Here is a 57,298-nt window from a genome sequence, read left to right as displayed (position 1 = left end):
GTTGCGGCGCATCGTTCGAGGGTTCGGGGTCCAAAGACGCCGCAAGCGCCGAGCAGCTGGCCATGCACTCCGACGATCCATGGGACGCGGTGGTGCAGATCGACCCGGTCAAGAAGTGCGACACGCCGTTGCGCGACGGGGTGTACACGGGCACGGGCAAGGCCATGGCCGGCAACGTCACCGTCACGCTCCTGGTCGACGACAATCGCATCATGTGCCTGGAAACCGCCCAGGACGGCGAGACGCAAAGCGTTGGCGGCTTCGAGGCGGTGCGCGACGGCACCTTCGCCAAGATGATCGAGGCCGCGCAGGGCTCGGACATCGACACCGTCAGCGGGGCCACCATCACCACCGCGGGCGTGAAGCAGGCGGTCGACGACGCCTTGGGCCAGGCGGCGGAAACGTCTGCCGACCAGGCGAAATCGGGCAACTAGCGAAAGGGGAGGACATGAGCAAGCACGATAGCGAAGCGCGCGGCATCACGCGCCGCGGCTTTCTCAGCGCCGCCTGCGCCGTAGTGGGCGGCACGGCGGCGACGGCGGCCATGCCCGCGGCGGCGCTGGCTGTGGAGCAGGGCGTCATCGGCGATTGGTCGGCCGACGGCTCGAAAAACGTCGCCGTGCCCGATAGCGCCGCCACCAACGGCAGCGGCTTGGACGGCACGTACCGCGAGCACAACGCCGCGGCGTTCCCGGCGAACGACGCCACGCCCATCGCCCCGCGCGCGGTCCCCGAGACGTGGGACTACGAGTGCGACGTGTGCGTGGTAGGCGCGGGCGGCGGCGGGCTGAACGCGGCCGCGCGAGCCGCAGAGCTGGGCGCCGACGTCATTTGCGTGGAGGCGCTGGGTTTGCATGGCGGCAACGCGCAATCCGCGGGCATGTGCGGCATCCTGGGCGGGTATTCCGGCCAGAACAAGAAGCACTTCGCCTTCCCCAGCTACCCCTTCGACGCGCAGGCGCTGACCGATTGGGCCATGGACGAGTACCATTACGCGGCCGACCCGAAGCTGATCTACAAGATCGCCAGCGAAGGCGGCAAAAGCCTGGACTGGATGGCCGACTGCGGCGTGCGCTGGCGTTTGGGCGAGGTGCCGGTGTACGTGGCGCCGAAGAACTCCACGCTCGACCATCACGTGCTGAAGATGAAGGACGCCACCGATGCCATGTTCGCCTTCGGGCAGAGAAGCGGCGTGCGCTATAAGTTCCAGTGCCCGGCAACGGCGCTCGTGCGCGATGATTCGGGGCGCATCGTGGGCCTGGTGGCGCGCGAGGATTTCGACCATGAGGTGTACATCCACGCCAAGGGCGCCGTCATCCTGACGGCCGGCGGCTTCTGCAACAACAAGGCGCTGCTGGAGAAGTACATCCCCACGGCGGCCATGGGCTGCGCGTCAAGCTACCTGGTGGGCGGCGAGACGGGCGAGTGCTTCCGCATGGGTCTGGGAGCGGGCGCCGACGTGTCGGGCTTCAACAGCTCGGCCAGCTTCGACGGCGGCGTTGATTGGCAGGCGGAAGGCGGCCAGTGGGCGCGTTTCCTGTACGACGGCATGACGCAGCTTTCGCGCCAGCCGTGGCTGACCATCGACCGTTGCGGCAACCGCCTTCGCTATATGGACAGCCGCGTGGCCGAGGACGGTGCGAACGCCATTTACGCCCTGGGCGACTTGGCCACCATCCAGATGACGCCTCCGGGGCATCGCAGCTACATCATCTTCGACGCCGATTACGAGGATCACCTGGCGGGGTTCGCGCAGGAGCATTGCCGCAAGTTGATTACGCCCGACCTGGAGCAGATCGACAAGGTGCCTGAGCATTACCGCGACTGGCATCACGGCGTGCAGGACGCCATCGACGCCGACGTGCTCAAGCGCCGCGACACGCTTGAGGAGCTGGAGGCCGACCTGGGCTTCGCGCCCGGCGTGCTCACCGATGCGGTGGCGAAGTGGAACGAATGCTGCGAGCGCGGCGAGGACGACTTCATGTACCCCATGCCGCCCGAGTGGCTGCACGCCATCACGAAGCCGCCGTTCTACGGCTGCCGCATCGGCGGCAACCTGTACGGCACGAAGGCCGGCCTGCTGATCAACGACCAGATGCAGGTTGTGGGGACGAACGGCCTGGTCATCCCTGGTCTGTACGCCGGCTGGCACACCGCCGGCGGCGCGTGCGGCGAGAACAGCTACATCGGCGACCCGATCTTGGGCTCGCTCATGGGCGACGTGGGCCTGGCGTTTTGCGGCGGGTACCTGTGCGGCACCTCGGCCGTGGAGCACGAATTGCAAGGCGCGAAGTAGGGAAGGGGCGTGACGGAAATGAAGGATTCCATGCGCACGATGGCGCGACCGTACGCCATCTTGTTCGCCATCGCGCTGGTGGTGGCGCTGCTTGCCCGCATCGGGCTTGCGGTGATGGACGGCGCCGGGTGGCTGGCGTACGACTACATCTCGGCGTCGGGCGTGCCCATGCTCGATGTGATCTGCTCGATTTTGACCGGCTCGGCGTTCGTGGCGTTTCTGTTCGCGGCGGCGCTCACGCTGATGGTGTCGGCGGCCGGCGCGGTGCTGCAGGCGGTGCTGTTTGCGAAGGGCGTCGAGGGCGCCGGCAAGCCGGCGGCGGCGTTTCTGTGGGGCTGGGCCGCGGCGGCGGTGTCGCTGGTGTGCCTGCTGGTGGTTGCCAGCGGCATTTTGAGCGGCGTGCAGGTGGGTTCCATGAGCAGCAAGCTGCCGGGCGCTGGTGCGCTTGTGCTGGCGGCGGTGTGCTTCACGGCGTTTCTGGGCACGCTTCTGGGTGCGTCGTCGCAGGTCATGTGCGCGTGCATCTCGCGTGCCGGCGGGCGTGCGAGCTGGAACCTGGTGGGCGCTGCGGCTGTGTGCGGCGCCGTGGTCATGGTGCTGACGGTGCTCACGTTCGCGGCTATCAACACGGCAAGCCCGAACATGGCGGCCGTGGGCGGCCTGCTGGCGGTCGACTGCGTTGTGAACGTGGCGCTGCTGCTGGCGGCGGGCAAGTTCACGAAGTAGGGAAGAAGTGCGAGAGGGGCTTTTGCGGGAGCGCAAAAGCCCCTTTTCGGCGTTGTGCGGGCGAGTTTTTGGGAGGAGGCGTGTTGTGCGCGAGCTTGGTTCCGTGACGTTTCGGGCGTTCGATACCGTGTGCGCCGTGTCGGCCGATGTCGATGCGGCGGCGTTGCGCGGGGTCGAGGCGCTTTGCGCACGATATGAGCTGCTGCTGAGCCGCTTCAACCCAGATAGTCGGCTGTTCGCACTTAACGTTGCGGCGGGCAAGCGGATCGATGTGGGCGAGGAGCTTGCCAACGTTTTGCGTGCTGCGCTGGGATATTGCGAGCGCACGGACGGGCTGTTCGACATCACCATGGGAGGCGTGTGCCGCCTATGGGATTTCAAGCGCGGCGTCGTACCAGATGGCGCCGCTATTGCCGAGGCGCTTGCGCACGTCGACTGGCGCAACGTGCAGGTCGAAGGGACGCAGGCGCGCATCATCGACCTGCAGGCAACGATCGACCTGGGCGGCATGGCGAAGGGATATATCGCGGATAGGGTGATTGACCTGCTGAAACGCCGCGGTGCAACCAGCGGCGTGATCAACCTGGGCGGCAACGTGGCATGTTTGGGCGGCAAGCCCGACGGCAGCGCATGGAGCGTAGGCCTGCGTGCGCCCGTCCCTTCGGGCGGCAGCTTGCAAGCCGCATCGTTCACCAGCGTTTCCGTACGCGGGAAGTCAGTAGTGACCAGCGGCGTCTACGAGCGTGCCTTCGTGCGCAACGGTCGCGTGCTCCACCACATCCTGGACCCCCGAACGGGCAAACCAGCGGAAACGGACGTGCTATCCGCGACTGTCATAGCCGACAAGTCAATCGACGCCGACGGCTACACCACCGCACTCATCATCATGGGCGCCGACGAAGCCCTAACCTTCGCCGAGCAAACCCCCGGCATAGAAGCCATCCTCCTAACCACCAATGCCCACCTACTGAAAACCACCGGCATGCAAGGTGAAGACGTGCAACTGCAAGCAGGATAACGGACATAGTTAAAATAACCTGTCTTGCTACTAGCGAACATACGTTCCAGTATAGTATACTGGCTGCATCCACCGAGCCAGTACGGGCGCATCAATTCAGTATAAGTCGATGCCCATTGCTACGTTTGTCTCCGGAACGTACCTAAAGCCCGTAAGATCCTCGCAATCACGGAGTTTCCTTTGCATTCGTTTTTTCGCCTAGTTTCTGGGACTCTATCCGTTTGCATAGGACAAGGAAGCGAGGTTGTAACCGGTGCAGCTGGTTTCTATAATGGATATACATAGATATCCATTCTTGGGAGGTAGCCCTATGGACGCAGTGCTCGGCAAATGGGGGAACAGCAAGGCCTTGCGGGTTCCAAGCGAACTGTGCAATCAGCTTGGAATCGACGTCGGCAGCGTTGCGAAGGTAACCGTCAATGAATCTTCTCGGTCTCTCACATTTTCGTTCGAAGCACCGCAACAAGCTTATTCGCGGAGCAAACGAATGACTATGGAAGAGTTTGCCGCAGGCTGGGAAGGCCCTAAAGTCGGTAAAGAATGGGGCGGCAGCGATGTCGGTGCCGAGGTGGTCGAATGACCCTATACGAACAAGGCGACATCATCGAAGTTGATTTCGACCCTACCCTCGGACACGAGCCGAAGAAAATGCGGCCCGCTTTAGTGGTATCTGTTGGATATTTCAACAATGTCATCTCAAGCCTTACCGTAGTGTGCCCCATTACATCAACGGTTAACGGGCATCCCTTACATGTAGAGATAGCCAACGGCAATGCCGTACATGGATGCGTATGCTTAGAGCAAATACGCGCTATCGATTTGAGCAGCCCCAAACGTCGCACCAAGAAAACAGGGTTATCAATGGATACGGAAACCATGACGCGGGTGCTCGATGGCATCGGCGCTATGTTCGGCATCTAATTGCGGCAAGGGCCTAGTTCGAATGCTCTAACTAGGCCCGCCTGCTATAAACCACTGGCATAACCACTGAAGGCACAAGGCTACAGGTTGAGTAGGTGATGATTTTCTACGCTAAAATTTAATTAGTTTGTAGCATAGAAAATCGAGGAGGAGACTACGGACGCGCTTGTTGAGATAGCAGCGGCGAATGGAGGCTACGTAACTGCTTCGGAAGCCAAGGCACAAGGGGCATCTAGAATCGCGAACTCGCCGATGCGGTGGACCGCGGCGAGCTTGTCAAGACGGCGCGCGGCCTCTACTGCACGCCTGAGACCTGGGAAGACGAGTACGTGAGAACCCAGCATCGCTTCGCTCGCGGCATTTTCTCTCATGATACGGCGCTCTACTTGCTTGGCTTGTCCGACTCCGCCCCCGAATCGCTCACGATGGCTTTCCCCAGGGGCTATAACCCGTCTTCCGCGAAGAAGTCGGGCATCATCACGAAGTCGTCACCCGCCGAGCTGCACGAACTCGGCTGCATCGAGCTGAGTACGCCATATGGCAACATCGTGCGCGCCTATAACGTCGAACGCACCTTGTGAGATATGCTGCGCGGCACGTCGTCGCCCGATCTTCAACTGCTTTCGCCGGCTTTCCGCTCGTATTTGTCGTCGCGAGAAAAGAACCTGCCAAAGCTGCAATCATACGCCAAGGCGCTCGGAGTCGCCCCAAAAGTAAGGAAGTACACAGAGGTGCTGCTATGAACACGAGAAGCGTGATGGCGTAGTAAGGAGTACCATAATCATGGTATAGTACCGATATCGTGGTATATATGCAAGGAGGCCGCTCATGCCAGTTTGCGTCCCTATTAAAGAAATGAAGAATACGGCATCGTTCACCGAAATGGTCATGGAAGCCCAAGAGCCCGTTTTCGTCACAAAAAACGGTCGCGAGGCAATTGTGTCGATGTCGCCGGAGGTATACGAAGGCTTGCTTAGAGAAGCGGCTCGTGCTCGCTTGTATGATATCGTCGAGCGAGGGTTGGATGATGTGCGCGCCGGTCGTGTTTCTGATGCAAAATGCGTTACTGCAAACCTGCGGGCTGCATATGGCGCTTAATGTGGTGATTTCCGAGTCCGCACAAGCCGGACTCGCGGAAGCTTGCGGCTATATAGCCCAAGTTCTGAAAGAGCCATCGGCGATCGTCACGCTGCTCGATGCATTCGACGAGTTTGTGGATGCGGTATCGCAGCTTCCTGATCTATATCCGCTTTGCAACGAGCAGCGACTTGCCGGTATGGGGATTCGCAAAGCCCTCATCAGGGGATATGTTGCACTTTATGTTCGAAACGATAAAGAAGTTTCGGTAATCGCATTCTTTCACCAAACGCAAGACTACGCAAAGCTTATATGATGCGCCCGCCTCTTTTTTGGGTGGGCTATTCTTTGCCGTTCTCGACTTCGGCGATTACTTCTTCGTAGCCTTTTAGCGCTGCGAAGGGTATGAACTGGCTGCCGCGGTCGGGCGAGGGGACCGACACGCGCACGCCGTCGGCGGCTACGCGTTGCGCTATGCGGTCGAGCACCTGCGCGCGGTATTCGCGCTCGTCGGCCGACAGGCCCGGCCACACGTCCGGCGTGGGCAGACCGGCGGCAACGCGCGCCTGATCAGGGCTAAGCACGATGCCCGCCTACCTGGTTGTTGCGCTCCATGGCGTTCGCCTCCTCCTTCAAGCTTGTGGCTTTCAACAGCGCGTTCGCGCCGAACCGCTTCCGCACATCCACCATGGCCCGCGACAGGGCGGCCTGCTTGCGCTCGTTCGCGGCGTCGTCGAACAGCGTGGGCTGCACCTTCTCGGCGGGCATCAGGTCCGCCAGCGCTATGTTCACGCGGCGGATGGAAAGCCCTGGCGTTACGCGGGCGCGGTAGATTTCCAGTACGGCGTCGGTCAACGCATCGACGGCGTTGGTGGGTTTAGGCAGCTTCGCCGACCCGCCCGCGCCGGCGGCCGCCGCGCCGAACGGCCCGCACTTCTCCCACGATTGGTGGGGGAAGTTACTGGCCGAATACCCCACGTACACGCTTGCCACCTGGGCGCATAGCCCTTTCTCTACCAGTTCGAGCGCGCTGCCCAGCACCATCTCGCGCAGCAGCGTTTCCACCTCGCCGCAGCTGTAATCGCGCATGAGCACCTGACCGTTGGTCAGCGAATGGCCGCGCGGGCGGTAGCTGCGCGCCTGCTCGACGGTGCACGCTTCCAGGCCCCACGCGTGGTCGATAAGGTATTCGGCGTTTTTGCCGAACTCGCGGCGCAGCACCTTGGGGTTGACGGCGCAAACCCCCGCAAGGTCGTACGCGCCGTGCTTGGCCAAACGACGGGCGATGCCCGGGCCGATGCCCCAGATGTCGGTAATCGGGCGATGGAACCAGATCTCGCGCTTGAACGATTCGTCGTCAAGTTGGCCGATGCCGTCGCTGGCGTGCTTCGCGCAAATGTCGAGCGCCACTTTGGCCTGGAACATGTTCGGCCCGATGCCGGCCGTGGCGGTGACGCCGGAAACCTCGAAAGCGCGCCGCATCAGGCGTTTCACGAACGTGCGCGCGTCGGTGCGGTAGAGGCGCAGGTAGGGCGCGGCGTCGATGAAACATTCGTCGATGGAATACACCTGCAGGTCCTGCGGGCTGACAAGCTCAAGGTAACTGCCCACGATTTCGCCGCTGACCTGCATGTATCGTTTCATGCGGGGGACGGCGGTCAGGTACTCGATACCCGGCGGGATGTCGCGCACACGGCAACGGTTGCGCACGCCGGCGGCCTTCATGGCCGGCGTGATGGCAAGGCAGATGGTGTTCGCGGAGCGGTCGGGGTCGGCCACCACCAGGTTGGTGGTGAACGGGTCAAGGCCGCGATCGGCGCACTCAACGCTGGCGTAGAACGACTTCAAGTCGATGCATATAACGCAACCCGAGGTTTTGCGCAAATCCGTCACCCGCCAATCCTTTCCGTTTCTCCATCGTTTGTTCGCTAGCAATTTTCGAACGCGCGTTCGATAATACCATAGCGATGGATTTTATGACGAAAGACGGCGAAAGACGAGGCGTGCACAAAATGTACGTCAACGTCGTGCTGCACGTGAATGACGAGGGGCGCATCGATCCGCTAGCGGTCATATGGCCTGATGGACGCACGTTCCGCATCGATGAGGTGCTCTACCGCGGGGAGCCGGGGCAAATGCAGAAGGGGGTGAAAACGTCGCGTTTCCGCATCCGTTTCGGGCGGAGGGAAACCAATCTGTACCTGGAGCGCCGCCAAGGTTCGCCGGCGCTCGGCACCCCCGACATCGACCGCTGGTGGGTCAACGCCATCGACAACACCCCATCTAAGCCTAGCTGCTAGGAGCTCTACTCAAGCAGCCAGTCGATGACGTTGCGCTTCTTCACGCCGTCGTAATCGGCGGTTCCGAAGATCGTGTCAAGGGTGAGCAGGATCTTAGGGTAGTTGTCGCGCACCGTCGCGAACGGCGCCAGCTCCCGTTTCAGCGTGGATTCTTCAAGCGTTGTCGCCGAAACCTGGAAGTACTGCGTGTCGTCGGGCTTGATAGCAACGAAGTCGATCTCGCCGTTTTCGATATCGCCGACATACACGTCATACCCTCGACGGAGCAGCTCCAAATACACGACGTTTTCCAGGATATGCCCGATATCGCTGCTGCTTGTTTTCACCAACACATTGCGCAACCCCAGGTCAACCGCATAGTATTTGCAATTCGTGGAAAGAAGCTGCCTTCCTTTGACGTTATAACGAGGCGCCGCGTACAACGCCAGGCTGTCGGTGAGCCCCTTGATGTACTTCGACACGGTTTTCTGGTCGACCTTGTTACCCGAAGACGTCAACGTATCGGCAATCTTCTTGTGCGACACCTTGCTGCCTATGTTATGCAGCAAAAACTTCGTGATATTGAGAAGCGTCGACACGTCGGAAACGCGCAGCCTGTCCACCACATCGCGTACGATGATGGTGTCGTAAAGGCTGCGCACATATTCCTTAGCCTTTTGCTCGTCGATTTGCGTTTCGGCGATAAACGGAAACGAGCCAGAGGTGATGTACTCGTTGAACAGCGTATCGCGGCTCTTCCCGGCATTGCCTTGCGCCGAGCAAAACTCCTTGAACGACAGCGGCAACATCTTGAGCTCGATATAACGGCCGGAAAGAAGCGTGGCAAGCTCACCCGACATAAAATAGGCGTTTGACCCCGTGATATAGACGTCGACGTTGTCCTTTATGAACAGTCCATCAACCGCTTTCTCGTAGTGATCGACATGCTGGATTTCATCAAGGAGCACGTAAGTCGTTTTGCCGGGTGCCAGCCTTGCGTTTACGTAATCGTAGAGTTCCCGATAAGACGTCAGGTCCTCGTATTCAAGCTCTTCGAAGTTGATTGCGATGATCTGGTCCGCCGTAACGCCGTGCTGCATAAGGTGATTGCGGTAGATCTCGAAAAGCTTTGACTTGCCGCAACGGCGCACGCCCGACACGACCTTGATGACATGCTTGTCTTTCCAGGAAAGCAACCACTCAAGATATCGATCCCTAGCAATAAGTTGCATGCCTCACGCCCCTTTGTTGCCGATTCGTGCCATATTCTGCATTCAGCGATAGCCGATATATGGATTATAGTCCGCAAAATGCGAAATTCCCCGTGAAAATGGATTTCAATCCATTTTCAGCAGTGATTCCGGCATTTTGCGGAATGGATTCCATTTTCGTAGCTTCAGCCATTGGTTATGCGCGTTCGTCCTCGGTTTCTGCGTGGGCGGTGGCGAAAGCGGCTGCTCCGACTGCTGCTGCGGCAGCAACGGCTGCGGAGGCTGCCTTCAGGGCGCCGTCATCGCCGGTCGGGGCAAGGGGCTTGGGGTCGCTGGCGTCGTTCGCCGGAGGCTGCGTTTCGGGCTGCTCGGGCTCGCCCTTCGACGTGGGGTCGGAATCAGGCGCGGGGTCGGGTCCAACCTGCGTCGCGATGCGCCCCTGACCCGCGGCGCCTGCATATTGCTGTCCGATAACGCCTTGCAGGTTCAGCTGCACGTATTCCATAAGGGCATCGTTGTCCAGGCCCAGCAGCGTGACCGGATTCTTGCACAGCATGCTGTACGAACCGCCGCCTTCCACCAGGTAGTACGAGTGGCACACCAGCGTATACGCCGCTTGCGGATCGATGGCCTTGCCGTGTAGCTTCGCTCTGCGCACGCGGCGTTCCTTCGCGTCGTCTATGCCGACGAACGTGCTGCCCGAGCGCAAAACGGGCGAGTCGATGTCGGTGCGGATGACGAACTCCAGCCCCTCCGAAACCTGGAGGAAGTCGCCGTTGGACTCGGGCAAGCTGCTGGCCGAAAGCTCAAGCGCATCAAGCAGATCCTGACCCGAAACGCTGGTGTAGCAAAGCTGGTTATTGAAGGGGTTCACGTTGATGAGGTCGCCCTTCGTCACGTTGCCGCGGTTGAGGTTTGCGCGAACGCCGCCGCCGTTGACGAATGCGATGTCTGCCATGACACCCGCGTTCGTCGCATAATAAAGGTACGCGTCGGTCACGAAGTCGCCAAGGTTCGTTTCGTGCGCACGGACGGCCCAGGTGTAGTCATCGTCCTCGAACGCGTATAGGTCAACCTCAGACGCGCCGATCACGGTTCCCGTTTGAGCTTCGACATCCGCGACCTTCTCGTTGATGGTCGCCTGCACGCCGGCATCGCGCCCGAACGTCACCTCCTGCACGTATGCGGGATCGTCGCTTTTGCGGGCCTCGCGCAGAAGCGTCGCCTCGAAGGCTGGCGTGCTGGCGGAGATGGCGCCGCTGTTCGGGTTGATGACGACCTGGCCCACGCTGGAGAACTGCGTGCCCGTTTGCGTGATGATGACTTTTTTGCCTTCGGCGTCCTGCTTGACCTGCACATATTCCTGATGCGAATGGCCGTCGATGATCACGTCGATGCCGCGGCAGCGCTTCGCCAACGCGTCGGAGCGCCAGATGTCGGGCGACCCGTCCTGGCCAAGGTGCGCCAGCAGCACAACGTAATCGGCGCCTGCTGCGCGTGCTTGGTCCACGGCGTTTTGCACCGCCGTGGCAAGCGCTGCGCCGGTATCGTCCTCGCAAAAGCCGTATACGCACGTATGGTCGTCGTCGCTTCGCCAGAACGATTTCGGCGACGAGGCCGTCAGCGTCGCCGGCGTGGTAACCCCTATGAACGCCACGCGCGCGGTACCGCTACCGGCAAGCGGATAAGCCCGGATGGCGTACGGAGCGAACATGAGCGTGGGCACCTCGGGGCGCTTGTCGGTGAAATTGCAGCTCAGGTATGTGGCGCTTGCGCTTCCTACCAGGTGATTGAACTGCGCCATCCCGTAATCGAACTCATGGTTTCCGGGAATCACGTAGTCGTATCCCGTGGCGTTCATGATGTCGACGAGCGCCTGACCCTGCGTCAGCGTGCCCATGACGTTGCCCTGCACGGCATCGCCGGCATCCACAAGCGTGACGTTTCCGCTGCCGAAAACACCTTTGCGGTCGGCAACATAGCTTGCCAGCGCCGAATACCCTAGCGGCGCCGCTCCCGTTTCGTCGGCTTCGCCAACGGCGCAGTGGACGTCGTTGGTGTGCAGGATGACGATGGCGCTGCCCGCCTGCGCATCATCGGCGAACGCGCGACGCGGCAACCCGAACATGGCGTTGCCAAGAGCGAAGGCGGTTGCACCGGCAAGGAACTGACGACGGGAAAGCTCGTTGCTCATAAAGATGCTCCAATCTGCAAAACACGCAAAAGAAAACGAGCCGAAGGGGAGTGCCCTTCGGCTCGTGAGCGCTTAGATGAACTTGCCCTTGCCGTGGTCGGCCATGTGCTGGATCAGCTGCGCGACCCAGCCGCGGAAATCGCCCTTGCGGGGGACCAGCTTGCCGTCCACCAGCTCCTCGTAGGAGACCTTGATGCGGTCGTAGCGGGTGACCGTGACGGGCTCTTCGTGGGTGAAGCAGCCTTCTACCTGCTTGCTTGCGGCCAGGCCCAGCTTGATGACGGGGTTGAACATGACATGCTGCACGTCCTTCTCGTCAACGTAGGCGAACAGGTTGCGCGTCACGCCGATCTGGTTGGCGTGCAGGCAGGCCGCCTCGTCGAGCGACGCCATGGTGTCCAGCAGATCCTGCGCCACCTGGGCATCCTCGGCCGTTGCCTTCTCGCAGGGAGTGGACAGCACCGCTTCGTCGTGGACCAGTTCCTTGATTGCCATAAGACTTCCTCCGCTTCGACGCCGGCGCGCAACCGCATGAGAATGCGCAAGCCGACGTATTGCTTTACAATCGCTTTCGACATTTTAACGCATACGTTGGTATACATTGGGGAGGGTTTAGGTTATGGCGAAAACGGACGCGCAGCTTGCTGATGGGCAGGCGGCGACCGCCGCGCGGCGCCGCATGTTTTTGGTGGGCATCGCCTGTGCGCTTGCGGGTGCCGGATTGTGGGGCGTGTCGGGTGCGTGCGCCCAGCATTTGTTCTCGCATTACGGCATCACGCCCATGTTCGCCACTGCCGTGCGCTCGCTGGTGGCCACGCTGTTCTTCTTTGGCGTGCTGGTGGCACGCCGCCGCTACATGCTCGAGCTGATTTGGAAGAGCGAACCGCGTGTGAAGCTGTTTTTCCTGGTGTTCGGCGTCGCGCTGTTCATCGACCAGTTCGCGTATTCCATGACCATCGCATTCACCAACGCCGGCACCGCTACGGTGCTTCAGATGCTCAGCACCGTGTTCGTCATGCTGTTCACGTGCGTGATGGGGCGGCATTTGCCGAAGGGGAACGAATTTGTGGGCCTGATCTGCGCCTTTGCGGCAACGGTGCTTATCGCCACGCAGGGCGATTTGGGCACGCTGGTGCTACCGGCGGCTGGCTTGTTCTGGGGCCTTTTGAACGCCGTGTGCGTTGCAATCTACGTGCTGACCCCGCGTGCCGCGGGCTTGTTCGACCGTTTCGGCAGTTTTGCGGCTACAAGCGTCGGCATGCTGGTGACGTGCGTGTGCTCGGGAATCGCGTACGCCATTCAGCTTGCCATGGGCGCGGGCGCTCCCGAGGCGGTTGCGAGCATGGACGCGTTCGGCTGGCTGGTACTCATCGGCGGCCTGGCGTTTCTGGGGACGTTCGTGTCGTTCGGGTTGTATCTGCGCGGCGTGGCGTTCGTGGGCTCGGTCACCGGCAGCTTGCTGGGCGCCGTCGAGCCGATCAGCGCCAGCGTCTGCGCCTGCGTGTTCCTGGGTACAGCGTTTTCCGGCTTCGATTGGGCGGGATTGGTGCTCATGCTGGTCATGCTGGCCCTTGTGACGCTGGCCGGGAAGACAAGATAACATAAGATATATTATCGATAATATAGATTCCTCAACCGCCGTTTTCCCTCGGCAACCGAAAACGATGATTGTTTTGGGCTGATTTCGTAGAGTTTCGGGTACAATGCGCGTTTGTGCCTTATGGCGCTTCAATTGCAGCAGCGCGCGCAAGCGTCGGCTGCATTGGAAGGGATTTTTGAGTTAGAGAGGGTTCACATGTCCAAGATCAACGACCTTGAGCAAGAGGTCAAAACAGACGTTAAGGAGGCTACGGAAGCGGTTTCCGCCGAAAACGCCGACAAGCCTTGGTTTAAGCGTCTTTCCCTTACCACGTGGATTTTCATTGCGTTGGCCTTGGGCGTCGTGGCCGGCCTTGCCCTGCAGGGCACCCCTGATATCGCCACCACTTACATCAAGCCCCTGGGCACCATCTTCTTGAACCTCATCAAGATGATCGTGGTGCCGCTGGTCATCTTCTCGATGATCGCCGGCGTCATCAGCTTGTCCGACATCAAGAAGGTCGGCGCCATCGGCGGCAAGACCATCGCGTACTACCTTTGCACCACCGCATGCGCCATCATCATCGGCCTGATCATCGCCAACGTGTTCAACGTCGGCGGCGGCTACACCCTGACCACCGACGAGCTTTCGTATGAGGCAAAGGCCGCTCCTTCCTTCATCGAGACCGTCGTCAACATCTTCCCCAGCAACTTCGTGCAGCCCATGTCCGACGCTAGCATGCTGCAGATCATCGTGATCGCGCTGTTCTTCGGCTTCGGTATCCTGGCCGCCGGCAAGAAGGCGCAGCCTGTCGCCGACTTCGTCAACGGCATGTCCGAAGTGTGCATCAAGATCATGCACATGATCATCTCCATCGCTCCGTTCGGCGTGTTCGGCCTGATCACCCCCGTGGTTGCCACCAACGGCCCCGACATCTTGCTGCCGCTGCTCAAGCTCATCCTGGTGGCCTACCTGGCCATGATCCTGCACATGGTGCTGGTGTACTCCGGCATGGTGAAGGCCATCGCGAAGATGGGCCCGCTGACGTTCTTCAAGGGCCAGTTCCGCGCCATGACGTTCGCCTTCGCATCCGCCTCCTCGGTGGGCACGCTTCCCATTAACATGGAGTGCTCCGAGAAGCTGGGCGTGCGCCGCGAGATTTCCAGCTTCGTGCTGCCGCTGGGCGCCACCATCAACATGGACGGTACCGCCATCTACCAGGGCGTTTGCGCCATCTTCATTGCCCAGGTCTTCGGCATCGACCTGACCCTCGGTCAGCAGTGCGTCATCGTCATGACCGCCGTGCTGTCCTCTATCGGCACCGCCGGCGTCCCCGGCTCCGGCATGATCATGCTGGCCATGGTGCTGCAGTCCGTCGGCCTGCCCGTCGAGGGCATCGCGCTGGTCGCAGGCGTCGACCGCGTGCTCGACATGATGCGCACCGTCGTCAACATCACCGGCGACCAGTCCGCCGCTGTGTGCGTCGACTCTCTGGAGAAGCGCAAGGAGGCCCGCCAGACCGCCAAGGCTGCGTAAAGCACGCCGCTCCAAACGATCGAGCCTTTCGGGGCGGTTGCAAGAAATATCTGCAGCCGCCCCGTTTCTTTTATGGTATCATCGAACATGCGTTCGTTGCAAGACCGATAAGTTGACGAATCTTATCGGATCAGCTTGTTGTAGTTCGGAAGGAGGCAGGAGGGTCGCATGGCTATCTTGACCGCACATCCATCGCGAAATGGCGATCGGGTTTCAAACTACCTGGCAATGCTCGGGCATGCGTGCTCGGATATCAACCAAGGCGCCCTATCGGCAGTACTGCCCTTTCTGGTTGTGGACGGGTGCTCGTATACGCAAGCCGTTATGCTGGTTTTCGCTGCCAATATCGTGTCTGCCGTGGTGCAGCCGCTGTTCGGCTGGATCAGCGACCGCCGCGCATGCCCATGGTTCATGGGGCTTGGGGTGCTGCTGGCCGGTGCGGGCATGGCGGGCATCGGTTGGGCCGATTCGTATCCGCTTATCGTGATAAGTGCTCTGGTGTGCGGGTTCGGCGTGGCCATGTTCCATGCGGAAGGCGGTCGCATCTCCAACCTGGCAGCCGGTGCGCGCAAGGGCAACGGCATGAGCATCTTCGCCGTCGGCGGCAACGTGGGCTTCTTCATCGGGCCGATTATGGCCGCTGTTTCGCTGTCGTTATTCGGCATGCACGGGCTTGCCGTGTTCCTCGTGCCCACGGTGTTGTGCGCGGCGACGCTCTTTTTGCATAACGGCCGGTTCAAAGCGCTGAATGCCGTCACGGTATCGGACGCGGCGGTCATGGAGCGCCCCGAGCGTTGGGGGCTGTTCGGCCTGGTAATGGCCACGCTTTCGCTCAGATCCGTGCTCAGCTACGGCTTCATGGCCTTTATCCCGCTGTTCCTTATGAACGTGCTCGGGCAAACCGAGGCTGCAAGCTCGCTGGCCATCTCGCTGTTCTCCATCGCCGGCATGGTAGGCACCGCGCTTTCCGGCCGCACCTCCGAAGCAATCGGCGCGCACAGGCTTACCATTGCCTGCTTGACCGTTACCGCCCTCGCCGGTGCCGTATTCGCGCTGAACGGCTCATCAGTCGGGCTGGCTTTGGCGCTGACCGCCGTGTTGGCCATCGGGGTCGACCTGTTCTATCCCTCTGCAGTCGCCGTGGGCATGGGTTACGTGCCGCAGCATCTAGGCATGGCATCGGGTTTAACGTACGGCGTGGCAATATGCCTCGGAGGCGTGGCCGAACCATTCCTGGGCATGGCCGGGGATGCCTTCGGGCTCACGCCCGTCATGCTCGCGCTTGCCGCCATAGCCCTTGCGGCTGCACTGCTGTCCGTCGTCATCAAGAAGCTCGACGGCACGCAAGCCTGATCGGGCAACCGCCCACGTTCGCAGGTCGGCTGTCGGCAACCCGATTCGGTTGGGCTGCAATACGATTCCTCGCGCGATGCTGCAGCGGCTAACTTGCTTGCCAAGCGCTTCTAGTGGGTTTCACTCAGCGCGTCGAGCAATTCCTGCTTGGAGTGGATGCAAAGCTTCGAGTACACATTGCGCGTATAGCTTTTCACGGTGTTTTCCGATAGGTGAAGTTCTTGGCTGATAAATGCCTTGCTACGTCCTTGCGCCAAATACCAAACCATATCGGTTTCTCTGTCGGTCAAATCGAAACGCGCTTGCAGCGCAGAACAGCGAGCCCGTAGACCATCCTCGAACGTCGCGCCCTCAACATCGCGGCTACCTTGCCCGCTGGGCGTTTCCTCAGGCACAGCGGAAACCGACGTCGGCTGCATCTCTCCGGAGATGCATTGTGCAGGCGCAGCTTCCGCCACCACGGTGCGCTCCAAAGCGTCCTTGCGTGCATCGGGCGAGCCGAAGGTGGCGAAGAATCGCCGTGCTTTCGGCTGGCTGCCCCGCAACATCACGGCCATGCTCAGCGCAAGCAGGCATACCAATGCGGCTATGACGAACATCGATTGCCCAAGCTGGGGTCCAAAAAGGAAAACCAGGTAGCGGCCAGCTTCGCGCGGAAGCAAATGGGCCGCCCAAACGGCGGCAAGCACCAGATACGACGGAATGGAGCTATGACGGCAATAATCATATACGCCATACCACAACAGCCCGATCATGAACGTGTTCGATACGGTGATGAGCATCGCCCCGAATTGCGCCTGGTCAAGGGATACGATAAGCAGCACGCCGATGACCATGAGGGCGACCTCGAGCCACCACATCGCCCCGAAGCTCAAGCCGCGGCCGCGCACGAGCACCCACCAGATGATGCCAGCGCACAGCGCTGCCACGGCGATCTGGTGAGCAAGCTGGAACGAAGGCGCCAAAACGATGGAAGTGCCCTCCGGGAATCCACGCGCCACGCCAAGAGCGAAATCAAGCAGCGCAACGGCGATAAGAATGCGTAGAGGAAGCGTTTTGCTCTCGTGATCGTAGACGCGGTCGCGTTTCGGTTCGGGAATGACGTCTTGCCGCGCATCGAGCGTGTCCATAGCCTGCTTGAATAGCACGAACGATAGCGTCGGCATGAACAAACCGATGGCGAACACGGCAGGCAACGGCAAGAATCCTAGAACGAAGCCTAAAATCGCGCTGATTCCCAGACATGCGAACGAGTAGATAAGCGCCTCGCCCTCGTCCAAGCGGTCGAAGAACGTGATCCACATGCCGCCGCCCCACACGATGCCCAATCCCGCAAGCATGGAAGCGGGAATGCCGAGCGGCAACGTCGGATACTCTATTTGCACAAGCAAAAGCGCAGGCGCCAACGTCATTGCCGTCATCGACAGCACGTCAAGAGCCTGTCGGGCGCGCCCGCTCAGCGGGATACGGGAGAACACGAGCATGAGGATGAAGATGAGGGCGACGCGCGTCATGTTGCCGATGATGGTGATGGCGCCCGAATCGGTTGCCGTATACCGATCGTACAGACAGCATTGCGTCCATACGCGAATGGCAATCAGGCCCATGAAGCAGGCGGCGAACCTTGGCCCATACGTGGACCGGAACTCCTGCCAGCTTGTCGTATGCACGCGCCGCGCGGCCATGGATATCTCGTCGTTCATGCGCCCCTCCCTCTTTCAAGCGCATAATTATAGCAAGCGTACTTTCCGAATCGCTACAAACGCGTTGCCGTATCGGCGATGCAGGCGGTCCTCAACGTCTCCCATCGCCGAAGCAAAGCCTCGCGCAAACCCTGCATCGTCTACTACCCGATTGCGCGCAAAAGCCGGGAGCGTGATCGCGCTCCCGGCTTTTGCATACACGCTAAACGTCTTCTTTATGCGAAGACGTATGCGCACGCCGTTTCCTGTGCCTGACGGCCGTTGACGTTGATGTCGCACACAGCGTTGCCTCCCAGGCGGTTGCCGCCGTGGATGCCGCCGGTAACCTCGCCAGCGGCGAACAGGCCCGGAATCGCGTTGCCGTCGGCGTCGAGCACCTCGGCCGCGGCGTTCACGCGCAGGCCACCCATGCAATGGTGCACGCCCGGCGCGACGGGAAGCGCATAGTACGGCGCCTTCTCCAGGGGGTTCAGACTCTTCGTGCGCCCCATGGGGTCGTCCACGCCGTTGGCGATGTTGTCGTTGTACGACGTCACCGTGTTCACGAACGCATCGACCGGCACGCCCATCTTCTGCGCCAGCTCCTCGAAAGTGTTGGCCACGTGGATAAGACCGCGCGAAACGAACTTCTCCTCAACCGACAGGTTGTTATCGTGCACCGACTGATCGAACACGGCGAACGCGCCGCGCCCGGGCTGCGCCCATTCCGCTTCAGACACGCGGTCGCGCGTGAGCAGCTCATTGGTGAAGCGCACGCCGTTGGTGTTCACCAGAATGGCGCCGTCGCCGCGAATGTTCTCGGACAGCAGGGTTGCGGTGGTCTGCTCGACGGTCGGATGCACCTGGATCTGGTCGATATCGACGGTGTCGGCGCCTACGGCCTGGGAGAACAGGATGCCATCGCCCTGCGTTCCCGGCTGGTTGGTGGTCACGGCGTCGCGAAGCTCGGGACGATACTGCGCCAGCATCTCGCTGTTGGCGCCGAAGCCGCCCGTTGCCACGATGAGCGCACGGCATCGATACTCGATGGGCAGGCCGTTGGGATCGGTGGCACGGACTCCCGCCACCTTGCCGTCGTCCATGACGATCTCCTCGACCTTCGTGTTGCACACGGCGGACACGCCGCGCTGACGGCATTGCTCGGTCATGCCCTTCACGATGTACTTGCCAACGGCCTCGCCCGACTCGGGGCGATGGATGCGCTTGACCGACGCACCGCCCGACGTGCCAAGCTTCGACAGCGTGATCCCCATGGAATCAAGCCAGTCGATAGCGTCGCTTGAGCCGGCGCACATGTGGCGGATGAGCTCCATGTTGCCCTTCTCATGACCGCCCGCGTAGGTATCGGAGGACATGAGATCGACGCTGTCCTCGATGCCGGCGGCCTTCTGGAACTTCGTGCAGCATGCGTTCATACCGCCCTCGGCGAAGCAGGTGTTGCCGCCTGCTACCGGCATCTTCTCCAAAAGCAGCACTTTTGCGCCCTGATCGACCGCACCCACGGCCGCAGCCATGCCTGCGCCGCCTGCGCCTACCACGACGATGTCGTACTCTCCGCCGTCGATGGTGTTCTTCGCGGCTTCCGCCTCAAGGGTTCGCGGAGTGCCGCAGCCCGTCAGGCCCATCGCCATCGCCCCCATGCCGAAGGTCAGCGCGCCCGTAAGGAAGCCGCGACGGGAAACATCGTTGCCTTTGACGTTCATAATCGTTCCCCTTCCCTATTTCTTCTCGCGATACGGGATGCTATCCCAGCCCTCGGGCACATCCTCGGCAGCCTGGTAATGGCACTCCGAGCAGGTGATGACGGACTGGCTGTGCATCTTGTGGCAGTCGCCGCAGTCGGTGACGCCATGCTCGCTGAAGTCGTGCGGATTCCAGGCCATCCACTCGGTCTTCTTCTTAAGCTTGTCAAGGTCCATGTTGTGGCACGATTCGTTAAGACAGAACTCCTGAGTGGCGAACTCGCCGCTGCGGCTCACCAGATGCTGCGTGTCCTCGTCGAACGTGTAGTCGCCGGTCACCCAGTGCATGCCCTCGACTATCTGCTCGCCGATCTTCGGCTCGTGACACGTCAGGCAGTCCTTGCCCGCCTTCATGTGTGCGTTAGCAAGCATGGTTCCGTCGGTGTTGTAATAGCTTTCCACATACGCGTTCATGGGCGTGTGGCAGATGCTGTTGCAGAAGCTGGGCTGGTTATGCCAGACCGTGAACCCTCCTACTGCTGCAACAACCACGGCTGCTACCACGCACACCGCGGCAATGGCGCGATTACGCTTGGTCCGCGCGAACCTGCCCGTGTGCTCGCTTTCGCTCATAAGGTCCTCCTGTTCCTTCTTGTGCTTCCCATTCGCCGCCGAAACGCGGCTCTCGACAAGCACGATAGTAGGAGGAAACCCATTGATGCTGCACGTCCGAAAAGGGTGGTTTAAGCCTGTGACCAGGGTGGTTTTCGAAGGGTGTGCGAAATGCCGCTACTTCCCCATCATGCTGAGCAGCGCTTCCAGCTCGCGTTGCACGGCGTGCTCGGTGTTGGGGCCGATCACCTTGGTGGAGATTTCCTTGATGGCGGAACGGCCGTTGCCCATGGCGATGCTCGTGCCAACCATGCGCAAGATCTCGTAATCGTTCATGGAGTCGCCGAACGCCACCACTTCCTCGGCGCGGGCGTGGCGCGCGGCCATCACCTGCTTGATACCCGTGGCCTTGCTCACACCGCGCTGCATGACGTCGATCCACTTGCGGCCGGACGGCGCGAATACGAAGTCCTCGCCCATCTCGCGCTCCAGGATGTAGGCCATGTCCATAACGGCGTCGTCTACGTAGATGGAAGCCTTGATGATGCTGGTGTCGGGGCACGGCAGGTCGCGCACACGCAGCGGGTTCGGCAGGTTTTTGTCCAGCTCGCGCTCGAAGCGCTCCTCGTCGTCAAGCAAGTAGGAGATCTTGCGGTCGTACACCACCAGGTGCAAGCCGTCGAACAGATCGACCACGTCCTTGAGCCTGCGCAGCGCAGCATGGCTGTACACCTCGCGGTCCACAAGCTGGCCACCGATCACCACTTGCGCGCCGTTGGAGGCGACGAAATCCATCTGGTTGCTCACCGGGGCGAACAGCTCCTGCAGCGTATCGAAGCGCCTGCCTGAGGAGGCCACGAACCCGATGCCCGCGGTTTTCAGCCGCTTGATCAGGTCGAACGTCTCCGGCGGCACATTGCCTTCGCCGTCCAGGAGCGTGCCGTCCATATCCGATGCGATGAGCTTGATCATGCAAAAGCCTCCTTTGCCGCCGCGCCCCATGCGCCGCGCGTTTGTTCCGCATCCTTCGCGTCGCCGCCATTGTACGGTGCGTTTCGCAAGCGGAAATGCCGGCCATGAAACCTGCGCAGGATGCTTACCCACCGTTGACGCGGCGTTGAGGGGCTGTTGACGGAAGCGCTATTCGCACTCCGGGAACACGCATGCCAAGCGGCGGACCGTTTCCGACAGCCGATCCGGCTCGATGCCGGCATAGTTCAGCACGAGCGCGGTTTCGCCGTTCGAGTACTTCTCAAAACGCTTCGTTGTGCGCTCGCTCAATCCGTCGCCGTCGCGCAGCAGGTAGTCGTTGAACAGCGAGATGTTGAGACCCTGCTCCGCGCCGCGTTGTCTGACCTGGTCATGCGTGAGGCTTGTGCGCACGTACAGCAAGAAGTGCGTGCCCGCGTTACGCTCCTCGACGTGCGAGATCTCCGCCAGCGGCGACTGGGCGATCTCGCGCAAAACCGCCTCACGTTGGCGGCGGTAGAAGTTGCGCGTGCGGTTGATGTGCCGCTCCAAGTGGCCCTCGTCGATGAAACGGGCCAGCGCATACTGTTCGAAACTGGAAACCGTGCACGAGTAGAAGCTCATGGTGTCCACGTAGCGCGCCAGCAGCTTCGGCGGCAACACCATGTAGCTGATGCGCAGGCTGGGCACCATGGTTTTGGAGAAGGCGTTCAGATAGATCACCTTGTCGGACGCGTCGTCGGCGAACAGCGGCATGATCAGGCGGCCGCTGTAACGGAACTCGCTGTCGTAATCGTCCTCGATGATGTAGCGTTTGCGCGCGCGGTTCGCCCACTCGAAGAGCTCCAGGCGCCGCTTGATCGGCATGACGATGCCCGTCGGGAAATGATTGGCCGGCGAAACGTGCACCACGTCGGCACCAGATTCCTCAAGCTCGTCAACTAGCAGGCCCGATTCGTCGATGGGAACGGGCCGCCAGGGGTTGCCGAACGCCTTGGAGATGGCGGCGAACTTGCGATAGCCGGGGTTTTCCATGGCGAACGTGGTGGTGGGCCCGAGCATTTGCAGCAGACGGCCATACAGATACTCGCTGCCCGCGCCGATGATGATGCAGTCGGGCGAAACGTCCATGCCGCGCGTGCGCCGCAGGTACGACGCGATGGCGCGCCGCAGCTCGGGCAGGCCGTTGAACGGGATCGACCGCAGCAGGTTGTCGCTGGGAAGCGAAAGCGCCTCGCGCATGTAGCGCCCCCACACCGTAGCCGGGAACAACGACACGCTGGTGCGGTTGGCCTTCAAGTCCACGAAGTACTCCGGGTCCTCACTATTCAAGCCTTTGACCTGGGATGCAACCGGCTTACACCGGAACTCTGACACGTCTTCCACGAAATAGCCGCGACGTTGCTCGGTGCGCACGAACCCTTCCGTGATCAGCTGGTCGTAGGCAGCCGTGACCGTTGCAACGCCGATGTCGAGGTGCTGTGCGAGGTTTCGCTTGGACGGCAGCTTCGTTCCGCAGGGAATGCGTCCGCGCGCGATGTCCTCGCGAATGGACTGGTATAGGAATTCGTAAAGCGAACTGGTGCCGCGCGAGCGCAAATCGTACGTAAGCATACCTGCCTGCTGAGATGCCGACATGGGCTGATCCTTTCGCGTATGGCCGCAAATGCGCGTTTTTCGGCGCGCTTGCAGCGGGAACGGCGGGTTTGAGCGGTTGAACGCACCAGGGCAACTGGTCTATCTGGTATGTAAAACTATCACTGTTTTGGTTCTTTTGACCAAACCAAATAGCGATTACACTTTTCCTTGCTCATCCAAAACGGCCGCAACGATCCCTTGCCTGTTGCGGCCATCTATCTGAGGCATACGCGAACGAAGACGGGAGACGAACATGGGCTACTTCACCGGGAAAACCATCATCATCACCGGAGCTGGCTTTGCGGCGTTGAAGGACGGTTCCGCGGGTTCCATCGGCTTCGGCATCGCCACCGCCTTCGCCAAAGAGGGCGCAAACCTTGCCATCACCGGCCGTAACGTGAAGAAGCTCGAAGCCGCCAAGGAGCGCCTTGAGGGCGAGTTCGGCATCCGCGTGCTGCCCATCCAGGCCGACGTGAACGCCCAGGCCGACAATCAGGCGGTCGTGCAAGCCGCCGTCGACCAGGTCATGGCCGAGTTCGGGCGCATCGACGCGCTGGTGAACAACGCCCAGGCTTCCGCTTCCGGCGTCACCATCGCCGACCACACCACCGCCCAGTTCGACCTGGCGCTGTATTCCGGCCTGTACGCTGCCTTCTACTACATGCAGGCGTGCTATCCGTACCTGAAGGAGACCAAGGGTTCTGTGGTGAACTTCGCCAGCGGCGCCGGTCTGTTCGGCAACTACGGCCAGTGCGCTTACGCTGCAGCCAAGGAAGGCATCCGCGGCCTGACGCGCGTCGCCGCCACCGAGTGGGGTCCCGACGGCATCAACGCCAACGTGGTCTGCCCGCTGGCCTGGACCGCCGCGCTTGAGAACTTCAAGGAGCAGTACCCCGAGGCCTATGAGGCCAACGTGCACATGCCTCCGATGGGCCATTACGGCAATGTCGAGACCGAGATCGGTCGCGCCGTCGTGCAGCTGTGCGGTCCCGACTTCAAGTTCATGAGCGGCGAGACCATCACGCTCGAAGGCGGCATGGGCCTGCGCCCGTAACCTACCAGGTTACACGGTCGTTTCGGCCACCTATTCCTTACGATTCTGTCCGGATCCCTCCGGTGGAATATCGAAAGCGCCTCGGGCATCTGCGGTCCGAGGCGCTTTTGCGTGAACAGTGAACAGGGGACGGAGGTGTGTTCAAGTTTGAACACACCTCCGTCCCCTGTTCACGCTTCCCGTTCCCTACTCCCCTAGGGCCTCGGCGGCTTCGAGCCATTGCTCGTCGAGTTCGTCGATTTGCGCTTGGAAGTCGTCGATCTGCTGCTGGAACTTGCCGAGCGCCTCGAAATCGGACGGGTCGGCGGCGGCCATGTCCGCCTGCGCCTGCTCGATCTTGCCGCGCAGCGTGTTGGTCTTGTTCTCACAGCTGCGCATGCGCTTCTTCAGCTCGCGGATCTCGCCGCCGGACAGCTGCGGGCCGTCGCCGGCGGCAGCATCCTTCGCGCCCTCGCCCGCCGCCGCACTCTGCGGCGCCTTGGCGTGTGCAACCGGCTTCGGCGCGCGCGCCGACATCTCCAGGTACTCCTCAACGCCGCGCGGCAAGTGGCGGATATGGCCATCTACCAGGGCGAACTGATGGTCGGTGACGCGCTCCATCAGGAAGCGGTCGTGCGTGACCAGCAGCAGCGTGCCCGGCCATGCGTCCAGCAGCTCTTCGATGGCGGCCAGCATGTCGGTGTCCATGTCGTTGCCCGGCTCGTCCAGGATGAGCACGTTAGGTTCGTCCAGCAAGATGAGCATAAGGGCCAGACGGCGCTTTTGACCGCCGGACAGGTCGCACACCGGCTCGTTAAGGTCGGCGCGCGAGAAGCCCAGCTTCTCCAGCAGCTGCGCGGGCGTCATCTCCTTGCCGTCGAGCATCATGCGGCGCGTGTAGTTGCTGATCACCTGGCGAACGCGGTCGTCGCCGAAACGGGTGAGGTTGTCCAGATGCTGCGACAGCACCGCGAACTTCACCGTTTTGCCGATCTTCACGAAACCCGACGTGGGCGCCTGCACGCCCTGGATCACCTTCAAAAGCGTGGTTTTGCCCACGCCGTTGGCGCCGACGATGCCGTAGCGGTCGCCGGGCCCGATGATCCAGTCCACGCTATCGAGCACGGGCGCGGGCTTGCCGTCGAAGCGCACGGTGACGTTCTTCAGCTCCACCACCTGCTTGCCCAGGCGCGCCATGGCCATGCGCTTGAGCTCCAGTTCGTTGCGCAGCGGCGGCACGTCGGCGATCAGCTCGTGAGCGGCGTCCACGCGGAACTTCGGCTTCGTGCCGCGGGCCTTCGGACCGCGCGCCAGCCAGGCAAGCTCGCGACGCAGCGCGTTTTGCCGCTTCTCCTCGGCCAGGGCCGCCAAGCGGTCGCGCTCGACGCGCTGCAGGATGTATGCGGAGAAGCCGCCCTCGAACGGCTCGACCACGCGGTCGTGCACCTCCCACATGCGGGTGCACACCTCGTCCAAGAACCAGCGGTCGTGCGTGACCACCAGCAGCGCGCCCTGGCCGGCGCGCCAGCGGTTCTTCAGATGGTTCGCCAGCCAGGTGATGGCGCGAACGTCCAGGTGGTTGGTGGGCTCGTCAAGCGCCAGGATGTCCCAGTCGCCGATGAGCAGGCGCACCAGGTCGACGCGGCGGCGCTGGCCGCCCGAAAGCGTGCCCACCTTCGCGTCCCACGGGATATCGCTGGCAAGACCCGCGATGATATCGCGGATGCGCGCATCGCCGGCCCATTCGTACTCGGGGATGTCGCCCACCACGGCGCGCTCGACGGTGTCATCGTCGCTCAGCTTGTCGAATTGCCCCAGCACGCCCACGCGCACGGCACCGTTGCGCAGCACGCGGCCCTCGTCGGGCTCGAGCATGCCGGCCATCACCGACAGCAGCGTGGACTTGCCGTCGCCGTTGCGGCCCACGATGCCGATGCGATCGCCCTCGTCAACGCCCAGCGACACGCTTTCGAACACCGTCTTCGTGGGGAAATCCACGCGCACTTTCTCGCAGCCCAGCATAAACGCCATAGGTACCAACTTCCTTGCATATATAAGCGCCTTGGCTGCAACCGCGCGGAAAGCGCAAACGCAGCCAAGGACCTGCATCGATTCCAACGCACCATGATAACAAATGGTCAGGAGAACATCGCCCAAGCCCCACAGCGCTTTCCGTCTACGACTTGGTCATCACGGCGATGGTCATCCAGGTGCGTTCGTAGGGGCGGTAGTAGGTGTGGTATTCCACCAGGTTGAAGCCGTCTTTTTGGCTGAGGTCGGAAATGTCGCGCGGCAAGCTGTCGTTTTGCGCCTGACCCAGGCAGATGAACGTGCCGTGGAAGTTGTTGAAGATGATCTCCCAGCTCATCTTGCTGACCAGCGTGGGCGAGTACGCCATGTACGCGCGGTCCCAGTTGCCCTTCTGCCAATCCATATAGGTTTGGGGGATGTCGGGGCACATGACCGACGTGACGCCCATGTAGCCGATGTCGGTGGAAACCACCAGAGGCGACTGGCCGCCGTTCTGGTCGGCAACGCGGTCGACCGTCTCGCGGAACTGCTGCACGGGAACGTTGTTAGCCGGGTCGTAGTCGTCGCGCACAAGCAGCGCCTGGTTCACCACGGAAGTCGCCAGCGTGACGACGACCACGCCCGCCACCAGCGGTTTCGTGCGAACATGCGATAGCACCGCCGCAATTGCGAACAGCAGCGGGCCGATGGCTACGAACAAGTAGCGATAATACAAGATCATGGAGTTCATGACCATGGAAGCCGTCCAAGAAATGGCGAACACGCCGAAGTACACCGTCAGCGCCGCAACCACCGGCGCGATAGGATCGGACACGAGCCACGCGTAAAAACGCTTCAAACGTAGATGCTTTACGGCGCGAGCAGCCGTGTTTGCGGCAGGGCCGGCAGATGCACCTTCGGCAAAGCCTGCGGAGGCTCCCACGGCTGAGCCCTCGCTCGCACTCGCACCCCTGGTCGGGACCGTGCTCGCATCCGAAATCGAGCGCTCGCCGAGCCCGGCTGCGATCGCTGCAGCTTGGTTCTCGCTTGGCGTTGCGGCTGAGCCCGCGCTCACGCCCGCAGCCGATTCCGCACCCGCGGCTCCGCCAGCACGCTGCGCCTTCGCCTCCGCAATCTGCTGCTTTCGCGCCGCGCGATGCAGCCCGATGCGCCACGTGGCCCAACGCGCGGCCCACGCGATTAGGAACGCCAGCACCGCCACGGCGGCATAGCCGATGCCCTGCACGATCACCTGCGGCACCACGCCGTAGCTGCCGCGCGCGGCAAACGATAAGGGGCTCGTCAAAAACGCATACGTTGCCAGCTCGATATACGTAGTCGGGAACACGATTTTCGCCCAATAGGTGCCGCCCACCACGCCCATCTGGCTGGTCACGGCGGTGACGATCCACGGCAGGTACAGCGCCACCTGAACAACGCAGCCGATGATCAGCACGCGCAGCGGAGCGCCCGCGGAAACGGCCTGCTCGGGCAGCGGATGCGGACCGCGTTTGCGATGCCGCCAGGCACGCGCGCCAAGGGCGAACAGCAGCACGACGTTGATCATGAACGCCGACATGGCGCCGAAATAATGCAGGTACGCGCAGGCCAAGCTGGAAGCGAAGCATGCGATCCACCAGCGTCGCGGCGTGCCCGCCCAACACTTCAGCCCCCGAGCGGCCTGCGCAATCCGCGTCGGCGGCGTGGCCAGCTGCGTGCCGATGATGCGCATAGCGTAGATGAAGCACAGCATCACGGCGAACGTGGCCCACGAGTACATGCGGATCTCAACGGCCATCAGCGAAATGTAGGGCGTGAACAGGGCGAAGAAGCTGAACAGCACGCCGGTCGCCCAGCCGGCGTCGCGGCGGATGTGGGTGTAGCCCAGCACTGCCATGGCGATGGCGCCCGCCACGGTGAACAGACGATATATGGTGATGTTCTGCCCGAACACCAGGTTCAGCACGTGCAGCGCCCAGTAAATCAGCACGGGGTGCACGTCTCCGGAGCTGTAGTACCAGATGTCGGCGAAACTGTGGTTTGCAATGCCCACCGAGTAGCTTTCGTCGAACCACACGTTGCCATGGAACGCGTCGGTGAGCAGGAAGGCGGCACCTGCGACAAGCAGGAGGATATGGAACGCGCTTGATGATAAGCGTTCGTGCGCGCCGCGTGAGAGCTTCATGTTGTTTGCCTTCGCCTAGAAACCTGTCATAATGCGCTGCTAGTCTAACATTGCATACACAAGTGGGAATAACCTGCGTAGAAAAACCCCGGGGCTACCCTAGGGTTTTCATAACCACAAGTAGAAAAGGTAAGAGGGGCGAATATGAGCGTCACGTTCCATGCGGACGACTACGGCATCACCGAGCAGCAGGCAGCCGAGATCCTTAAGCTGTCGCAGGTTTGCGGCGGGCAAGGAGCGCTGTCGTCGGTCAGCATCTTCGCGAACAGCCCCGCCTTCGAGGCGGCGGCGGAGATGGCGCGTCCCTATGTGGAATCCGGCAAGCTTGCCATGGCGCTGCACCTGAACCTGGTCGAGGGCCGCCCGTGCGCACCGGTTGCGGAAGTGTCCCTGCTGGTGAACCAGCGCGGCACGTTCGCGAACGACTTCGTCGGCCTGCTGAAGCTGTCGATGAGCTCGCAACGCTGGGCGTTCCGCCAGCAGCTCCAGCGCGAGTGCGTCGCGCAGATCCAGCGCTACCTGACCGCGTTCCCCCAGATGAAAAGCACCATGCGCGTGGATAGCCACCAGCATACGCACGCGGTGCCGGCCGTGTTCGACGCGCTTTCCCGGGCGGTGGCGGAGCTGGGGGTCACGGTCACGCACCTACGCTGCCCCATCGAGCCTTTGACGCCGCATCGCGCAGCCGGCAGCACCATGCCTCCCGTCAATCTGGCGAAGGACGCGCTCATCACGTGGCTATGGCGCAAGAACCGCGGCAAGATGCCCGCAGCTTGCGAGGTCCCGCTGTTCTGCGGCGTGGTGCTCTCGGGCGCTATGGACACGGTGGATTGGCCGCTCCTGGACGCATTCGAGAGCCTGGCGGCCGATCGCGGCAAGAACGTCCAGGTGCTGTTCCACCCGGTCAGCGTGCCGATCGAGCAATGCCTCGACCCGGAAAACGCCCCCTTCGCCGCCGCCTGCGCATCCGAGGCTCGCGACCGCGAAGCCGAACGCTTGCGTTACCTGGCGGAGTCCCGATAAACGCAACCTGGGGATTCCGCGGAATCGCTTTCCTGCCTCCCTTTTCGCCGCTATACTAATTTAGTTACGCTCAAACCACATCGGCTGGCAGCGCGTCGCTCGGCGCGTTATCGGCCGTTTTGCGGAAAGGAACCCCATGCCAACGCTGGCAGAACACATCGCGTCGCGTCGCACGTTCGCGATCATCTCGCACCCCGACGCGGGCAAAACCACGCTGACGGAGAAGCTGCTGCTGTATTCAGGCAGCATCCAGACCGCCGGCTCGGTCAAGGGAAAGGCAAGCTCGAAGCACGCCGTTTCCGACTGGATGGACATCGAGAAGGAGCGCGGCATCTCCGTCACCTCCTCCGTGCTGCAGTTCGAGCACGACGGCTGCTGCGTCAACATCCTTGACACCCCCGGCCACCAGGACTTTTCCGAGGACACGTACCGCACGCTCATGGCCGCCGACGCCGCCGTCATGGTCATCGACGCCGCCAAGGGCGTCGAGGCGCAGACGAAGAAGCTGTTCAAGGTGTGCACGCTGCGCCACATCCCCATCTTCACGTTCGTGAACAAGATGGACCGCGAAAGCCGCGACCCGTTCGAGCTCATGGAGGAGATCGAAACGGTGCTCGGCATTGGCACCTACCCCATGAACTGGCCCATCGGCAACGGCCGCACGTTCCGCGGCGTGTTCGACCGTCAAACGCGCAACGTCATCGCCTTCGACGGCGAGGGCCGCGGCAACTCCTCCAAGAAGGTCGCCGAGATCGAGGCCGAGCTGGGAGACGCCGCCCTTGACGAGCTCATCGGCGCCGACAACCACCAGAACCTCATGGACGACATCGAGCTGCTTGACGGCGCCGCCGACGAGTTCGACTTGGACGCGGTGCGCGCAGGCAAGCTGTCGCCGGTGTTCTTCGGCTCGGCGCTCACCAACTTCGGCGTGGAGCCGTTCCTGAAGGAGTTCCTGCGCCTGGCCCCCGCCCCGCTGCCCTACACCGACACGCTTTCGGGCGACCTGGTCGACCCGCAGCGCAAAGAGTTCGCAGGCTTCGTGTTCAAGATCCAGGCGAACATGGACAAGAACCACCGTGACCGTATCGCGTTCGTGCGCATCTGCTCGGGCAAGTTCGAGCGCGGCATGGAGGCGTTCCACGTGCAGGGCGGCAAGAAGCTCAAGCTGGCAACGGGCACCTCGCTCATGGCCGACGACCGCGCAACGGTTGACGAGGCCTACGCCGGCGACATCGTGGGCCTTTTCGACCCCGGCATCTTCAGCATCGGCGACACGGTGTGCAAGGGAGAGCACGTGCAATTCCCGCCCATCCCCACGTTCTCGCCAGAGCATTTCGCACGCATCACGCAGGTGAACACGCTCAAGCGCAAGCAGTTCGTGAAGGGCATGCATGAGCTGGCCCAGGAAGGCGCCGTGCAGATCTTCCGCGAGCCCGGTTTCGGCATGGAAAGCGTCATCTGCGGCGTCGTCGGCGTGCTGCAGCTCGACGTGCTCGAAACGCGCCTGAAGAACGAATACGGCGTGGAAGTGCGTCGCCAGGGCATGCCCTACACCGACATCCGCTGGATCGCCAACGACCTCAACGAGCTGGACACCTCGCGTCTGAACATCACACGCGACACCAAGCTGGTCGAGGACATGCGCGGCGGCAGGCTGCTGCTGTTCACGAACTCCTGGAACGTGAACTGGGCCATCGACCACAACCCCGATCTGAAGCTCTCCGAGGTCGGCAACGTGAATTTCTAGAAAGCGTTTTCCCTGGTAAAGGGATGGTTTTACGAAGGCGCCGAAGCGTATGGGCTTCGGCGCCGGCTAACCCGCTAACGCCGTTTCAAGCTGCGAAAGCGTTTCAGCCAAATCGGCGTTCACGCAGATGGAGCGCTCGGAGATCTCTTTCGGGGCCGCAGCCTCCCCCATGTTCAGGCAGGCATACGTGGCCTGCGGGTTTTCCAGCGTGGCCCGCCAAAACGGGTACTTGATGATCACGGGCGTGTTGAATCCCACGCCAAGCTCGAGGCAGACAACGCGCATACCCTCATGGCGGCGCTCGAAATCGCGATAACGCGCTGCCGCCGCAAACCAGCCCTCATCCTGCACGAACGTGTCGTCGGCGCGCAGGTTCATGGACATCTCGGCGCCGCAGTGCGGGCAACGCGGGATCAGCTCGCTGGGAATACGCATGCCGCGCTGCTGTTCGAACATGGCGCGAACGGCCGCTTCGTTATCGAACGTCTCGCGGCAGCAAGGCTTGCTGCACTGGAACAACCCATAATCGCCCTGCGTGTAGAACAGGCGCTGTTTGTCGAATCCGGCCAGCTGGAACTGATGGTCCACGTTGGTGGTCAGCACGAAATAATCGCGCCCCGCAAGCAGCTCGCGCAACTGAACGTACAACGGGTTCGGCCCCAGGTCATAACGGTTCACCATGACGTAGCGGCTCCAAAACGCCCAGCGTTCCTCAGCGGTGGCGTAAGGATAGAAGCCGCCCGAGTACATGTTGCTGAATCCATAGCGTTCGTGAAAATCGGCGAAATAGCGCTCGAACCTCGGCCCCGAATACGTGAACCCCGCCGCCGTCGAAAGCCCAGCCCCCGCGCCCACGAACACAGCATCGGCGGCGTCGAGCGCCATGGCAAGCCGCTCGATATCACGTGCCATGGCATCCTTCTCAACCGTGCGGCAACATCCCAAGATCATGTCCTAACCTTCCTGCCCGTCTTACCTGTCGCCTACATGATGGGCTCCAGATCTTTTCTCGGCGCTTGTTGCGCGGTGCGCTTGCGGATAGCGAAACGTTGCGCCGCCGAACCGATCGATACGCTAATCGACTTCCTTCCAGCATTGCGGGTCGGGCGCGTACATGTTGCCGGTGTAGCCGGCGGCTACCGCCGGACAACCGCGACACCATCCCGCCAACTCGCAACGGCTGCACTTCTCGAACTTCGAAAACTCGCGATGCGCTTCCATGTTCTGCCCCATGAACAGGTCGTACATGCTCTCCTCGTGCACGTTGCCGATCTTGCTCTCCATGCGACGGCACGCGTAGACGTCGCCGGTCGGCAGCACGGTCATATGCGCGATGCCGCAATGGCAGCCGTCATAAACTTTTCCGCACTGCACGCCTTCCGGGATACGGAAGCGGCCCTGCTCCCAATCGAGCAGCGTCCACAGGTGGTCCTTCTTCTGGAACGTGGTCTTGCATCCCGCAGCCGCAAGCGCATCGATCCGTTCCTGGCAGGCCACAAGCAGCGCACGATACTCGAGCGGCTCCATGTGGAACTCCTCGAGACGCTGTCCCTTCGTGGGGCAATACCGGCCGAACGCGAACACATCGGCATCGATGCGTGCCGCGAGGTCGATCATGTCGGGAAGCTCGGCGGCGTTCATGCTGCTCACGGTGCTCATGAGCGCCAGCCACATGCCGGAACGCTTGATGCAGGCCGCCGCGCGCAGCGTGTCGTCGAAGCTGCCCGGTTTGCGGAACAGGTCGTGGGTGGCGGCGTTAGAGCCGTCAAGGCTCAGCTGGTATTTGCGGCATCCCAGTTCATGCATTCGACGGCACACCCCGTCGGTCAGATGGAACGGGTTGCCCATGATGCACCACATGGCGCCGCGCGCATGCAGCTCCTCGGCCAGGCGCCAGAAATCACGATGCAGGATGGGGTCGCCGCCGGTGATGTAGAAGTACGGCTGGCGGCCCATATGCTCGCACAGATCGTAGCAGCTGTCCAGCACATGCAGCATATCGTCCCAGCTCATGGACACGCACGCCATGCGCGCATCTTCGCTGAACAGATAGCAGTGCTTGCAGCGCTGATCGCATTCGTCGGTGATATGCCATTGGAAGGCGAACGTGGGGCGCAGCTCCTGTGCGAGTTGCACCTTGCGGTCACCGGTTGTCACCGGTTTCGACCCCTGCTCGTTCTGCTCGGGTTTCATATCGTGTTGCATGGCTATGCTGCTCCTTTCCATTCGTGTTCGCATACCTTGAATCGCGGTTTGACCGCATGTCGGATTCGTCTCGCGAGCGGTCGGCTTCCGATCCAGGCGACGTCTCCGCCGCGACGGCATATCGCCGAGCCCCAGGTCCGTCTACTCCCCTACGCGTTCGATGGCTTCAACGGGGCAAGCCTCGAAGCATGCGCCGCAATGCAGGCAGTTCTGCGCGCGGATGCGGAACGGCTCGCCGGCTTCGCCCTCCTCGATGACGCCCTGCGGGCACACCCCCTGGCAGGTGCCGCACCCGATGCACGCGTCGGTGATGCGATACCCACGCACCGCCGCTGCCTCGCCGTCCAGGCGGTACGTCTCGCGGAAGATCGGATGGACGCCCAGGTTGAAGTACTCGATGGACACGTCGCGGATTTCGAAGATCACGTTGATATCGCGCGTTTGACCGGGGTAAACGTTTGCCAGATAGGGCTGCTCGGCATAAATAAGGTCGCGAATGCGCACGCCCTCGGCGCCCGGCACCTCCCGTGCCGTCCCCGACAGCCGCAGCATCTCGTTGAAGCGCGTGCGCCCCACCGCCTGCACGCGTCCGTCGCAGGCAAGCTCGCGGGCGAAGGGCTTGCCGCGCGAGGTGAGGAAGTACACCGCATCGGGTTCATAATGCAGTGCGCTAATGCAGCGCACCTGGGGAGACCCGTCTTCGGCCACGTTCGCAAAATCGAGCGTGCCGATGAGCTTGAGCTTCTCAAGACAGGTTTGCAGGTTCATGATCTGGCCTTTCGACGGGGATTGCAGGGTGGTTGGCAACAAAGTCCACGTGCGGGCCTGCTGCGGTCCGGTCAATGGGCCCGGCCAGTCCGCGCATTTTGCATTGCGCGGACTGGCCGGGCTGATCGCCGACCGAAAGCACTCGCGCACCGGGGCGCGGGCGGAGCGGTTGGACCTCGCCCGTGCCCCGTGCAGCTGTGATTCAGCAGAACCCGATTGCGCTATTCGGGATCCTTCGTGCCGCAAGCCGGGGCCGGGTCGGCAGAGCCGCAAGCCGGCGCGGGATCAGCAGAACCGCAAGCGGGAGCCGGGTCGGCAGAGCCGCACGCGGGCGCGGGATCGGCAGAACCGCAGGCAGGGGCGGCCTTGGGGTCGGCGGAACCGCAAGCGGTGCCGCAAGCCGGGGCGGCCTTGGGATCGGTGGTGCCGCAAGCGCCGGAAACGACGTTGTCCAGATTGCTCATTTTCTTCTCCTTCTCATTCGTGACGCCTCCTTGGCGGGCGTCTATAATGATTGTCCAAAACAGGAGTCGAATTCGGAAGTAGCCACTAATCTATTAGGTACCCACCTTTATGTAAGTAGGCTTTGACCTGCGCGAAAGGAATCACCAGTGCTCACCAAGGAAGAACTGCCGCCGTGCCCCGTTGCCACAACGCTCATGCTCATCGGCAACAAATGGAAGATATTCGTCATCCAGCAGCTCATGGACAAACCGTTCCGCTTCAGCGAGCTGCGCCGCGCCATTCCCGGCATCAGCGAGAAGGTGCTCACGGACAACCTGCGCGCGCTGGAGAAGGACGGCCTTGTCACGCGCACGGTATTCCCCGAGATTCCGCCCCATACCGAATACGCCCTGAGCGAGCTGGGCGAGACCATGCGCCCCATCATCGACAGCATGGCAACCTGGGGCACCGGCTACCAGGAGATCGTCCGCGCGCAATAGCCGCGTCGCGCACGCCGCTTCACCAACGAAAACGCCGAATCAACGCGATGCCCCGTGCCATGCCTGGGGACACGGGGACATTGGAGGAGGTATCGGAGATCATTTCCCTCATATCCCTTGCACAGTTGGACGCGCCGTGCATACTGTTCAACTTGAACGGTTTCTATGATGACCTGCGGGCGCTTCTCAACCGAATGAGCGATATGGGGCTTTCCTCGCCGCGCAGGCAGCGGGACATCCATTTCACAAGCTCGCTTGACGAGGTGGCCGACATCCTAGCTCCGTTGCATTAGCAGTATCGTTTTCCGAGTTGCCAGGAGCTGAGCATCATGGGCATCACCGACAAGCAGTACCCGCTGAATGTATATCGTCTCATCCTTATGACGGCGGCCGCGGTTTGGGGCCTGGGCTTCGTGATCGGCAAAAGCGCCATCGGCACCGTGGGCACCACGTGGTTCACCGCCATCCGCTTCCTTGGGGCGGGAATCGTGCTGGTCATCCTGTTGTTTCCCCACCTCAAGCGCAATTTCTGCCGCAAAACGCTGAAGGCGGGCATGATCATCGGCGTGGCAACGTTCGTGGGCTTCTGGACGCAATTCTTAGGTCTGGGCCTGACCACGCCCTCGAAGAACGCCTTTTTGAGCGCGTGCTATTGCCTGACCGTGCCGTTTATCTGGTGGGTGGTCTCCCGCCGTCGTCCGCCTGCGAAAACCCTTATCGCCGCGGCCATCTGCACCGTCGGCATCGGGCTGGTGTCGCTGACCGAGGGCTTCTCCATCAGCTTAGGCGACGGCGTCAGCATCGCCTCGGCGTTCCTCTACGGCGCCGAGATCGTGATCATCGGCCTGGTCATGCGCGACAACGACGTCCTGACCATCACCGTCATCCAGCAGTTCACCGCCGGGATTCTGGCCTTGCTGCTCGCCCTGACCACGCAGCCCATGCCCACCATGGCGCAGGTGGCCACGCCCGAGTTCATCGGAGCCATGACCTACGTGGCCATGCTCTCGGCGGCCTTCGGCGCCGTGGCGCAGAACACGGCGCAGGCCCACCTGTCCCCCTCCGAGGCGGGCCTGCTCTGCTCGCTTGAAAGCGTGTTCTGCGCGCTGTTCAGCGTCGCCTTCTTCGGCGAGGTGCTCACGGTCCGCATGGCAGTGGGCTTCGCGTTCATCTTCGCCGCCATCGTGGCAACCCAGCTCGACGACAAGGGCAGCGAAGCGGCCGCCGCCGGCTCCGTTGCCGACGGGTCTTCAGGCGACGAAAGCCCCGCATCGGCAAAGCCCGCCAAGCGAAACCGCGGCAGAATAGCCCGATGACCTGCGGGTCCACACCCCAACGCCAAGTCCGCCGCGGGCAACACGTTCTTTCCCGTTCGTTTCGCCGGCTTCCGGGCTATAATGCCCAAGGAAGCAGCTACCTTATATCCCAACGAACGTGCCGCGCGACAAGCAGCTGCAATGCGCGCCGGCAACCATGCACCCAAGGAGAGAGAAGCATGACGAAGTTCAACCATGTCATCATCCGCCGCCCTGGTAAGTCGCTGTGCGACGGCATCACCAGCGCTCCCGAGCTGGGCCAGCCCATCTACGAGCGCGCCATCGAGGAGCACTACGACTACGAGCATGCCCTGGAGCAGTGCGGCGTCGACGTCACCGTCCTGCCTGCGCTCGAGCAGTTCCCGGACAGCTGCTTCGTCGAGGATCCGGCCGTTATCACCCGCTGCGGCGCCATCATCACCAACCCCGGCGCTGCCAGCCGCAACGGTGAGAAGGACGAGATCGAGCCCGTGGTCCGTCGCTTCTTCGACGACGAGCACGTCAAGCACATCGTCGCCCCCGGCACCCTTGACGGCGGCGACGTCATGATGGTGGGCGACCACTTCTACGTGGGCCGCTCCGCCCGCACCAACGAGGAGGGCATCCGCCAGTTCTGCGAGATCCTGGCTGGTTGGGGCCTGGAGGGCTCCGAGGTCCCGCTGGAGGAGGTCCTGCACCTCAAGACCGGCGTGAACTACATCGAGGACAACAACATGCTGGTGTCCGGCGAGTTCATCGACAAGCCCGACTTCGCCAAGTACAACAAGGTCGTCGTGCCCGAGGACGAGGCCTACGGCGCGAACTGCATCTGGGTCAACGGCACCGTCATCGTGGCCGAGGGCTACCCCACCGTGCTCAAGGCCGTCCAGGACCTGGGCTACAAGACCCTGGTGGTGGACACCTCCGAGTACCGCAAGATCGACGGCGGCCTGTCCTGCCTCAGCCTGCGCTTCTAGCACACGCTTAAAACGCACGGTCCCGCAAAACCAAAGCGCTTTGCGGGACTGGCAACGGGAAAGGCCCGCGGACGCTCGGGAAACCGAGAAAGCCCGCGGGCCTTTCCTGTTCGGGGGAATCACCCCATCATCAAGAAGAGCCCGATTCGGCACTCGGAATCGGGCTCTTCGCTTTGAGGGGCGCGGAACCATCCGCAAACCCCGTTCTACCTGGAACTACGTCGCAACACGTCCCGCCCACCAGGGCTTTACCCGGCGATCGCGTGCACCGGAGCGCCCTTCGCCTCGGGCGTGGGCACGTGATAGGTGTTGCTCAGACGCATGCCGTTTTCCGCATAGCGGGCCACCGAGATGATGAAGCCCTCTTTGCGCAGGCGCAGGATGGCGCGGTCGACGGTCTTCAGGCTGACCTGCAGCGTTTCGGCGATGTCGCGCTTGGACTCGGAGCAGCCCGCAGCGCCGTAAGAAGCGATAAAGCCCAGGATGAGCAGCTGCGAGTTCGTCAGCGTGCGCTTGCCGTCCGCAAGCGTGATGTCGCCGTCGATTTCGGTGTCGGTCTCAGTGGTCATCTCAGTCATCATAGTCCTTCTCCATCGGTCTCGTTCCAATGCTTATGACACCCCTGCTCGCCGGCGCAATGCCGGACGAGCAAAACCTGCAAGCTGGACTGGAGAATAAAAAAGCAGCCAGCTACAGTGGTTTCCGGATGGGAAACCGTGCAGCTGGCTGCCATTTCAGGCCCTATAGCTTTGCGTCATCACCTTTCGATGATTTTGCCGACATGAAAAATAGCACGCGGAAATTCGTATGTCAACACTTGTCGGCCCCTCCCCTTGTCGGCCCCCGACCACGACTGAAATCGCCTTCCGCAAAGGCAGCAAGGGCAGCAAAGGTACGCGTAGCAGCCTCTTGGCAACCCGCGGTGCAGCCGCGCGCTTAGCCGGTGCCGCAGCCCTTCGCCCTTCGTTTCCCCACATGCAATCACCCCGCGAACCCACAGTTCGCGCGAATTGTGGGGCGGCAATCCTCCGCCAACGAGGGACGCCGTATCAAGAGTCCATTATTTTCCGTCATTGCCGTGTTTGTGCAGCTTGATCGGTCATAAGTTGATATACCCTATCAGATTAGTACTTGGCAGGCGTTCGGCCATGTGCGGGCGCTGCGCTCAAGCTTCGCGCAGCCGTCTTTCAAGAACACGTTCGCATGAGTAGGAGTCATATATGAGAGCTATACGCGTCAGCGACATCACGATGAGGGAGGCAGCGGCCTCCAAGGCGCTTTCCCTATCCTTTAAGGAAAAGCTGGAAATCGTGAAGATCCTAGACCGTATAGGCGTTGGCTCCATCGAAGTCGAGGGCATCGAGTCCTCCAAGGTAGACAGCCTGCGGATCAAGTCGATCGCCTCGCTGGTGAAGAACAGCACGCTCGCCGTGCCGGTCAAGATGGACGAGGACAGCATCCAAGCCGTTTGGAACGCCGCGAAGGGCGCGAAGAGCGTCCGTCTGCAGGTGGAAGCGGCCGTGAGCCCCTCCTGCATGGAGTACATCCAGCGCAAGAAGGGCGACGCGCTGATCACCGACGCCGCTGAGGCGGTGGCGAAATGCGCCCAGCTCACCGACGACGTCGAGTTCGTGGCCATCGACGCCACCCGCACCGACGTTGCCTACCTGGCCCGCATCATCGAGGCCGTGGTTGCCGCCGGCGCCAAGACCGTCACCGTGTGCGACGCTGCCGGCTCCATGCTTCCCGAGGAGTTCGCCCAGTTCATCGCCGACCTGTACCAGGCCGCGCCCCAGCTCAAGGACATCGACCTGGGCATCTCGTGCTGCAACAACCTCAACATGGCCGATGCCTGCGCCGTGGCCGGCGTCATGGCGGGCGCCACGCTGGTCAAGGCAACGTCGTACCCCATGGGCGTCGTCGCGCTCGACAACTTCGCCCGCATCCTTGCCGCCAAGGCCGACGCCCTGGGCGCCCAGGGCAAGGTGCGCGTGACCGAGCTCAAGCGCGCCATGGGTCAGATTGCCCGCCTGTGCTGCGATGACCGCTCCAAGGCATCCCCGTTCACCGGCGCGGTCTCCGAGGCCGTCGAGGGCATCGTGCTCACCGCCGGCGACGACCAGGCCACTGTCATGCAGTACGTGGAACGACTCGGCTACAGCCTCTCCGACGAGGATGTCGAGGCGGTGTTCGAGGCCTTCAAGAAGATCGCCGCCAGCAAGGAGCGCGTGAGCGCCACCGAGCTTGACGCCATCGTGGCCTCCGCCGCGCTGCAGGTGCCCCCCACCTACACTCTGGAGGGCTACGTCATCAACTCCGGCCTGAGCTTCAAGGCCACCTCGCACATCTCGCTGCGCAAGAACGGCGAGCTGATCGAGGCGGTGTCTCTGGGCGACGGTCCCCTCGATTCCTCGTTCAAATCCATCGAATCGGTGGTGGGCAAGCACTACGAGCTTGACGACTTCAGCATCCAGGCCGTCACCGAGGGCCGCGAGGCCATGGGCGAGTCGATCGTGAAGCTCATCGCCGACGGCAAGGTGTATTCCGGCCGCGGCATCTCCACCGACATCGTCGAGTCCAGCATCCGCGCGTACATCAACGCGCTCAACAAGATCGCCTACGAGGAGCAGAACTAATGAAGCTTTCCTTTTCCACCCGCGGCTGGGCCGACCGCTCCTGGGATGAGCTGGTAGGCACCGCCCTTGAAATGGATTTCTCGGGCATCGAGATCCATAACCCCATTACCAACACCGCGTTCACCGGCAAGGGCGGCCCGCTTGACCGTTACAATACCCAGGCAACCGCCCGCGCCCTGCGCGACAAGGGCCTTTCCATGCCCGTGTTCGACTCCTCGGTCGACATCTCGGCAGGCGAAGACCAGATCCAGGACGCCAAGGACCTCATCGACCTTGCGCAGGCGGCAAGCGTCGACATGGTGTGCGTGGTCGTGCAGAACGACGACGAGGACGCCATTCACGCGGCGCTTTCCCAGCTGGTTCCCTACGCCGAGGAGCACGGCGTGGTGCTGCTGATCGAGTCCAGCGGCATCTTCTCCAGCACCTCGCGCCTGACCGGCATCATGGACCGCTACGCCAGCGACTACCTGGGCGCCCTGTGGGATGTCCACAATGTCTACCGCGTGGGCGGCGAAAGCCCGGCGACCACCATCAAGAACCTGGGCGCCTACGTCAAGCACGTGCACATGCGCGACTCCGACGACGACGGCACCTTCAACCTGGTGGGCGAAGGCACCCTTCCCATCGACGAAGTGGTGCGCGCGCTGTCCTCCATCGACTACGACGGCTTCGTTTCGCTGGAATGGATGCCCGAGTGGATGAGCGACCTCACCGACATGGAGGTCATCTTCCCTCACTACGTCAACTACATGGAGCAGTTCGAGGACACCCGCGGCAAGCGCCGCACGCTCTACCTCAACCACGACGGCACCGGCGAGTACGTGTGGAAGAAAGACGAGCTCATCGACCTGACCTTCCCCCAGGTGCTCGACAAGATGGTCGAGTGCTTCCCCGACCAGTACTGCTTCAAGTACACCACGCTCGACTACACGCGCACCTACGAGGAGTTCCGCGGCGACGTGGACACATTCGCCCGCGCGCTCGTGTCGATGGGCGTCAAGCCCGGTAGCAAGGTTGCCGTGTGGGCCACCAACGTGCCCGCGTGGTACATCGCCTTCTGGGCAACCACCAAGATCGGTGCCGTGTTGGTTACGGTGAACACCGCCTACAAGATTCACGAGGCAGAGTACCTGCTGCGTCAGTCCGACACGCACACCCTGGTCATGATCGACAGCGCCCTGGACTCCAACTATGCCCAGATCATCAACCAGCTGTGCCCCGAGATCGCCGAAGCCAAGCCCGGCGAACAGCTGCACTGCAAGCGCCTGCCGTTCTTGCGCAACGTCATCACCGTCGGCTTCGAGATGCCCGGCTGCCTGACCTTTGAGCAGGCCATGGAGCGCGCCGAGCTGGTGCCGCTTGAGAAGATCCAGCGCATGGCCGCAGACGTCCGCCCCGATGACGTGTGCAACATGCAATACACCTCGGGCACCACGGGCTTCCCGAAGGGCGTCATGCTCACGCACCGCAACGTGGTCAACGACGGCAAGTGCATCGGCGACCGCATGGGCCTGTCCACGGCGGACCGCTTCATGATCCACGTGCCTATGTTCCACTGCTTCGGCATGACGCTGTCCATGACGTCGTCCATGACCCATGGCGCCACCATGTGCCCCATGCCCTACTTCAGCGCCATGGCGTCGCTGCACTGCATCACGCAGGAGAAGATCACCGCGTTCAACGGCGTGCCCACCATGTTCATCGCCATGTTCAACCACGCCGATTACCGCAAGACCGACTTCAGCCACATGCGCACCGGCATCATGGCCGGCGCCGGCTGCCCGCCCGAGCTCATGAAGCGCGCCGCGCAGCCCGACGAGATGAACATGACCGGCATCGTGTCGGTGTACGGTCAGACCGAATCGGCCCCGGGCTCCACCATGAGCGCCTGGACCGACCCGCTCGACCTGCGCACCGAGACCGTCGGCTACGCGTTCCCGCACGTGCAGTGCAAGATCATCGACCCGGAAACCGGCGAGGAGCTGCCCAACGGCGAAATCGGCGAGTTCTGCTCGCGCGGCTACAACATCATGAAGGGCTACTACAAGATGCCCGACGCCACCTTCAAGACGGTTGACGAGAACGGCTGGCTGCACTCCGGCGACCTGCTCATGCGCGACGACCGCGGCTGCTTCGTGGCCACCGGCCGTCTGAAGGACATGATCATCCGCGGTGGCGAGAACGTCTACCCGAAGGAGATCGAGGACTTCGTCATCACGCACCCCAAGGTCAGCGACTGCCAGGTCATCGGCGTGCCCGATGTGAAGTACGGCGAGGAGGCCATGGCCTGCATCATCCTCAAGGACGGCGAGACCATGACCGAGCCCGAGATCCGCGAGTTCATGAAGAGCAACATCGCGCGTCATAAAGTGCCCCGCTACATCAAGTTCGTGGAGTCCTACCCCATGAACGCCGCCGGCAAGATCCTCAAGTACAAGATGAGGGAAGCCGCCGTCGAGGAGCTGGGGCTTCAGGACCTGGTGAAGAAGTAGCAGCTTCCATATACCGATAATTCGCGGGGGCCGTTTTGCGCGCCCCCGCTCGCGTTTCGAACCATCGTTGCGGAGAGGGGCTTCACAATGAGCAACTATCAAACCGTCGACGGCAATCAGGCTGCGGCCAACGTTGCCTACGACTTCACCGAGGTGGCGGCCATCTACCCCATCACGCCGTCCTCGCCCATGGCCGAGCACACCGACCGCTGGAGCGCGCAGGGCCGCCTGAACATGTTCGGCCAGCGCGTGCAGCTCACCGAGATGCAATCCGAAGCCGGCGCCATCGCCGCCATCCACGGCGTGCTGCAGGCAGGCGGCCTGGGCACCAGCTTCACGTCCAGCCAGGGCCTGATGCTCATGGTGCCCGTGCTCTACCGCATCGCCGGCGAGCGCCTGCCAGGCGTGTTGCACGTGGCAAGCCGCACCGTGGGCACCCACGCCATGAGCATCTTCGGCGACCACTCCGACGTCATGGCATGCCGCGACACCGGGTTCGCCCAGCTCAGCTCGGGAAGCGTCCAGGAGGCCGCCGATATGGCCGCCGTCGCCCACCTGGCCGCCGTGAAGGCCTCCATCCCGTTCATGCATTTCTTCGACGGCTTCCGCACCTCCCATGAGCTGTCGCGCATCGACATGCCCGACACCAAGGAGCTGACCGCGCTTATGGATACGGAAGCGCTCGACCGCTTCCGAGCGCGCGCCCTGAACCCCGAGCACCCCATGCTGCGCGCCACCGTGCAAAACGGCGACACGTACTTCCAGCAGCGCGAGGCGAACAACACCGCATACGACCAGCTAGCCGACGTGGTGGAGGACGTTATGGCGCAGGTGGCCGGCGTGACCGGCCGCGAGCATCACGTGTTCGACTACTACGGCGCCGCCGATGCCACCGATGTTGTGGTGGCCATGGGCAGCGTGTCGGGAACCGCGCAGGAGGCGTGCGACTACCTGAACGCCCGCGCCCAGGCGGCCGGCACGGGCAAGCGCTACGGCTATCTGCAGGTGCACCTGTACCGCCCCTTCTCGGCGAAGCACTTCCTGGGCGCGCTGCCTGAAACCGTGCAGCGCATCGCGGTGCTCGATCGCTGCAAGTGCATGGGCTCGGCCGGCGAGCCGCTGTACCTGGACGTTTCCAACGTCATCGCCAACAGCAGCCGTGCGGGCAAGGTGACGGTCATCGGCGGCCGCTACGGCCTTGCATCCAAGGACACCGACACCGCCCAGATCGTGGCCGTGTTCGACAACCTTGCCGCACCCGAGCCCACGCGCAGCTTCACCATCGGCATCGACGACGACGTGACCCATCTGTCGCTTCCCGTCCGCCCGCTCGACGACTTCGAGGACGCCGACACCTACAGCTGCAAGTTCTGGGGCTTGGGCGGCGACGGCACCGTGGGCGCGAACCACAACACCATCCGCATCCTGGGCGACTGCGCCGATATGTTCGCACAGGCGTACTTCGAGTACGACTCGAAGAAGTCCTTCGGCGTGACCAAGTCGCATCTGCGCCTTTCGAAGAAGCCCATCCGCAGCACCTACTACGTGAAGCGCGCGAACTTCGTGGCCTGCCACAACCAAAGCTACGTGCGCCAGTACGACATGGTGCAGGAAGTGAAGCCCGGCGGCACCTTCCTGCTCAACACCACCTGGACGCCCGAGGAGCTTGATACCAACCTGCCCGGCAAGATGAAGCGCTACATCGCGCAAAACGGCATCCGCCTGTTCACCGTGGACGCGGTGGAGGTGGCGCAGCGCGTGGGCCTGGGCAGCCACATCAACACCGTGCTGCAGGCGGCGTTCTTCCAGATCGCGGGCCTGATGCCCGTTGAGGAAGCGCTCGACTACATGAAGGACGCGGCCCGCAAGTCCTACGCAAGCAAGGGCGATGCCGTGGTGGCGAAGAACGTAGCCGCCATCGACGAGGGCGCGCAGAAGTGCGCGGAGGTCGCCGTGCCCGCCAGCTGGGCCGACGCCCCGCTCGACGAGCCCGCAGCCGAGGCCGACGTGCCCGCTGTGGTCGAGAACATCCTGCGCCCCGTCAACGCGCAGAAAGGCGACAGCCTGCCCGTCAGCGCCTTCGCCGGCTACGAGGACGGCGTCATCGACATGGGCCTGACCGCCTACGAGAAGCGCGGCATCGCCGTGAAGACGCCCGCTTGGAACGCCGAGTCGTGCATCCAGTGCAACCGCTGCGCCTTCGTGTGCCCCCACGCCGCCATCCGCCCCTACCTGCTTAACCCAGACGAGGCGCAAAACGCCCCCGAAGGGTTCGAAACGGTCGCGCTCAAGGGCGGCAAGAACCTGCCCGAGGGCACGCGCTACGCCATCCAGGTCAGCCAGTTCGACTGCACCAGCTGCGGCAGCTGCGCCGACGTGTGCCCGGCGGGCGCGCTGGACATGCAGCCGGCAAAGCTCACCGATGAAGCCCGCAAGCTGTGGGACTTCGGCCTGACCATCTCCGACAAGGACGGCGCGTTCGACCCCTACACCGTGAAGGGCTCGCAGTTCAAGCAGCCGCTGCTGGAGTTTTCCGCCGCCTGCGCCGGCTGCGGCGAGACGCCTTACGCCAAGCTGCTCACCCAGCTGTTCGGCGACCGCGTGTACTGGGCCAACGCCACGGGCTGCTCGCAGGCTTGGGGCGCGCCCTACCCCGGCATCCCCTACACGGTGAACAAGCGCGGCTTCGGCCCCGCCTGGACCAACAGCCTGTTCGAGAACAACGCCGAGCTTTCACTTGGCCTGTTCCTGGGATCGGTGCAGCAGCGCGCGGTGGAGAAGGCACGCGTGGAGAAGCTTTCCCACGCCCTGACGCACGGGCTGGAGAAGCCGAAGGCCGACGCGGGCGACACGCCCGACGCCGCCGCCATGGGCGCCTTGAAGGCGGCTTGCGAGGACTTCCTTGCCGCGTTCGACGACTTCGACGCGTCGCGCAAGGCCGCAGATGCGCTGGTGGCATGCGTACAGGCTTCCATGGACAAGCTGACCAACAGCGCCAAGGAAGTGTGCCAGGAGGTGCTGAAGTTCAAGGACCAGCTGGCGAAGAAGACGTTCTGGATGTTCGGCGGCGACGGCTGGGCCTACGACATCGGCTTCGGCGGCCTGGACCACGTGGTTGCCAGCGGCGCCAACGTCAACGTGCTGGTAGTGGACACCGAGGTGTACTCCAACACCGGCGGCCAGAGCTCCAAGGCAACGCCCGCGGGCGCCGTGGCGCAGTTCGCGGCCAGCGGCAAGAAGACCGGCAAGAAGGACCTGGGCGCCATCCTCATGAGCTACGGCAACGTCTACGTGGCGCAGGTGGCCATGGGCGCCAACTACAACCAGCTGGTCAAGGTGCTAAAGGAAGCCGAGGAATACGAAGGCCCGTCCGTGATCATCGCCTACGCGCCTTGCACCTCGCACGGCCTGAAATGCGGCATGCACGACGTCCAGGGCGAGATGAAGCGAGCGGTGGAAAGCGGTTACTGGTCGCTGTACCATTACGACCCACGCAAGGAGAACCCCATGACGCTGGACTCCAAGGAGCCCACCATGGACTATCTGGACTTCGTGGTCGGCGAGAACCGTTTCGCCTCGCTGACCAAGTCGTTCCCCGAAGAGGCCGAAAGGCTCTTCGAGCAGGGCAAAGAGGACGCCCTACGCCGCTTCGACCACTACCGCCGCATGGCACAGGAGCAGTAAGCGGACGAAGGTTTTTCACGCAAGGAAAGCGCCGGGGCTTCCCCGGCGCTTTCTGATGATATCGCGGATGGTTTCCGCATTCATTGCCTCATCCGCCGATTACGACTGCTTCTGGGCACATTTCGCCAAATAACAGATCGATGCCCTCATACATTTTGCAGAGGTCGCCTTCTATGGCGCGGCGCACGTACGCATCGCGCTGCGTCGGCTTCGTCAGCGCCGCCCATTTGAGCTGCTGATAGGAGTATTTGCCGAACGCAATCCACTGAGGGTAATTGATTGCCATCGGATTCTTGGTGAACGCCACTTTGCCTGCGTTCACCGCTGTCGCCGCGCAGTGGGCGACGAAGAGCATCGTCGAGAGCTTGGGGTTCTTGTTACGGGATGTCGACAGTGGGATGGCGTCCTTGAGGGGCACGCCTTCCTTCATGCGCTTGAACGCGTAGCAAAGCCTCACGACCACCTCGACAATCGCGACAGGCACGGACATTGAGCAGAAGTGGATGAAGTCGTAGCCCTCGAAGTACATTCCCTGTGCTATCTCCGCCACAGTCTGCTCGTACTCGCCGATGCTCCCGAACTGCATGAGGTTGAATAGACCCATGAGCGGGGCCGGCAGTCCCATCGAGGTCGTGACATCGGACTTGAAGTGGAGAATCTGCTTGGCGAGCGCGACGAAAACGTCGACCTCCTTGCGTCCCGTGTAACACTCCATGGACTGCGAGACTACTCTTCCTGCCTTGTCAATCGTGGTCATCTTGCCCGCGAGAATGTCGGACGTGCCGAATACCAGACCGAGCAGCGGGTCGTGCCCCAGGGAGAGCAGGCGGTGGTAGTAAGCCGAGAGCCCCTCTATGCGGACCGCCGTGTTCCTGTTGTCCTGGGCGTCGTACGGGACTTTGCTCACCTTGGAGTTAGCGAGCTTCTCCATCTCCTCGGGAGGATAGCGCCTGTCAAAATAGTCGCGCATGTAGTCGGAGAGGGGACCCGCCTTGAGGCCGCCCGGGAACTTCTCCGGGATACCGACGAGAAGGATGTCGACTGCCGCCGCCAACAGGCCGGCGCCTGCCGTTATGGTCACGTCCAGAGGGTCGAGATGATGAAGCTGGTCGTACTCCTCGTTCAGTGCGGCGACCGCCGCGGCGTTCTCCCTGAGCTCGTCCTCATTGAAGAGGGCTTCGAGTTCCGTTCCGCCTTTGCCCGCTTGCAGGGCGTCCTCGAGCAACTCTTCCCATGTTGGGATGATGGCCGGCTTGCCGCCGCACCGCGGGGTTGCGCCTCTTTTCGGCAAATCGTAGCCTAGCGAGGCGAGAATAGCCTCGCTGCTCGTAATCCGATCCTCGGCCTCCGCCGCGGGCGGGAAGTTGATCTTCTTAATCTGATCATCCTGATGAGCGAGGACTGCGTTAATCTCCTTCTCGCCGTCCGTGTATCTGTACCTACTCATCTTGAATCGACAGGTCGCTCTTGAGGTCGTTCACAGCGCGCTCGAGAAGGATGTTGAGGGAGCGCAGGTACTCGAGCCGCTCGGCGCTCGCGTCGGACTCCTCCTTTAGTGCCTTAATGATCGCCTGGTGCTTGGCGAGCGCTTCCTTATAGAGGCGCTCCTTCTCCTGGCAGAGCTGCTTGTTTTTGAGGCGGGACGCAACCGCGACGCCCGTACCTGCCGCGATGGCAACCGGCGCTGCGAGCACAAAGACCCCCGCGACCATGCCGCCGCCGACGACTGCTCCCGCCGTAGCGAGCCCCGATGTGATGCCAGCAGCGGAAAGACCGACGGTGCCTAGACCGTAGAGCGCCATGAACGACCCGACGCCGCCGACGCCAGCGCCGATGGCCCCTGCCACGACCTCGGGAATTGCGCTTTCCTTGATGGTGCGGTCTTTGTCGTCAAGCGCCATCGCTGCGTCGTTGACGACATTGACCACGGGTTGTAGAGACTCGAGCGAGGTGAAGTTCTTCTCCTTCGCCTTTCGCGCATCCTTCGCCTTCTCTATCTGATCGTTGGCGCCAGCAAGGACCGTAGAGGCTCCCTCACGGATGCCGTTCGCCGCATTGCCCACGAAGGAGCCAACGCTTTGCGCCCCGTCGCTCGCCGCCGTGCCGGCTTTCTCAACGAGGCAGCCGGCGGCCTTGCCTGCAGCGCCCGCCGCGTCGCCTGCGGCTTTTGCAACGTTCTCCGAGGCCTTCTGGATTTCCTTCATCGGGTCGAAGCCCTTATCGAAAATGCCCATAGTGATGCCTTTCTTATCGGCGGATAGAATGCGCGATTGGTTTCACGAATCTCAACTAAGACCTCATTTTACCTCGCCTTTTATAGGCTGGATCCAGTTGCCTGCTTATTTGTGATCACCCGGGAAGATGTGCGCCAGTTAGGGGCCGCTTTCGTTCGAAAGATTTCGCATGGAGTCGACCTTTATCGCGCCCATAGGGGGCGGTGACACTCGCGAGCGTGGTTCTCACTATGTCGCGCAGCCGCACTGTGATGGAGGTAAAGGTCGATCATCTCACGGAGCGGTATGACATATCGAACAGCCTCGTATACGGAAAGGCCCGCGGGCCTTTTTGGGTTCAGAGAAGGTCAGCACTACCGTCTGGCAGCTATTGCCGGACGCCGTCTAGACCCTGTCCATTGCCGCTGCGATGATGCAATCCGCCTTCGCCACCTCGATCGGCTTGGCTAGGTGGGCGTTCATGCCGGCTTCAAGGCATTCCTACACGTCCTCTTGGAACGCGTTGCCCGTCATCGCGATGATAGGGATGCTCACCGCATCAGGGCGATCGAGAGCGCGAATGGCCCTGGTGGCAGCCAAGCCGTCCATCTTCGGCATCACCACGTCCATGAGTATGACATCGAAGGTTCCGACGGGGCTTTTGGCAAACGCCTCCAGCGCCTGCGCGCCATCGCCTGCAATCGAGACGTATGCGCCATCGCTTTCCAGAAGCGTTGCGGCGATTTCCGCGTTCAGGTCGTTGTCTTCGGCCAGCAGCAAGCGTCGACCTTGCAGGGCAGATCCGCTCGCGACCTGCTCGGTCTCACGCGGGGCCGGAGCCGGATCGAACGGGATGGAGATCACGAACGCGGACCCCACGTTCAGCTTGCTGGAAACTTTGATGGTTCCGCCCATAAGCTCAACGAGCTGCTTAACGATCGGCATGCCCAAACCAGTACCGCTAACGCCGTTGCCTGCGTTTTCCTCCCGCGCAAAAGGTTCGAAAACGTGCTCCAGGAACTCCTGGCTCATGCCGATGCCGGTGTCGGCGATCTCCCAGCGAACCAAAATCTTGCCATCGGGTTGCTCGTTTGAAACCACATGCGTTATCACCCTGCCGCCGCGGCGGTTGTATTTGACGCAGTTGCTATAGATGTTCAGGAGGATCTGACATCAGCCGATACGCCCCTTTTCCGTATAGCCTAAACGAAAAGCCGCCGACGCACTTAGCCGTCGGCGGCCTAAGAACAACCGCAACCTATTATCTTGAACCCGCGCCGATGAAGTAGACGTTGCCGAGCTGGGAACCGTTTTCGTCGAAGCGCGCCCTTGAGATGATCAGCCCGTCGTCGCGCATGCGGCGCACGGCACGATCGACCGTCTTCGGGCACACGCCGAGCTTTTCGGCGATGGCTTGCTTGGTATCAGTACACCCCTGCGCTCCGCACGATGCGATGTAGCCGAGGATCCGCAATTGCGAATCGGTCAATCCCACACCACGTTTTCGCTCAACTTGCTCCGCTGCGGTCTGGCCCACGGTACATCCCTCTTTCATGGTGAAATCGACGGAATCCGCAAGACCATAGCCGAACGCCGCGACAGCTTCCCTGACACGCAATGCCCCTTGCAAAGCGTGCGAATAATGATGGGGGTACTTTAGCGCAACCGTATGGTTTGCGTCAAGCGTGTTTTGTCACCCCCTGTCCACTTAGGCGATTGCCATTCGGTGTAAGGCCGATAATCGATTTATATGGGGTTTTGACCACTTTAGCGGAAACTAGCATGCAGCAGATTTTTCAAAAGCACGTCATTTGGGGGCGGGGGAATCGATAGCGTGAGCGACCTAAAGGGAAACGCCGCCGCGATGGTGGTCGCGGCGGCGCGCTTAGTCGTGGCAAAATCGAAGCCCCAACGATCAGATCCAGCCCGTCTCGAGCATCACGAGACAAGCGGAAATCCGAGCAGGTGCGAGGCGCGACGCGAGCAGATGTTGAGCTCAGGCGTGCCTAGCGGTTACGGCGCTTTGCTGCGGCGACGGCCGTGACCGCCGTCGCTCCAGCGATTCCCAGAGCAGCTGCCGTTAGGGCCATGTCGTCGCCTGTAGCGGCAAGTTCGCCCGTGGCGGGCTTTGCCGCAGCCTTAGCAGCTGCAGGCTTGACAGGGTTGTCGGCCTTGATCGTGCCGCCGTTGTTATCGCCAGGTTGCGGGTCAGGCTGCGGCGCGGGTTTGGGTGCAACCCCTTCCGGCGTGAAGACTAGATCGGTACTCAGCCACAGGGTGAAAGCACATCCGCTCTCGGGATCGACCTCGCTTGCCTCGCCCACCTGGTAGCCATATTCCACGCCGTTGATCATCAGCTTGGCGCCGGGTGCGAAGTAGAAGCCGCGCGCCGGCTTAAGGTACACGCCGTAGCGGTACGTCACGCCGGGCTTGAAGGCATCGATGTGGTTCGTGATGTTCTTATCCCAGAACTCAACGGAGTTCGCATCGCTGCCATCGCTGCCCATCCAGTATTCGCACTGGAAAATGGCGTTCGAGCCTTCCGGAGTGCCCGCCGTGAACACCGGCTTGTCGCCCGCCTTGAAGGTGGTCGTGGCGCCATTGATCTCGATAAGGTCGATGGCCTGCCATTCGCCGATCGGCTGCTCGCACAGCATATTCGCCGCATTCGGCGCAAACACACCCTCGACGGTCTTGAAGGTATTGCTCACCCAATGGCCGTTGACGTTCACGTTGTAGTCATCGGCCAGGGTGTTGCCATCCTTGAGCCGCAGCTCAACGGAGTACATGTAGAACTTGCCCTCTTCAAAGCGATCGATCTTCTTCATACCCGGCGTGTACTTAGCGGGATCGGAATACCAGAACGCAACGGGCGTGAGCTCTGCGGGGTCGCTGCCGTCCATCTCTTCCCAGCACTCGTAGGCAATCTCGTACTTGTCGGCATCGGCGACAGGAATCGTCGCGGTCGCACGCGGGGCCTCGCCGGGCGCATAGTCGGTCTTCACGTTGTTGACGTTCAGATTTTCGAGAGCTTTGTTTTCCGATGCAACGAGCGTGATAGTGCTATTGATGGCATAGCGGATATAGTAATCGTCCCTGGTTTCGTTGACGACGACCGAACCCCCCGGCTTGTAGGCGTTGAAGATATCGTCGGGATCGCCAACGATGATATGGTCACCCTCATAGTCGGTGCCGGTATACGTCAGTGACGCACCGATATAAAGGGCCTCATTGCGCGTAAGCTGGTATGCGCCGCTTGCCGCGCCGCCCGTAAAGGTGAGCGTCAGCCTCATGTGACTGCCGACAGGTTCGAAATGAGCCGTCACATCAGACATGGATGCGTCCAGAACTTCGACAAGGGAGCCTGAAGCGGCATCGGCCCGGTAATACTTTGTCTCGACGATTCCGCTGAGCGGCGTTTCCGGTATGCCGCCTTCCACATCGGGAAAATCGAAAGTGTAGGGCTGCCCCTTCATAAGCGTGATATCGCCCGGAAGCACGCAGTCCGTGTAATGGTCGACCACGGTGGTGTTGATCTTCACGCCGCCTTCGCCGCCGACGACGTCGGTCACGCCGCAGGTCTGGATGGCATCGTTGGCCGGCGCGGCGCTGTCGGCGGAGCCGCTCGCCGTTGCCGCCGGCGTGGCGGGCTGAGCCTGCTGGGCAGCGGCCTGCTGGTCGGCCGGGGCGCTATCGGTTGCAGGCGCGGAAGCTGCTGGCGCCGCCGACGCGGGCGTCGCGTTTGCCGCGGGGACGGTTTCCGCCGCAGGCGTTGCTTGAGCTGCCGGGGCCACGACTGCGGCAGCGTTGCCTGCTGCAGTATCCTGGTCCGCCGCCTCAGCTGCAAGCGAAGCTGCAGGCATGAACAGCTGGCCCGCTATGAGTGCGCTCACGCCGACGCAGGCTATTTTGGTGCCCGTGCGGCGCTCCGCTCCGTTCGTCAGCGGGCAATCCTTCGCGTGGCGTGCTTGGTGTTCAGAGTGTCGTTTGCGCATGGCTGCCTCCTTGGTCAAAAGCCGGTTTCCATGGAGACACATTGCGCCACGTTTTTCCCATTGCCTAGGTTCGCATATGCGAATCCCCTCGCCCACCTGCGGTTTTGCACCCAATCACTTCCTTGTGCATAAGATGCTTATGAGTATCATACTCATAAGCATCTTATAAAAGCAGCCGATTGAACCTTGAAGCGGGGGTCAGCTAGAACAGCGTGAGGTGGAACGTGCGCTCGTTGGTTTCGCCTGGGGCCAGCAGCGTCATGCCGGCTTTGTGCTCGAACACGTCATCCTCGTCGTGGGCGGTGGTGTGCCCCGACCACGGCTCGAGCGCCACGAACGGCGCGTCGTTGGCCGCGGACCATACGCCGATATAGGGAAAACCCGAGAACTCGACGCGCACGCCATGCCCGCTTTTCGTGCCCAGCAGCGTGAGCACGTTGCCGGGAACGTCCGTGAACATCAGCGCATCGTGGGCGAACGACCCGTGCGTCAGCGCCACGGTGTCCGATCCCTGCGGGCATTCGAATGCGTTATCCCAGCTCATAAGGCCATCTTCGCCGATCACCGGCAGCGTGCAGCTCCAAGGGCGGGCGAACTTGAGCACGTAATCCTCGAAGGCCTCGTCGGCCGCAGCGGGCAGCGGCGTGCGAGCAGCGTCCGATTCCGCGCACGTCTCGTTGGCCGCCTCGCCTTCGGCAGCGCCCGCAACGGCGCCCGATTCCCCACTCGCTTCACCCTTGCCATCGCCTACAACCTGCGACGATGCCCCCACGGGCACGTTGAACGCCGGATGCCCGCCCACGCAAAACGGCAGCGTCGCATCGCCGGTGTTCGTCACGCGAAACGTTTGGGAAAGTGTGGCCTCGCCCGTGATGGCGTAGGTCATGTTCAGCTTGAAGCCGTACGGATACGCGGCGCGCGTCTCGGCCGAATCGCGCAGCTCGAAGGTGACCGACGACCCATCGGCGGCGCGGTCGACCACCGCATGCTCGTAGTTGCGCGCGATGCCGTGGCGCCCCATCACGCACGGGCCCTGCGCCGATTCCGCACGCCCATCGCGCAACGAACCCACAATGGGGAACAAAACCGGCGCCCGCCTGGCCCAAAACCGCGGATCGCCCTGCCATAGATACTCGCAGCCATCCAACTGCAGGCTGAGCAGCTGTGCTCCCATAGGATCGACGGCGGCGCTCAAGCGCCCATGGCAAAGGGAAACGGGTTCGGGCATGGCAGGGTCCTTTCTTTCGATATCGATTGCTATCCTACCCGCAAAAAGCGGCGCCCGCATGATATACGGGCGCCGCCATCAAGTTTGCGCATAGCGCGCTTCGTTATGCGGGTCAGGGCCGATGCCTTGCTCCCTCGGTGCCGCATGGAAAGCTATCGAGCCCGAAGTCCCGCGTTGCCCGCATGCCGCAAACCCTTGCCGAGCACAGCGTAACCGCCCCGCTTTATCGTCCGCTGTTCGCAATCGCTTCGTCGATCAGCGCGTCGAGCTTCTTCGCTTGGTCGCCCGACGTGATCGCGCCGACGATGGGCTGCCCCACGATGTTGCCGTTGCTGTCGACCACGTAGGTGGTCGGATACGAGTACAGCTTGGAGGTGAACTTGCCTGCTTCGCTATCCGAGCCGAACCAGATGTTCTTATAGGACACGCCCTTTTTCTCCAAGATGCTCTTCGCCTCGGAAATCGCAGCTTTGTCGCCGTCAAGGGTAAAGGAATTGACGCCTACGACCGCGCCGCCCTTGTCGGCAAGCTTCTGGTTAAGCGCCTCCAATTCCCCAAGCTCGCCCACGCACGGCTTGCAGGTAGTGAACCAGAAGTTGACAACCGTAACGGTGTTGTTCGAGAACAGCTCATCGCTGCTCACGTCGTTACCGTCAAGGTCCTTCCCGTTGAAGCTCGGGAACTTCTCCGACCCTTCGGCTTTTGCCGTCATGCCCGCGCTTTGGGCGTCGACGCTCTCGCCCTGGCCCGGCGTGCTGCCGCATCCGGGGAATTCTTGCTCAAGAGCCGTCAGCTTGTCCTCGATCCGCTTGATCTGCTCCGCTCCGGTTTTCAGCGTTTCCAGCTCCTGCGCCGTGAACTTATCCTTGGCGCCTTCAAGCGTAGCTAGAAGGAAGTCTCCATAGTTGCTGCCATCCTCGATCATCGGGCTTTCCTTGCTGGCCGAAAGGAACAGCTTCTCCCAAAGCTGCGAATCCGCCGAAAGCACTTCGTTTTCCTTCTGCATAAGCTGCTCGTACAGCTTCGCCGCCTCGTCGGCACTGCTCGGCTGTGTCTCGATCAACGCGGCGGCATCGGATGCGCCTGCCGGGCTTTCGTCGCCGCCGGCGCCGGCAGAGCACGCGGCAAGACCGATTGCCAGCAGGGATGCGGCCAGCACCACCGAGATTTTCAACAGCTTCGCATTCATCTTCTTGATCTTCCTCATTTCGATTCCTCCGTTTTTCGATCGATATCCGTCACTCGAATCCTATCCTCATCCGCGACGCGATGGCCGCACGACACGCACATGCCGAAGCGATAGCTGATGGCGTCAGCAGGGCAGGCGTTCACGCACATCCCGCAGCGAATGCATTCGGCGTGGTCTGGTGAAGCCGTCACGTCAACGTCCATCTTGCAGGTCCGCGCGCACGTGCCGCAGGATATGCATTTGCCCCGATCGACCTTCATCCCCAGCAAAGAGACCTTGTTCATCAGGGCGTAGAACGCGCCGAGAGGGCAAACCCATTTGCAAAACGGTCGATAGAACAGCACGCTCAGCACGACCACCGCGATCAAAACCACGAGCTTCCACGTGAACAGCGCCCCCAACGCCGACCGGATGCCGCTGTCAACGAGGGAGAGAGGGATCGCACCCTCGAGAACGCCTTGGGGGCAAATGTACTTGCAAAACAGCGGATCGCCCATGCCGACATCGTTCACCAGCACCGCAGGCAGAAGCACCACCGTCAACGCCAGCACCGCGTACTTCACGAACCTCAACGGTTTGAGCTTGCCCGTGGACAGCTTTTTACCCGGAATCTTGTGCAGCAATTCCTGCAGCCAGCCGAACGGGCACAAGAATCCGCACACGAAACGTCCCAGCAGCACGCCCGTCAAAATCAAAAACCCGGTCACGTAATACGAGAAGCTGAACTTCGACGATCCGACCACCGCTTGAAAGGCGCCGATAGGGCAAGCACCAGCAGCGGCTGGACAGGAATAGCAGTTCAAACCCGGCACGCACACCGCTTTCGAATCGCCCTGGTGAATGCCGCCCTTGATAAGGTTCGGCAGGTGGATATTCGAAAGCAATGCGGCACCCGCCTGGATAAACCCGCGGAAACGGCTTAAAAGCCACGACGCATGGAAGTTTCCCCTACCCAATCCCAACACACTCCAAACACAGCCTGATAGCCTTGCTGAGCACGATGTCGACCTCACCCCGAAGGGCGCCGACGCCCACCATGGCCGCCCCGACGATCAGCAAGATCGCCTGGAATACCGCCTTCCTTGTTTTGAACAATCTGACGCTCCTTTCGTTCTTGGGCATATGTAATCATGTCTGCTATAAAATCCGCGTTAAGGAACAACACGTATGAGCCGGAGGCCCGATATGCGTATTTTGGTTGTCGAGGACGAAAAGGCGCTGTGCGACGCGATCGCCCGCAGCCTTCGCCATCTTGCCTATAGCGTCGATTGCTGCCATGATGGGCAAACGGCCATAGACCTGCTCGCCATCGAAACCTTCGACCTGGTCGTGCTCGACCTGAACCTTCCCGAAGCGGATGGCATGACAGTGCTTGAAATGCTTCGGGAAACCGACCACGACACGAAGGTGCTGATCTTGTCGGCGCGATGCGACATCGCTGATAAGGTAGGCGGCTTGGACGCCGGGGCCAACGATTACCTGACAAAACCGTTTCACCTAGAAGAGCTCGCGGCCAGGATACGAAGCCTGACCCGCAGGCGATTTGTTCAAGACAACACTGTGCTGACCTGCGGAACCCTTTCTTTTGACACAAGCTCTCGTAAGGCTTGCGCAAACAATCGATCCCTTTCCCTGACTCGAAAGGAAACGGGCATATTGGAGTACCTGATGCTCAACCAAGGGCGACCGGTTAGCCAGGAGGAGCTCCTCGAGCACGTGTGGGACTGCAACGCGAACAGCTTCAGCAATTCAGCCAGGGTCCATATGTCGGCGCTCAGGAAGAAGCTGCGCGAAGGGCTCGGGCACGATCCTATCAGCAACCGCATAGGGCAAGGCTACGTGATGGAGGAACGCGAATGAAGGACCTTTCACTGCAATGGCGCATCACGTTGATGACGGCCGCCCTCGTCTGCGCGGCCTGCCTATCGATGAACTTACTTGTCGGCTATTCCGGAATGCAATATATGGATGAGATCGGCAGCGAGGTATCGGCTTATAGCAACGTGAACGAGGATGTTCCCAAGTCATTCGATCCAGGAAGCGAGGGCATCGGCAATGAACTGACGATCGTGGTGAGCGACGCGCAAAAGTCGTTCGGCGCTACAAGCTGGTGCATTACCGCTGCGGTAACGCTTATCGGAGGCGTGCTCGCATATTTTGCAAGCGGCCGCGCACTCAGACCCCTACGGGCTTTCGCCGCGCAAATCGAACACGTGCAACCGGGGAATCTCGCCGATTCGAAAATCAGCGAAGACGTGCTTCCGGAATTCAAAATGTTCAGCGAATCGTTCAACGGCATGATAAATCGCCTTGATGCGGGTTTCGCCGCGCAACGCCAGTTTTCCGGCAACGCCGCGCACGAGTTGCGCACACCGCTGGCGCTCATGCAGGCCCAAATGGAGCTATTCGCAATAGAGCACCCTGACGTACCGCCCGCGACCAACGACCTCCTTAAGCTGCTGCGCGAGCAAACCGAGAGAATGTCGAACATGACGAGCACATTGCTCGAAATGAGCGAGCTGCGCACCATCCCCTGCAACGACGAAATCGAGCTCGCGGCCCTGATCGAGGAGGTGCTAGCAGACCTCGCCCCGCTCGCCGACCAAAAGGGCATCGCCCTCGCCTGTCACGGAAACAGTCTGGTAATCGGCAGTGACCCATTGATGTATCGGATGGTGTTCAACCTTGCGGAGAACGCGATTCGCTACAGCCGTCCCGCCTCGACGATCGACGTGACCATCGACGAGGAAGACGATCGCGTTCTCATCCGCACCAAAGACGAGGGTTTCGGAATCCCCGAACAGCACCGAGACAGCGTATTCCAGCCGTTTTTCCGCATCGACAAGTCTCGCAGCAGGGAATATGGGGGCGTAGGGTTAG

51 protein-coding genes and 1 riboswitch (2 of these 52 only partly in view) are annotated in these 57,298 nt (G+C 61.8%); of the genes, 25 read left to right on the top strand and 26 right to left on the bottom strand.

The window, feature by feature from the left end:
* The 9 genes from Q0D52_RS02055 to Q0D52_RS02015 form a co-directional block, all read left to right on the top strand.
* Positions 1 to 434, top strand: the 3' portion of a protein-coding gene (locus tag Q0D52_RS02055; protein ID WP_294379864.1) for an FMN-binding protein. The gene continues 58 nt to the left of window position 1, outside the view; 434 of the gene's 492 nt are visible here — the last part of the coding sequence; its start codon lies beyond the left edge, outside the window; its stop codon occupies positions 432 to 434.
* Positions 435 to 448: 14 nt separating this feature from the next.
* The gene (locus Q0D52_RS02050) at positions 449 to 2,296 is read left to right on the top strand and encodes an FAD-dependent oxidoreductase (RefSeq protein WP_294379863.1); all 1,848 of its coding nucleotides are present in this window, start codon (positions 449 to 451) and stop codon (positions 2,294 to 2,296) included.
* A gap of 9 nt (positions 2,297 to 2,305) precedes the next feature.
* Entirely contained in the window at positions 2,306 to 3,022 is a 717-nt protein-coding gene (locus Q0D52_RS02045) for a hypothetical protein (protein WP_294379862.1), read from the top strand.
* An 85-nt stretch (positions 3,023 to 3,107) separates the two neighbouring features.
* Positions 3,108 to 4,040, top strand: a complete 933-nt coding sequence (locus Q0D52_RS02040) for an FAD:protein FMN transferase (RefSeq protein WP_294379861.1) — start codon at positions 3,108 to 3,110, stop codon at positions 4,038 to 4,040.
* A gap of 310 nt (positions 4,041 to 4,350) precedes the next feature.
* A complete protein-coding gene (locus tag Q0D52_RS02035; RefSeq protein WP_294360145.1) occupies positions 4,351 to 4,620 on the top strand; it encodes a hypothetical protein in 270 nt (89 codons plus the stop codon).
* Entirely contained in the window at positions 4,617 to 4,961 is a 345-nt protein-coding gene (locus tag Q0D52_RS02030) for a type II toxin-antitoxin system PemK/MazF family toxin (RefSeq protein ID WP_294379860.1), read from the top strand. Before Q0D52_RS02035 ends, Q0D52_RS02030 begins: the two co-directional genes overlap by 4 nt.
* A gap of 329 nt (positions 4,962 to 5,290) precedes the next feature.
* On the top strand, positions 5,291 to 5,542 hold the full coding sequence (locus Q0D52_RS02025) for a hypothetical protein (RefSeq protein ID WP_294379859.1): 252 nt from the start codon (positions 5,291 to 5,293) through the stop codon (positions 5,540 to 5,542).
* A gap of 247 nt (positions 5,543 to 5,789) precedes the next feature.
* A complete protein-coding gene (locus Q0D52_RS02020) occupies positions 5,790 to 6,059 on the top strand; it encodes a type II toxin-antitoxin system Phd/YefM family antitoxin (protein WP_294360152.1) in 270 nt (89 codons plus the stop codon).
* Positions 6,049 to 6,354 carry a type II toxin-antitoxin system RelE/ParE family toxin gene (locus Q0D52_RS02015; protein ID WP_294379858.1) on the top strand — a complete coding sequence of 102 codons (306 nt, stop codon included), beginning with the start codon at positions 6,049 to 6,051 and terminating at the stop codon, positions 6,352 to 6,354. Before Q0D52_RS02020 ends, Q0D52_RS02015 begins: the two co-directional genes overlap by 11 nt.
* A gap of 25 nt (positions 6,355 to 6,379) precedes the next feature.
* Here Q0D52_RS02015 and Q0D52_RS02010 read toward each other — a convergent pair whose 3' ends face one another.
* Both Q0D52_RS02010 and Q0D52_RS02005 read right to left on the bottom strand, forming a co-directional pair.
* Complete coding sequence (locus tag Q0D52_RS02010; RefSeq protein ID WP_294379857.1) at positions 6,380 to 6,622, bottom strand: hypothetical protein; 243 nt, start codon at positions 6,620 to 6,622, stop codon at positions 6,380 to 6,382.
* A complete protein-coding gene (locus tag Q0D52_RS02005; protein ID WP_294379856.1) occupies positions 6,615 to 7,931 on the bottom strand; it encodes a DNA repair protein in 1,317 nt (438 codons plus the stop codon). Before Q0D52_RS02005 ends, Q0D52_RS02010 begins: the two co-directional genes overlap by 8 nt.
* 83 nt (positions 7,932 to 8,014) lie before the next feature.
* On the opposite strand from Q0D52_RS02005, the gene Q0D52_RS02000 reads away from it, so the two are divergent.
* Complete coding sequence (locus Q0D52_RS02000) at positions 8,015 to 8,338, top strand: hypothetical protein (RefSeq protein WP_294379855.1); 324 nt, start codon at positions 8,015 to 8,017, stop codon at positions 8,336 to 8,338.
* Between the two features lie 5 nt (positions 8,339 to 8,343).
* Here Q0D52_RS02000 and Q0D52_RS01995 read toward each other — a convergent pair whose 3' ends face one another.
* The 3 genes from Q0D52_RS01995 to Q0D52_RS01985 all read right to left on the bottom strand — a co-directional run bounded on the left by Q0D52_RS01995 (position 8,344) and on the right by Q0D52_RS01985 (position 12,217).
* A complete protein-coding gene (locus Q0D52_RS01995; protein ID WP_294379854.1) occupies positions 8,344 to 9,549 on the bottom strand; it encodes an ATP-binding protein in 1,206 nt (401 codons plus the stop codon).
* Between the two features lie 175 nt (positions 9,550 to 9,724).
* Positions 9,725 to 11,722 carry a 5'-nucleotidase C-terminal domain-containing protein gene (locus Q0D52_RS01990; protein WP_294379853.1) on the bottom strand — a complete coding sequence of 666 codons (1,998 nt, stop codon included), beginning with the start codon at positions 11,720 to 11,722 and terminating at the stop codon, positions 9,725 to 9,727.
* A 72-nt stretch (positions 11,723 to 11,794) separates the two neighbouring features.
* Positions 11,795 to 12,217, bottom strand: a complete 423-nt coding sequence (locus Q0D52_RS01985; RefSeq protein ID WP_294360172.1) for a peptide deformylase — start codon at positions 12,215 to 12,217, stop codon at positions 11,795 to 11,797.
* 124 nt (positions 12,218 to 12,341) lie between these two features.
* On the opposite strand from Q0D52_RS01985, the gene Q0D52_RS01980 reads away from it, so the two are divergent.
* From Q0D52_RS01980 to Q0D52_RS01970, 3 genes are all read left to right on the top strand, one after another.
* Positions 12,342 to 13,322: a DMT family transporter gene (locus tag Q0D52_RS01980; protein WP_294379852.1), complete on the top strand. Its 981-nt coding sequence runs from the start codon at positions 12,342 to 12,344 to the stop codon at positions 13,320 to 13,322.
* Between the two features lie 195 nt (positions 13,323 to 13,517).
* A complete protein-coding gene (locus tag Q0D52_RS01975; RefSeq protein ID WP_294379851.1) occupies positions 13,518 to 14,837 on the top strand; it encodes a dicarboxylate/amino acid:cation symporter in 1,320 nt (439 codons plus the stop codon).
* Positions 14,838 to 15,005: 168 nt separating this feature from the next.
* Complete coding sequence (locus Q0D52_RS01970) at positions 15,006 to 16,190, top strand: MFS transporter (RefSeq protein WP_294379850.1); 1,185 nt, start codon at positions 15,006 to 15,008, stop codon at positions 16,188 to 16,190.
* Positions 16,191 to 16,300: 110 nt separating this feature from the next.
* Here the strand turns inward: Q0D52_RS01970 and Q0D52_RS01965 are convergent, their stop codons facing one another.
* The 5 genes from Q0D52_RS01965 to Q0D52_RS01945 form a co-directional block, all read right to left on the bottom strand.
* Positions 16,301 to 17,893, bottom strand: a complete 1,593-nt coding sequence (locus Q0D52_RS01965; protein WP_294379849.1) for a LuxR C-terminal-related transcriptional regulator — start codon at positions 17,891 to 17,893, stop codon at positions 16,301 to 16,303.
* A 215-nt stretch (positions 17,894 to 18,108) separates the two neighbouring features.
* Complete coding sequence (locus Q0D52_RS01960; RefSeq protein ID WP_294379848.1) at positions 18,109 to 19,596, bottom strand: flavocytochrome c; 1,488 nt, start codon at positions 19,594 to 19,596, stop codon at positions 18,109 to 18,111.
* 15 nt (positions 19,597 to 19,611) lie between these two features.
* Positions 19,612 to 20,208, bottom strand: a complete 597-nt coding sequence (locus Q0D52_RS01955) for a cytochrome c3 family protein (RefSeq protein ID WP_294379847.1) — start codon at positions 20,206 to 20,208, stop codon at positions 19,612 to 19,614.
* 156 nt (positions 20,209 to 20,364) lie between these two features.
* The gene (locus Q0D52_RS01950) at positions 20,365 to 21,159 is read right to left on the bottom strand and encodes an HAD family hydrolase (RefSeq protein WP_294379846.1); all 795 of its coding nucleotides are present in this window, start codon (positions 21,157 to 21,159) and stop codon (positions 20,365 to 20,367) included.
* Between the two features lie 168 nt (positions 21,160 to 21,327).
* Positions 21,328 to 22,794 (bottom strand): PLP-dependent aminotransferase family protein, encoded by a 1,467-nt coding sequence (locus Q0D52_RS01945; protein ID WP_294379845.1) that lies wholly within the window; start codon positions 22,792 to 22,794, stop codon positions 21,328 to 21,330.
* Positions 22,795 to 23,047: 253 nt separating this feature from the next.
* On the opposite strand from Q0D52_RS01945, the gene Q0D52_RS01940 reads away from it, so the two are divergent.
* Positions 23,048 to 23,848: an SDR family oxidoreductase gene (locus Q0D52_RS01940; RefSeq protein WP_294379844.1), complete on the top strand. Its 801-nt coding sequence runs from the start codon at positions 23,048 to 23,050 to the stop codon at positions 23,846 to 23,848.
* 186 nt (positions 23,849 to 24,034) lie between these two features.
* Here the strand turns inward: Q0D52_RS01940 and Q0D52_RS01935 are convergent, their stop codons facing one another.
* On the bottom strand, positions 24,035 to 25,858 hold the full coding sequence (locus Q0D52_RS01935; RefSeq protein WP_294379843.1) for an ABC-F family ATP-binding cassette domain-containing protein: 1,824 nt from the start codon (positions 25,856 to 25,858) through the stop codon (positions 24,035 to 24,037).
* A gap of 145 nt (positions 25,859 to 26,003) precedes the next feature.
* Positions 26,004 to 28,022 carry a hypothetical protein gene (locus Q0D52_RS01930; RefSeq protein ID WP_294379842.1) on the bottom strand — a complete coding sequence of 673 codons (2,019 nt, stop codon included), beginning with the start codon at positions 28,020 to 28,022 and terminating at the stop codon, positions 26,004 to 26,006.
* A 144-nt stretch (positions 28,023 to 28,166) separates the two neighbouring features.
* Between Q0D52_RS01930 and Q0D52_RS01925 the strand changes: the two genes are divergently transcribed.
* Positions 28,167 to 29,045, top strand: coding sequence for a ChbG/HpnK family deacetylase (locus tag Q0D52_RS01925; protein ID WP_294379841.1), 879 nt, complete (start codon positions 28,167 to 28,169; stop codon positions 29,043 to 29,045).
* 136 nt (positions 29,046 to 29,181) lie between these two features.
* A complete protein-coding gene (locus Q0D52_RS01920; RefSeq protein ID WP_294379840.1) occupies positions 29,182 to 30,792 on the top strand; it encodes a peptide chain release factor 3 in 1,611 nt (536 codons plus the stop codon).
* A 66-nt stretch (positions 30,793 to 30,858) separates the two neighbouring features.
* Here the strand turns inward: Q0D52_RS01920 and Q0D52_RS01915 are convergent, their stop codons facing one another.
* From Q0D52_RS01915 to Q0D52_RS01900, 4 genes are all read right to left on the bottom strand, one after another.
* Positions 30,859 to 31,704: a Sir2 silent information regulator family NAD-dependent deacetylase gene (locus Q0D52_RS01915; RefSeq protein ID WP_294379839.1), complete on the bottom strand. Its 846-nt coding sequence runs from the start codon at positions 31,702 to 31,704 to the stop codon at positions 30,859 to 30,861.
* A gap of 162 nt (positions 31,705 to 31,866) precedes the next feature.
* The gene (gene acgM, locus Q0D52_RS01910) at positions 31,867 to 32,997 is read right to left on the bottom strand and encodes a radical SAM/SPASM domain protein, ACGX system (protein ID WP_294379838.1); all 1,131 of its coding nucleotides are present in this window, start codon (positions 32,995 to 32,997) and stop codon (positions 31,867 to 31,869) included.
* A gap of 141 nt (positions 32,998 to 33,138) precedes the next feature.
* Positions 33,139 to 33,765 carry a 4Fe-4S binding protein gene (locus Q0D52_RS01905; RefSeq protein ID WP_294379837.1) on the bottom strand — a complete coding sequence of 209 codons (627 nt, stop codon included), beginning with the start codon at positions 33,763 to 33,765 and terminating at the stop codon, positions 33,139 to 33,141.
* A 221-nt stretch (positions 33,766 to 33,986) separates the two neighbouring features.
* A complete protein-coding gene (locus Q0D52_RS01900) occupies positions 33,987 to 34,229 on the bottom strand; it encodes a hypothetical protein (RefSeq protein ID WP_294361696.1) in 243 nt (80 codons plus the stop codon).
* A 147-nt stretch (positions 34,230 to 34,376) separates the two neighbouring features.
* Here Q0D52_RS01900 and Q0D52_RS01895 point away from each other — a divergent pair, with 147 nt between their 5' ends.
* From Q0D52_RS01895 to Q0D52_RS01885, 4 genes are all read left to right on the top strand, one after another.
* Positions 34,377 to 34,709 carry a helix-turn-helix domain-containing protein gene (locus tag Q0D52_RS01895; protein WP_294379836.1) on the top strand — a complete coding sequence of 111 codons (333 nt, stop codon included), beginning with the start codon at positions 34,377 to 34,379 and terminating at the stop codon, positions 34,707 to 34,709.
* Positions 34,613 to 35,002, top strand: coding sequence for an LOG family protein (locus Q0D52_RS10095; protein WP_366930322.1), 390 nt, complete (start codon positions 34,613 to 34,615; stop codon positions 35,000 to 35,002). The genes Q0D52_RS01895 and Q0D52_RS10095 overlap by 97 nt, the downstream gene beginning before the upstream one ends.
* A 36-nt stretch (positions 35,003 to 35,038) precedes the next feature.
* Positions 35,039 to 36,025: a DMT family transporter gene (locus Q0D52_RS01890; protein ID WP_294379835.1), complete on the top strand. Its 987-nt coding sequence runs from the start codon at positions 35,039 to 35,041 to the stop codon at positions 36,023 to 36,025.
* Between the two features lie 179 nt (positions 36,026 to 36,204).
* Positions 36,205 to 36,981 (top strand): dimethylarginine dimethylaminohydrolase family protein, encoded by a 777-nt coding sequence (locus Q0D52_RS01885; protein WP_294361699.1) that lies wholly within the window; start codon positions 36,205 to 36,207, stop codon positions 36,979 to 36,981.
* Between the two features lie 248 nt (positions 36,982 to 37,229).
* Here Q0D52_RS01885 and Q0D52_RS01880 read toward each other — a convergent pair whose 3' ends face one another.
* On the bottom strand, positions 37,230 to 37,562 hold the full coding sequence (locus Q0D52_RS01880) for a helix-turn-helix domain-containing protein (RefSeq protein WP_294361700.1): 333 nt from the start codon (positions 37,560 to 37,562) through the stop codon (positions 37,230 to 37,232).
* Between the two features lie 133 nt (positions 37,563 to 37,695).
* Positions 37,696 to 37,769, bottom strand: a riboswitch (cyclic di-GMP riboswitch).
* 432 nt (positions 37,770 to 38,201) lie between these two features.
* Here Q0D52_RS01880 and Q0D52_RS01875 point away from each other — a divergent pair.
* The 3 genes from Q0D52_RS01875 to nifJ all read left to right on the top strand — a co-directional run bounded on the left by Q0D52_RS01875 (position 38,202) and on the right by nifJ (position 45,793).
* A complete protein-coding gene (locus tag Q0D52_RS01875; RefSeq protein ID WP_294379834.1) occupies positions 38,202 to 39,617 on the top strand; it encodes an alpha-isopropylmalate synthase regulatory domain-containing protein in 1,416 nt (471 codons plus the stop codon).
* Positions 39,617 to 42,109 carry an AMP-binding protein gene (locus tag Q0D52_RS01870; RefSeq protein WP_294379833.1) on the top strand — a complete coding sequence of 831 codons (2,493 nt, stop codon included), beginning with the start codon at positions 39,617 to 39,619 and terminating at the stop codon, positions 42,107 to 42,109. Before Q0D52_RS01875 ends, Q0D52_RS01870 begins: the two co-directional genes overlap by 1 nt.
* Before the next feature lie 87 nt (positions 42,110 to 42,196).
* Entirely contained in the window at positions 42,197 to 45,793 is a 3,597-nt protein-coding gene (gene nifJ / locus Q0D52_RS01865) for a pyruvate:ferredoxin (flavodoxin) oxidoreductase (protein WP_294379832.1), read from the top strand.
* Positions 45,794 to 45,881: 88 nt separating this feature from the next.
* On the opposite strand, the gene Q0D52_RS01860 is transcribed toward nifJ, so the two are convergent.
* The 9 genes from Q0D52_RS01860 to Q0D52_RS01820 form a co-directional block, all read right to left on the bottom strand.
* Positions 45,882 to 47,240, bottom strand: a complete 1,359-nt coding sequence (locus Q0D52_RS01860) for a hypothetical protein (protein ID WP_294379831.1) — start codon at positions 47,238 to 47,240, stop codon at positions 45,882 to 45,884.
* Positions 47,233 to 48,027: a hypothetical protein gene (locus Q0D52_RS01855; RefSeq protein WP_294379830.1), complete on the bottom strand. Its 795-nt coding sequence runs from the start codon at positions 48,025 to 48,027 to the stop codon at positions 47,233 to 47,235. The genes Q0D52_RS01860 and Q0D52_RS01855 overlap by 8 nt, the downstream gene beginning before the upstream one ends.
* A 480-nt stretch (positions 48,028 to 48,507) precedes the next feature.
* Positions 48,508 to 49,167, bottom strand: coding sequence for an ATP-binding protein (locus Q0D52_RS01850; protein WP_294379967.1), 660 nt, complete (start codon positions 49,165 to 49,167; stop codon positions 48,508 to 48,510).
* 100 nt (positions 49,168 to 49,267) lie between these two features.
* Positions 49,268 to 49,624, bottom strand: coding sequence for a MarR family transcriptional regulator (locus Q0D52_RS01845; RefSeq protein ID WP_294379829.1), 357 nt, complete (start codon positions 49,622 to 49,624; stop codon positions 49,268 to 49,270).
* A 388-nt stretch (positions 49,625 to 50,012) separates the two neighbouring features.
* The gene (locus tag Q0D52_RS01840; protein WP_294379828.1) at positions 50,013 to 52,001 is read right to left on the bottom strand and encodes a hypothetical protein; all 1,989 of its coding nucleotides are present in this window, start codon (positions 51,999 to 52,001) and stop codon (positions 50,013 to 50,015) included.
* A 202-nt stretch (positions 52,002 to 52,203) separates the two neighbouring features.
* The gene (locus Q0D52_RS01835) at positions 52,204 to 53,229 is read right to left on the bottom strand and encodes an aldose 1-epimerase family protein (RefSeq protein WP_294379827.1); all 1,026 of its coding nucleotides are present in this window, start codon (positions 53,227 to 53,229) and stop codon (positions 52,204 to 52,206) included.
* 223 nt (positions 53,230 to 53,452) lie between these two features.
* Entirely contained in the window at positions 53,453 to 54,436 is a 984-nt protein-coding gene (locus Q0D52_RS01830; protein WP_294379826.1) for a TlpA disulfide reductase family protein, read from the bottom strand.
* Positions 54,433 to 55,374 (bottom strand): 4Fe-4S binding protein, encoded by a 942-nt coding sequence (locus Q0D52_RS01825; protein WP_294379825.1) that lies wholly within the window; start codon positions 55,372 to 55,374, stop codon positions 54,433 to 54,435. Before Q0D52_RS01825 ends, Q0D52_RS01830 begins: the two co-directional genes overlap by 4 nt.
* Positions 55,367 to 55,513, bottom strand: a complete 147-nt coding sequence (locus Q0D52_RS01820; RefSeq protein WP_220240876.1) for a CD1871A family CXXC motif-containing protein — start codon at positions 55,511 to 55,513, stop codon at positions 55,367 to 55,369. Before Q0D52_RS01820 ends, Q0D52_RS01825 begins: the two co-directional genes overlap by 8 nt.
* Positions 55,514 to 55,603: 90 nt before the next feature.
* Between Q0D52_RS01820 and Q0D52_RS01815 the strand changes: the two genes are divergently transcribed.
* The gene (locus Q0D52_RS01815) at positions 55,604 to 56,278 is read left to right on the top strand and encodes a response regulator transcription factor (protein ID WP_294379966.1); all 675 of its coding nucleotides are present in this window, start codon (positions 55,604 to 55,606) and stop codon (positions 56,276 to 56,278) included.
* A protein-coding gene (locus Q0D52_RS01810; RefSeq protein WP_294379824.1) for a HAMP domain-containing sensor histidine kinase crosses the window boundary here: on the top strand, positions 56,275 to 57,298 show its 5' portion. Its footprint extends 119 nt past the window's final position; 1,024 of the gene's 1,143 nt are visible here — the first part of the coding sequence; it begins with the start codon at positions 56,275 to 56,277; the stop codon falls past the right edge of the window. The genes Q0D52_RS01815 and Q0D52_RS01810 overlap by 4 nt, the downstream gene beginning before the upstream one ends.

The organism is uncultured Senegalimassilia sp. (assembly GCF_934630535.1).
Taxonomy (GTDB): Bacteria; Actinomycetota; Coriobacteriia; order Coriobacteriales; family Eggerthellaceae; genus Senegalimassilia.
This window is presented reverse-complemented; position numbering and strand designations above follow the sequence as displayed.

What these genes read in the sequence shown, in the direction of transcription:
- Q0D52_RS01935 (WP_294379843.1), bottom strand. Translation starts at nt 25,858, where the DNA reads ATGGCGTTTATGCTGGGCTGCGAGAAAGTGCGCGTGGATTTCCCCACG.
- Q0D52_RS02035 (WP_294360145.1), top strand. Translation starts at nt 4,351, where the DNA reads ATGGACGCAGTGCTCGGCAAATGGGGGAACAGCAAGGCCTTGCGGGTT.
- Q0D52_RS01870 (WP_294379833.1), top strand. Translation starts at nt 39,617, where the DNA reads ATGAAGCTTTCCTTTTCCACCCGCGGCTGGGCCGACCGCTCCTGGGAT.
- Q0D52_RS01945 (WP_294379845.1), bottom strand. Translation starts at nt 22,794, where the DNA reads ATGTCGGCATCTCAGCAGGCAGGTATGCTTACGTACGATTTGCGCTCG.
- Q0D52_RS01975 (WP_294379851.1), top strand. Translation starts at nt 13,518, where the DNA reads ATGTCCAAGATCAACGACCTTGAGCAAGAGGTCAAAACAGACGTTAAG.
- Q0D52_RS02030 (WP_294379860.1), top strand. Translation starts at nt 4,617, where the DNA reads ATGACCCTATACGAACAAGGCGACATCATCGAAGTTGATTTCGACCCT.
- Q0D52_RS01955 (WP_294379847.1), bottom strand. Translation starts at nt 20,208, where the DNA reads ATGAGCGAAAGCGAGCACACGGGCAGGTTCGCGCGGACCAAGCGTAAT.
- Q0D52_RS01830 (WP_294379826.1), bottom strand. Translation starts at nt 54,436, where the DNA reads ATGAGGAAGATCAAGAAGATGAATGCGAAGCTGTTGAAAATCTCGGTG.
- Q0D52_RS01890 (WP_294379835.1), top strand. Translation starts at nt 35,039, where the DNA reads ATGGGCATCACCGACAAGCAGTACCCGCTGAATGTATATCGTCTCATC.
- Q0D52_RS01940 (WP_294379844.1), top strand. Translation starts at nt 23,048, where the DNA reads ATGGGCTACTTCACCGGGAAAACCATCATCATCACCGGAGCTGGCTTT.
- Q0D52_RS01985 (WP_294360172.1), bottom strand. Translation starts at nt 12,217, where the DNA reads ATGGCAATCAAGGAACTGGTCCACGACGAAGCGGTGCTGTCCACTCCC.
- Q0D52_RS01880 (WP_294361700.1), bottom strand. Translation starts at nt 37,562, where the DNA reads ATGATGACTGAGATGACCACTGAGACCGACACCGAAATCGACGGCGAC.
- Q0D52_RS01840 (WP_294379828.1), bottom strand. Translation starts at nt 52,001, where the DNA reads ATGCGCAAACGACACTCTGAACACCAAGCACGCCACGCGAAGGATTGC.
- Q0D52_RS01930 (WP_294379842.1), bottom strand. Translation starts at nt 28,022, where the DNA reads ATGAAGCTCTCACGCGGCGCGCACGAACGCTTATCATCAAGCGCGTTC.
- Q0D52_RS01920 (WP_294379840.1), top strand. Translation starts at nt 29,182, where the DNA reads ATGCCAACGCTGGCAGAACACATCGCGTCGCGTCGCACGTTCGCGATC.
- Q0D52_RS01905 (WP_294379837.1), bottom strand. Translation starts at nt 33,765, where the DNA reads ATGAACCTGCAAACCTGTCTTGAGAAGCTCAAGCTCATCGGCACGCTC.
- Q0D52_RS01915 (WP_294379839.1), bottom strand. Translation starts at nt 31,704, where the DNA reads ATGGCACGTGATATCGAGCGGCTTGCCATGGCGCTCGACGCCGCCGAT.
- Q0D52_RS01925 (WP_294379841.1), top strand. Translation starts at nt 28,167, where the DNA reads ATGAGCGTCACGTTCCATGCGGACGACTACGGCATCACCGAGCAGCAG.
- Q0D52_RS01900 (WP_294361696.1), bottom strand. Translation starts at nt 34,229, where the DNA reads ATGAGCAATCTGGACAACGTCGTTTCCGGCGCTTGCGGCACCACCGAT.
- Q0D52_RS02000 (WP_294379855.1), top strand. Translation starts at nt 8,015, where the DNA reads ATGACGAAAGACGGCGAAAGACGAGGCGTGCACAAAATGTACGTCAAC.
- Q0D52_RS01815 (WP_294379966.1), top strand. Translation starts at nt 55,604, where the DNA reads ATGCGTATTTTGGTTGTCGAGGACGAAAAGGCGCTGTGCGACGCGATC.
- Q0D52_RS01855 (WP_294379830.1), bottom strand. Translation starts at nt 48,027, where the DNA reads ATGGGCATTTTCGATAAGGGCTTCGACCCGATGAAGGAAATCCAGAAG.
- Q0D52_RS01970 (WP_294379850.1), top strand. Translation starts at nt 15,006, where the DNA reads ATGGCTATCTTGACCGCACATCCATCGCGAAATGGCGATCGGGTTTCA.
- Q0D52_RS01980 (WP_294379852.1), top strand. Translation starts at nt 12,342, where the DNA reads ATGGCGAAAACGGACGCGCAGCTTGCTGATGGGCAGGCGGCGACCGCC.
- Q0D52_RS01960 (WP_294379848.1), bottom strand. Translation starts at nt 19,596, where the DNA reads ATGAACGTCAAAGGCAACGATGTTTCCCGTCGCGGCTTCCTTACGGGC.
- nifJ (WP_294379832.1), top strand. Translation starts at nt 42,197, where the DNA reads ATGAGCAACTATCAAACCGTCGACGGCAATCAGGCTGCGGCCAACGTT.
- Q0D52_RS01995 (WP_294379854.1), bottom strand. Translation starts at nt 9,549, where the DNA reads ATGCAACTTATTGCTAGGGATCGATATCTTGAGTGGTTGCTTTCCTGG.
- acgM (WP_294379838.1), bottom strand. Translation starts at nt 32,997, where the DNA reads ATGCAACACGATATGAAACCCGAGCAGAACGAGCAGGGGTCGAAACCG.
- Q0D52_RS02015 (WP_294379858.1), top strand. Translation starts at nt 6,049, where the DNA reads ATGGCGCTTAATGTGGTGATTTCCGAGTCCGCACAAGCCGGACTCGCG.
- Q0D52_RS01885 (WP_294361699.1), top strand. Translation starts at nt 36,205, where the DNA reads ATGACGAAGTTCAACCATGTCATCATCCGCCGCCCTGGTAAGTCGCTG.
- Q0D52_RS01965 (WP_294379849.1), bottom strand. Translation starts at nt 17,893, where the DNA reads ATGAACGACGAGATATCCATGGCCGCGCGGCGCGTGCATACGACAAGC.
- Q0D52_RS01835 (WP_294379827.1), bottom strand. Translation starts at nt 53,229, where the DNA reads ATGCCCGAACCCGTTTCCCTTTGCCATGGGCGCTTGAGCGCCGCCGTC.
- Q0D52_RS02050 (WP_294379863.1), top strand. Translation starts at nt 449, where the DNA reads ATGAGCAAGCACGATAGCGAAGCGCGCGGCATCACGCGCCGCGGCTTT.
- Q0D52_RS01950 (WP_294379846.1), bottom strand. Translation starts at nt 21,159, where the DNA reads ATGATCAAGCTCATCGCATCGGATATGGACGGCACGCTCCTGGACGGC.
- Q0D52_RS01990 (WP_294379853.1), bottom strand. Translation starts at nt 11,722, where the DNA reads ATGAGCAACGAGCTTTCCCGTCGTCAGTTCCTTGCCGGTGCAACCGCC.
- Q0D52_RS01875 (WP_294379834.1), top strand. Translation starts at nt 38,202, where the DNA reads ATGAGAGCTATACGCGTCAGCGACATCACGATGAGGGAGGCAGCGGCC.
- Q0D52_RS01860 (WP_294379831.1), bottom strand. Translation starts at nt 47,240, where the DNA reads ATGAGTAGGTACAGATACACGGACGGCGAGAAGGAGATTAACGCAGTC.
- Q0D52_RS02020 (WP_294360152.1), top strand. Translation starts at nt 5,790, where the DNA reads ATGCCAGTTTGCGTCCCTATTAAAGAAATGAAGAATACGGCATCGTTC.